This window comes from Bacillus sp. ISL-55 (assembly GCF_018613155.1).
In the GTDB taxonomy this organism is placed as follows: Bacteria; Bacillota; Bacilli; order Bacillales; family Cytobacillaceae; genus Mesobacillus.
In genome coordinates this window covers 1-57,671 of the sequence record NZ_JAGGQU010000011.1, presented here as the reverse complement: position 1 = coordinate 57,671, position 57,671 = coordinate 1, and the positions used below count along the sequence as shown (strand labels likewise).

The 57,671-nt window shown below is 42.6% G+C and carries 58 protein-coding genes; 50 read left to right on the top strand and 8 right to left on the bottom strand.

Annotation, left to right across the window (positions count from 1 at the left end):
- The first annotated feature begins 372 nt into the window (after window positions 1-372).
- The 3 genes from J7E32_RS06425 to J7E32_RS06415 all read left to right on the top strand — a co-directional run bounded on the left by J7E32_RS06425 (window position 373) and on the right by J7E32_RS06415 (window position 2,908).
- Window positions 373-873, top strand: a complete 501-nt coding sequence (locus J7E32_RS06425) for a flavodoxin domain-containing protein (RefSeq protein ID WP_214905296.1) — start codon at window positions 373-375, stop codon at window positions 871-873.
- Window positions 874-971: 98 nt separating this feature from the next.
- Window positions 972-1,514 carry an undecaprenyl-diphosphatase gene (locus J7E32_RS06420; RefSeq protein WP_214905294.1) on the top strand — a complete coding sequence of 181 codons (543 nt, stop codon included), beginning with the start codon at window positions 972-974 and terminating at the stop codon, window positions 1,512-1,514.
- A 131-nt stretch (window positions 1,515-1,645) separates the two neighbouring features.
- Window positions 1,646-2,908 carry a hemolysin family protein gene (locus tag J7E32_RS06415; protein ID WP_214905292.1) on the top strand — a complete coding sequence of 421 codons (1,263 nt, stop codon included), beginning with the start codon at window positions 1,646-1,648 and terminating at the stop codon, window positions 2,906-2,908.
- Window positions 2,909-3,127: 219 nt separating this feature from the next.
- Here J7E32_RS06415 and J7E32_RS22800 read toward each other — a convergent pair whose 3' ends face one another.
- The 4 genes from J7E32_RS22800 to J7E32_RS06400 form a co-directional block, all read right to left on the bottom strand.
- The gene (locus tag J7E32_RS22800; RefSeq protein WP_286182793.1) at window positions 3,128-3,259 is read right to left on the bottom strand and encodes a hypothetical protein; all 132 of its coding nucleotides are present in this window, start codon (window positions 3,257-3,259) and stop codon (window positions 3,128-3,130) included.
- Window positions 3,260-3,295: 36 nt separating this feature from the next.
- Window positions 3,296-4,159, bottom strand: coding sequence for a permease (locus J7E32_RS06410; protein WP_214905287.1), 864 nt, complete (start codon window positions 4,157-4,159; stop codon window positions 3,296-3,298).
- A 26-nt stretch (window positions 4,160-4,185) separates the two neighbouring features.
- A complete protein-coding gene (locus J7E32_RS06405) occupies window positions 4,186-4,356 on the bottom strand; it encodes a hypothetical protein (RefSeq protein WP_214905284.1) in 171 nt (56 codons plus the stop codon).
- A gap of 74 nt (window positions 4,357-4,430) precedes the next feature.
- Window positions 4,431-4,742 carry an ArsR/SmtB family transcription factor gene (locus tag J7E32_RS06400; RefSeq protein ID WP_214905434.1) on the bottom strand — a complete coding sequence of 104 codons (312 nt, stop codon included), beginning with the start codon at window positions 4,740-4,742 and terminating at the stop codon, window positions 4,431-4,433.
- Between the two features lie 245 nt (window positions 4,743-4,987).
- Here J7E32_RS06400 and J7E32_RS06395 point away from each other — a divergent pair, with 245 nt between their 5' ends.
- From J7E32_RS06395 to J7E32_RS06295, 21 genes are all read left to right on the top strand, one after another.
- Window positions 4,988-5,236, top strand: coding sequence for a helix-turn-helix domain-containing protein (locus tag J7E32_RS06395; protein WP_214905280.1), 249 nt, complete (start codon window positions 4,988-4,990; stop codon window positions 5,234-5,236).
- 134 nt (window positions 5,237-5,370) lie between these two features.
- Window positions 5,371-6,291, top strand: a complete 921-nt coding sequence (nrfD, locus tag J7E32_RS06390) for an NrfD/PsrC family molybdoenzyme membrane anchor subunit (RefSeq protein WP_214905278.1) — start codon at window positions 5,371-5,373, stop codon at window positions 6,289-6,291.
- A gap of 27 nt (window positions 6,292-6,318) precedes the next feature.
- Window positions 6,319-8,862 (top strand): molybdopterin-dependent oxidoreductase, encoded by a 2,544-nt coding sequence (locus J7E32_RS06385; RefSeq protein WP_214905275.1) that lies wholly within the window; start codon window positions 6,319-6,321, stop codon window positions 8,860-8,862.
- 19 nt (window positions 8,863-8,881) lie between these two features.
- On the top strand, window positions 8,882-9,565 hold the full coding sequence (locus J7E32_RS06380) for a 4Fe-4S dicluster domain-containing protein (RefSeq protein WP_214905272.1): 684 nt from the start codon (window positions 8,882-8,884) through the stop codon (window positions 9,563-9,565).
- A gap of 28 nt (window positions 9,566-9,593) precedes the next feature.
- On the top strand, window positions 9,594-10,196 hold the full coding sequence (locus J7E32_RS06375; protein WP_214905270.1) for a TorD/DmsD family molecular chaperone: 603 nt from the start codon (window positions 9,594-9,596) through the stop codon (window positions 10,194-10,196).
- A 22-nt stretch (window positions 10,197-10,218) separates the two neighbouring features.
- Window positions 10,219-11,292, top strand: a complete 1,074-nt coding sequence (locus J7E32_RS06370; RefSeq protein ID WP_214905268.1) for a 4Fe-4S dicluster domain-containing protein — start codon at window positions 10,219-10,221, stop codon at window positions 11,290-11,292.
- 14 nt (window positions 11,293-11,306) lie between these two features.
- Complete coding sequence (locus J7E32_RS06365) at window positions 11,307-11,501, top strand: twin-arginine translocase TatA/TatE family subunit (RefSeq protein WP_214905431.1); 195 nt, start codon at window positions 11,307-11,309, stop codon at window positions 11,499-11,501.
- A gap of 153 nt (window positions 11,502-11,654) precedes the next feature.
- Entirely contained in the window at window positions 11,655-12,560 is a 906-nt protein-coding gene (locus tag J7E32_RS06360) for a substrate-binding domain-containing protein (RefSeq protein ID WP_214905266.1), read from the top strand.
- Window positions 12,557-14,440, top strand: coding sequence for a histidine kinase (locus J7E32_RS06355; RefSeq protein ID WP_214905264.1), 1,884 nt, complete (start codon window positions 12,557-12,559; stop codon window positions 14,438-14,440). The genes J7E32_RS06360 and J7E32_RS06355 overlap by 4 nt, the downstream gene beginning before the upstream one ends.
- Window positions 14,430-15,077 carry a response regulator transcription factor gene (locus J7E32_RS06350; protein ID WP_214905262.1) on the top strand — a complete coding sequence of 216 codons (648 nt, stop codon included), beginning with the start codon at window positions 14,430-14,432 and terminating at the stop codon, window positions 15,075-15,077. The genes J7E32_RS06355 and J7E32_RS06350 overlap by 11 nt, the downstream gene beginning before the upstream one ends.
- A gap of 117 nt (window positions 15,078-15,194) precedes the next feature.
- Complete coding sequence (locus tag J7E32_RS06345; protein ID WP_214905259.1) at window positions 15,195-15,557, top strand: ArsR/SmtB family transcription factor; 363 nt, start codon at window positions 15,195-15,197, stop codon at window positions 15,555-15,557.
- A complete protein-coding gene (locus J7E32_RS06340; protein ID WP_214905256.1) occupies window positions 15,558-16,559 on the top strand; it encodes a permease in 1,002 nt (333 codons plus the stop codon).
- Between the two features lie 19 nt (window positions 16,560-16,578).
- Window positions 16,579-16,809 (top strand): thioredoxin family protein, encoded by a 231-nt coding sequence (locus J7E32_RS06335; protein ID WP_214905428.1) that lies wholly within the window; start codon window positions 16,579-16,581, stop codon window positions 16,807-16,809.
- Between the two features lie 267 nt (window positions 16,810-17,076).
- Window positions 17,077-17,421 carry an ArsR/SmtB family transcription factor gene (locus tag J7E32_RS06330; RefSeq protein WP_214905253.1) on the top strand — a complete coding sequence of 115 codons (345 nt, stop codon included), beginning with the start codon at window positions 17,077-17,079 and terminating at the stop codon, window positions 17,419-17,421.
- 15 nt (window positions 17,422-17,436) lie between these two features.
- Window positions 17,437-18,732, top strand: a complete 1,296-nt coding sequence (locus J7E32_RS06325) for an arsenic transporter (protein ID WP_214905250.1) — start codon at window positions 17,437-17,439, stop codon at window positions 18,730-18,732.
- Between the two features lie 19 nt (window positions 18,733-18,751).
- Entirely contained in the window at window positions 18,752-19,174 is a 423-nt protein-coding gene (arsC, locus tag J7E32_RS06320) for an arsenate reductase (thioredoxin) (protein WP_214905247.1), read from the top strand.
- 57 nt (window positions 19,175-19,231) lie between these two features.
- Window positions 19,232-19,579, top strand: coding sequence for an arsenite efflux transporter metallochaperone ArsD (gene arsD, locus J7E32_RS06315; protein ID WP_214905244.1), 348 nt, complete (start codon window positions 19,232-19,234; stop codon window positions 19,577-19,579).
- Between the two features lie 14 nt (window positions 19,580-19,593).
- The gene (gene arsA / locus J7E32_RS06310; protein WP_214905241.1) at window positions 19,594-21,366 is read left to right on the top strand and encodes an arsenical pump-driving ATPase; all 1,773 of its coding nucleotides are present in this window, start codon (window positions 19,594-19,596) and stop codon (window positions 21,364-21,366) included.
- Between the two features lie 15 nt (window positions 21,367-21,381).
- Window positions 21,382-21,804, top strand: coding sequence for a protein-tyrosine phosphatase family protein (locus J7E32_RS06305; RefSeq protein ID WP_214905238.1), 423 nt, complete (start codon window positions 21,382-21,384; stop codon window positions 21,802-21,804).
- Between the two features lie 399 nt (window positions 21,805-22,203).
- Window positions 22,204-22,554 carry a MerR family transcriptional regulator gene (locus J7E32_RS06300; RefSeq protein WP_214905236.1) on the top strand — a complete coding sequence of 117 codons (351 nt, stop codon included), beginning with the start codon at window positions 22,204-22,206 and terminating at the stop codon, window positions 22,552-22,554.
- A complete protein-coding gene (locus J7E32_RS06295; RefSeq protein WP_214905233.1) occupies window positions 22,547-23,008 on the top strand; it encodes an SRPBCC family protein in 462 nt (153 codons plus the stop codon). Before J7E32_RS06300 ends, J7E32_RS06295 begins: the two co-directional genes overlap by 8 nt.
- A gap of 37 nt (window positions 23,009-23,045) precedes the next feature.
- On the opposite strand, the gene J7E32_RS06290 is transcribed toward J7E32_RS06295, so the two are convergent.
- Window positions 23,046-23,468 carry an Lrp/AsnC family transcriptional regulator gene (locus J7E32_RS06290; RefSeq protein WP_214905230.1) on the bottom strand — a complete coding sequence of 141 codons (423 nt, stop codon included), beginning with the start codon at window positions 23,466-23,468 and terminating at the stop codon, window positions 23,046-23,048.
- Between the two features lie 190 nt (window positions 23,469-23,658).
- Between J7E32_RS06290 and J7E32_RS06285 the strand changes: the two genes are divergently transcribed.
- Entirely contained in the window at window positions 23,659-24,231 is a 573-nt protein-coding gene (locus tag J7E32_RS06285; RefSeq protein WP_214905227.1) for a cysteine hydrolase family protein, read from the top strand.
- A 229-nt stretch (window positions 24,232-24,460) separates the two neighbouring features.
- Here J7E32_RS06285 and J7E32_RS06280 read toward each other — a convergent pair whose 3' ends face one another.
- Window positions 24,461-24,901, bottom strand: coding sequence for a hypothetical protein (locus J7E32_RS06280; RefSeq protein ID WP_214905225.1), 441 nt, complete (start codon window positions 24,899-24,901; stop codon window positions 24,461-24,463).
- A 3-nt stretch (window positions 24,902-24,904) separates the two neighbouring features.
- Window positions 24,905-25,249, bottom strand: a complete 345-nt coding sequence (locus tag J7E32_RS06275; RefSeq protein WP_214905222.1) for an ASCH domain-containing protein — start codon at window positions 25,247-25,249, stop codon at window positions 24,905-24,907.
- A gap of 177 nt (window positions 25,250-25,426) precedes the next feature.
- On the opposite strand from J7E32_RS06275, the gene J7E32_RS06270 reads away from it, so the two are divergent.
- The 23 genes from J7E32_RS06270 to J7E32_RS06165 all read left to right on the top strand — a co-directional run bounded on the left by J7E32_RS06270 (window position 25,427) and on the right by J7E32_RS06165 (window position 50,019).
- Window positions 25,427-25,972 carry a sigma-70 family RNA polymerase sigma factor gene (locus J7E32_RS06270; protein ID WP_214905219.1) on the top strand — a complete coding sequence of 182 codons (546 nt, stop codon included), beginning with the start codon at window positions 25,427-25,429 and terminating at the stop codon, window positions 25,970-25,972.
- Complete coding sequence (locus J7E32_RS06265; protein WP_214905216.1) at window positions 25,953-26,945, top strand: anti-sigma factor; 993 nt, start codon at window positions 25,953-25,955, stop codon at window positions 26,943-26,945. Before J7E32_RS06270 ends, J7E32_RS06265 begins: the two co-directional genes overlap by 20 nt.
- A 297-nt stretch (window positions 26,946-27,242) precedes the next feature.
- Complete coding sequence (locus J7E32_RS06260) at window positions 27,243-28,268, top strand: GGDEF domain-containing protein (protein WP_214905213.1); 1,026 nt, start codon at window positions 27,243-27,245, stop codon at window positions 28,266-28,268.
- Between the two features lie 151 nt (window positions 28,269-28,419).
- Window positions 28,420-29,085 carry an L-serine ammonia-lyase, iron-sulfur-dependent subunit beta gene (gene sdaAB / locus J7E32_RS06255; RefSeq protein WP_214905209.1) on the top strand — a complete coding sequence of 222 codons (666 nt, stop codon included), beginning with the start codon at window positions 28,420-28,422 and terminating at the stop codon, window positions 29,083-29,085.
- Window positions 29,086-29,112: 27 nt separating this feature from the next.
- On the top strand, window positions 29,113-30,018 hold the full coding sequence (sdaAA, locus tag J7E32_RS06250; RefSeq protein WP_214905205.1) for an L-serine ammonia-lyase, iron-sulfur-dependent, subunit alpha: 906 nt from the start codon (window positions 29,113-29,115) through the stop codon (window positions 30,016-30,018).
- A 144-nt stretch (window positions 30,019-30,162) separates the two neighbouring features.
- Window positions 30,163-31,323 (top strand): murein hydrolase activator EnvC family protein, encoded by a 1,161-nt coding sequence (locus J7E32_RS23175; protein WP_214905202.1) that lies wholly within the window; start codon window positions 30,163-30,165, stop codon window positions 31,321-31,323.
- A 94-nt stretch (window positions 31,324-31,417) separates the two neighbouring features.
- Window positions 31,418-31,783, top strand: a complete 366-nt coding sequence (locus tag J7E32_RS06240; protein ID WP_214905199.1) for a MerR family transcriptional regulator — start codon at window positions 31,418-31,420, stop codon at window positions 31,781-31,783.
- Window positions 31,780-33,450 carry an acyl-CoA dehydrogenase family protein gene (locus J7E32_RS06235; RefSeq protein ID WP_214905196.1) on the top strand — a complete coding sequence of 557 codons (1,671 nt, stop codon included), beginning with the start codon at window positions 31,780-31,782 and terminating at the stop codon, window positions 33,448-33,450. Before J7E32_RS06240 ends, J7E32_RS06235 begins: the two co-directional genes overlap by 4 nt.
- A 275-nt stretch (window positions 33,451-33,725) precedes the next feature.
- Window positions 33,726-34,679: a hypothetical protein gene (locus J7E32_RS06230; RefSeq protein WP_214905193.1), complete on the top strand. Its 954-nt coding sequence runs from the start codon at window positions 33,726-33,728 to the stop codon at window positions 34,677-34,679.
- On the top strand, window positions 34,679-35,260 hold the full coding sequence (sipW, locus tag J7E32_RS06225; RefSeq protein WP_214905191.1) for a signal peptidase I SipW: 582 nt from the start codon (window positions 34,679-34,681) through the stop codon (window positions 35,258-35,260). The genes J7E32_RS06230 and sipW overlap by 1 nt, the downstream gene beginning before the upstream one ends.
- 93 nt (window positions 35,261-35,353) lie before the next feature.
- Window positions 35,354-35,881: a TasA family protein gene (locus J7E32_RS06220; RefSeq protein WP_214905188.1), complete on the top strand. Its 528-nt coding sequence runs from the start codon at window positions 35,354-35,356 to the stop codon at window positions 35,879-35,881.
- Between the two features lie 86 nt (window positions 35,882-35,967).
- On the top strand, window positions 35,968-36,843 hold the full coding sequence (locus tag J7E32_RS06215; protein WP_214905186.1) for a M73 family metallopeptidase: 876 nt from the start codon (window positions 35,968-35,970) through the stop codon (window positions 36,841-36,843).
- A gap of 108 nt (window positions 36,844-36,951) precedes the next feature.
- The gene (locus tag J7E32_RS06210) at window positions 36,952-39,552 is read left to right on the top strand and encodes a carboxypeptidase-like regulatory domain-containing protein (protein WP_214905184.1); all 2,601 of its coding nucleotides are present in this window, start codon (window positions 36,952-36,954) and stop codon (window positions 39,550-39,552) included.
- 320 nt (window positions 39,553-39,872) lie between these two features.
- A complete protein-coding gene (locus tag J7E32_RS06205) occupies window positions 39,873-40,472 on the top strand; it encodes a hypothetical protein (RefSeq protein WP_214905182.1) in 600 nt (199 codons plus the stop codon).
- Between the two features lie 91 nt (window positions 40,473-40,563).
- Window positions 40,564-40,860 (top strand): DUF5658 family protein, encoded by a 297-nt coding sequence (locus J7E32_RS23170; protein WP_353654022.1) that lies wholly within the window; start codon window positions 40,564-40,566, stop codon window positions 40,858-40,860.
- 120 nt (window positions 40,861-40,980) lie between these two features.
- Window positions 40,981-42,516, top strand: a complete 1,536-nt coding sequence (locus J7E32_RS06200; protein WP_214905179.1) for a SulP family inorganic anion transporter — start codon at window positions 40,981-40,983, stop codon at window positions 42,514-42,516.
- A 279-nt stretch (window positions 42,517-42,795) separates the two neighbouring features.
- Window positions 42,796-43,821 carry an ABC transporter ATP-binding protein gene (locus tag J7E32_RS06195; protein ID WP_214905176.1) on the top strand — a complete coding sequence of 342 codons (1,026 nt, stop codon included), beginning with the start codon at window positions 42,796-42,798 and terminating at the stop codon, window positions 43,819-43,821.
- A complete protein-coding gene (locus tag J7E32_RS06190; RefSeq protein WP_214905173.1) occupies window positions 43,796-44,584 on the top strand; it encodes an ABC transporter permease in 789 nt (262 codons plus the stop codon). The genes J7E32_RS06195 and J7E32_RS06190 overlap by 26 nt, the downstream gene beginning before the upstream one ends.
- Window positions 44,585-44,595: 11 nt before the next feature.
- The gene (locus J7E32_RS06185; protein WP_214905170.1) at window positions 44,596-45,387 is read left to right on the top strand and encodes an ABC transporter permease; all 792 of its coding nucleotides are present in this window, start codon (window positions 44,596-44,598) and stop codon (window positions 45,385-45,387) included.
- 117 nt (window positions 45,388-45,504) lie between these two features.
- The gene (locus J7E32_RS06180) at window positions 45,505-45,861 is read left to right on the top strand and encodes an SCP2 sterol-binding domain-containing protein (protein WP_286182787.1); all 357 of its coding nucleotides are present in this window, start codon (window positions 45,505-45,507) and stop codon (window positions 45,859-45,861) included.
- Window positions 45,862-46,038: 177 nt separating this feature from the next.
- Window positions 46,039-47,259 (top strand): ATP-binding protein, encoded by a 1,221-nt coding sequence (locus J7E32_RS06175; RefSeq protein WP_214905166.1) that lies wholly within the window; start codon window positions 46,039-46,041, stop codon window positions 47,257-47,259.
- A 235-nt stretch (window positions 47,260-47,494) separates the two neighbouring features.
- Window positions 47,495-48,703 carry an HD-GYP domain-containing protein gene (locus J7E32_RS06170; RefSeq protein WP_214905164.1) on the top strand — a complete coding sequence of 403 codons (1,209 nt, stop codon included), beginning with the start codon at window positions 47,495-47,497 and terminating at the stop codon, window positions 48,701-48,703.
- Between the two features lie 137 nt (window positions 48,704-48,840).
- Window positions 48,841-50,019, top strand: a complete 1,179-nt coding sequence (locus J7E32_RS06165; protein ID WP_214905161.1) for a hypothetical protein — start codon at window positions 48,841-48,843, stop codon at window positions 50,017-50,019.
- A gap of 35 nt (window positions 50,020-50,054) precedes the next feature.
- On the opposite strand, the gene J7E32_RS06160 is transcribed toward J7E32_RS06165, so the two are convergent.
- Complete coding sequence (locus J7E32_RS06160) at window positions 50,055-51,107, bottom strand: M20 family metallopeptidase (protein WP_214905158.1); 1,053 nt, start codon at window positions 51,105-51,107, stop codon at window positions 50,055-50,057.
- Window positions 51,108-51,389: 282 nt separating this feature from the next.
- Between J7E32_RS06160 and J7E32_RS06155 the strand changes: the two genes are divergently transcribed.
- Both J7E32_RS06155 and J7E32_RS06150 read left to right on the top strand, forming a co-directional pair.
- Entirely contained in the window at window positions 51,390-54,887 is a 3,498-nt protein-coding gene (locus J7E32_RS06155) for a bifunctional 2',3'-cyclic-nucleotide 2'-phosphodiesterase/3'-nucleotidase (RefSeq protein WP_214905156.1), read from the top strand.
- Between the two features lie 333 nt (window positions 54,888-55,220).
- On the top strand, window positions 55,221-57,608 hold the full coding sequence (locus tag J7E32_RS06150; RefSeq protein WP_214905148.1) for an immune inhibitor A domain-containing protein: 2,388 nt from the start codon (window positions 55,221-55,223) through the stop codon (window positions 57,606-57,608).
- Window positions 57,609-57,671 lie beyond the last annotated feature (63 nt).

Sequence of the window (57,671 nt, the reverse complement as noted above, 5' to 3'; positions counted from 1 at the left end):
GTCACATAAAAGAGAATAATGTGCGGATAAAGAGGATGCAGCGAAGATTATCGTCACATAAAAGAGAATAATGTACGGATAAAGTGGATCCAACGGAGATTATCGTCACATAAAAGAGGATAATGTGCGGATAAAAAGGGTTCGGAGAAGATTATCGTCACATAAAAGAGGTTAATGTGCGGATAAAGAGGATTCAAAGTAGTTTCCATTTGTGCAGTTTAACGATGTAGGATTCACCTCATCACGACAAATTCGAATTGTAAGAATATTGCCATACATCTTTCACACTTTTCTTTTAGCAAAAGGCTATAATGAACCCAAATGGACTATTGTACGGTGGCCAGGATACCAGAGAGTGATGGGGGCGATCTAATGAAAAGTTTGATTGTTTACTGCTCAACGCATGGTACGACAGCAAAAGCGGCACATCTTTTACGGAAGCAGATTGAAGGGGAAGTCATTGCGATCAATCTGGATAAGACGAAGCTCCATTCAGATCTGGAGCTGTTTGATTCGGTGATGATTGGCGGATCGATTCATGCGGGCAGCATCCAGGGGAAAATCAAGAAATTCATGAAAGAGCATGAGGACGTTCTGCAAAGAAAGAATCTCGGCCTGTTTCTTTGCTGCATGAAGGAAGGGCAGGACGCACACACTCAGTTTGAAAATGCATTTCCGCATAACCTGAGGGAAGCGGCAATTGCAAAAGGGTTATTCGGAGGTGAATTCATTTTTTCAAAGATGAATTTCTTCGAAAAAATCATTGCAAAAAGCGTAAGCGGATCAATGGAGGAAATTTCGGATCTCGACCTTGAATCGATCAACGACTTCGCGGCAACAATTAATAGAAATAATAAATATTTACCTGTCTAAAAATCGGAGGCTGCTTTGGCCTTCGATTTTTTGTTTAGGCAGAGGGAAAATATTATATAATCAAATTAATTTGTTAAGGGGAGAGTGTATTAAGAGAGATGAATATTGAGCTTTTCAGGATCATCAATGACGCAGGAAAGGAATTCGAGGTTTTGAATCCGGTCATGGTCTTTATTGCTAACAATGCGATTTACCTTTTAGCGGCGGCAGTGCTTGTGTACTTGTTCAGCCGTAAGGCCGGGAACCGGTTGATGGTGGTAAGCGGTCTGGCGGCGCTCATTTTAGCGGAAATCGCCGGGAAGATTGCCGGCATGTTCTATTCAAATCACCAGCCATTTGCGACACTTGAGGATGTCAATCAATTGATAGACATGAAAGTGAACAACTCGTTTCCAAGCGATCATACAATTATATTTTTCACGATCGCTGTTACGTTCTGGCTGTATAAAAGGAAGCATACATATTTATGGGTTCTGCTCGCAGTGATGGTTGGTTTTTCTCGGATTTGGGCTGGGGTGCATTATCCGGCAGACATTGCTGTGGGGGCAATGCTGGGGTCAGCTTTTGCTTATCTTGGCTATGTACTGATTCGTAAAGTGAAGTATGTGAACAAGAATAATTTGGCAGGCAAGGAAATGTAATGATCTCTGATTATGAAACCTTATCGCCGGGTAAACCGTACATACATAAGGATGAGCTAGAGTATTTGATTTATACCCGTTGAAACAGTAAAATATATTCTGACAAATTTTTTTTCGGAGAGTGAGTTTTTTTGGAAGTTCCCATAGGTTTAGTCATTTTATTAGGTGTTTTAATTCTTTTATCTGCCTTCTTTTCATCGGCAGAAACCGCTTTTTCCAGCGTCAATAGAATCAGGCTGCGGAATTATGTGTCCGAAGGCCGAGCTGGAAGCAAGAATGCTTTGCATATTTCCGAGAACTTCGATGATGCGTTATCTACGATTCTAGTAGGAAACAATATCGTCAATATCGCTGCGGCGAGTATCTCGTCAAAAGTAGCCGTTGACCTGTTCGGTGCCAGCACCGGTCTGATCGTTAGTACATTTGTCATGACGATTCTCATCCTAATCTTCGGTGAGATCTTACCGAAGTCTATGGCAAAGGAAAATGCAGAGGAGTATTCGTTAAAAATTTCTGCCATTCTGTTGCTGCTGATTAAAATCCTGACCCCCGTCAACTTCGTGTTCAGCAAGTTGAAGGCGTCCGTGTCGAGGATGTTCTCAAAGGGAGAAAATCAGCCGTCCGTCACCGAAGAAGAAATCAAAGTGATGGTGGATATCAGTGAAGAAGAGGGAGTCATTAATAATGAGGAAAGGGAGCTTGTGCACCGTTCCCTGGAATTTAACGATGTTCTTGTCGGTGAAGTCTTAACGCATCGAATGGATATGATTACAATCGAAGTAAACCAGTCACTCGAGGAAATCAAGCAGATTTTCATCGAAGAACGTTTTTCACGTGTTCCGGTTTATGAAGACAATATAGATAATATCATCGGATTTTTGTCCGAACGTGAGTTTTTTGCAGAACTGATCCAGAATAAAGAGGTCAATGTCCGTGAGATGCTGCGCCAGCCAATGTTCGTCGTGAAGTCGATGAAAATCGCGACCCTGCTGCCTGAGCTGCAAAGGACGAAGAGCCATATGGCCATCGTCGTCGATGAATTCGGCGGAACGAGCGGCTTGATCACACTTGAGGATATCCTCGAAGAGCTTGTTGGCGAGATTTGGGATGAGCACGATGAAAAGGTCAATATTATGACAAAGATCGATGAGAGCACATATGAGTTCGATGCGGCCTACGATCTTGATGATTTTGCCGAACTGTTCAATGTACCAATGCCGGATACATCGTACCATAACCTCGGCGGCTGGATTTTTGAAACATTGGAAAGCATCCCGGTAAACGGCGATACATTTGTCTACGAAAACCTGCGGATTATCGTCAAGGAAGTAGAAAATCACCGTATTCGTAATATAAAAGTGGAAATCATGCCAGTACTTGAAGTTGAAGAATAAAAAAGAAGGTGGAATCAGGCGTTTTAGATGCCTGGCTCCACCTTTTTGCTATTTTCCATGCTTAAATTGCCCTGGAAAAATTATTTTCTTATTAAGAAGCAATATTCGCACCAAGATTGCCTGTAATTGCACTGTAAAGTCAGGGAATTGCACGAATAATGATGCTAATTGCACGGTAACAATACTTAATTGCACCGTCTTCCTATTATTGTAAAATGATTAGCAGCAAGAAGTATCCCCGCCGCAGCAAGCTTCGTTTTTCTCTTCTGTTTCCTGGACTTCCTTGATTTCAACATTGCAGCAATCAGACTTTGAGTTGCTGCCCATAAGGATTTTGATAAAGTTAGCCATTGATTTCACCTCCTTTCATCAAGAAAATTTGATTTATTAAACAAAGTAGAACACAAACCCAGAGACAGTGGACATCGTTATAACAGAAGCGATGAAGGCAATCACGAGCTGCTTTTTAAAAATCGACTTCAGCAGGATGACTTCCGGCAGGCTGGCGCCGGCTGAGCTGATCATCATCGCCATCACAGGACCAAGGGCCATTCCTTTTAAAATCAGCATTTGCGAAATCGGGATCATGCTAGAAAGTCGAATGTACAAAGGAATCCCGGCAATTGCAGCGACTGGGATCAGCCACCATGCATCATGACCGAACCATTTCGTAATGATTTCAGTTGGAACAAGTCCGTGGATGACCGCGCCAATCGCAGCACCAATCAGCAAGTATGGGTAGACACTTTTCATCAGCGACCAGGTTTCGTCTAAGGCGAATCTCCAATTGAACTTTTGGTTCTTTTCTTCATAGCCAGACATGATGACATTTTTGACGTATCGCTGGAATCCCAGCTTATCGAGTGTAAAGCCGATGACAATCGAGAAAACACTTGTAATGATGGTGTATATGATCGTTACCTTCCAGCCCATCACGACACCCATGATGGTTAAAATTGTCGGGTCCAGCACCGGAGAAGCGAAGAGGAAAACCATAACGATTGAAAACGGGATTTTCTTTTTCAGCATATTGACGACTACTGGAATCGTGGAGCAGGAGCAAAAGGGTGTGATAAACGCGAACAGGATGGCGGCAAAGCTGGCTAGCACTTTATTGCGTCCTGTCAGTTTCTTTTCGATTTTTTCATAAGGAATATATCCCTGGAGCAGGCTGATCAAGAAGGATATCCCGATAAAAAGCACTGTTAGTTCTAGGGCTATCCATAAAAAGCTTTTTAGAAATTCAATCATTATCCTCTACCTTCTTCCTCCATTATTTAAGCGTTAGCTGGAACTGTGCAGCATTTAGGCTGCTGTTTTTGAGTGCGAGCTGGCCAAGGGAATCTCTTCGTTTCAGGCTGTTCAAAGAACTTCCATGCGTGTCTAGCTTTCCTTTCAACTTCCTGCTGTTTTAACTGTGCCAATGCTTGATAATCTTGATAAAACATATATATCCTCTCCTTAATCAAAATATGTTGATTTATTTATCAAAAAAAATTGATTAATACTTTGAAAAGTTAACCTAACAACAGTTGCTAGGTCTGAAAAGGCAGCAAAGCTCTGGAGATAATAGATGGTTAATTTCTTTGGTGTTTACTGTGTAGTAGCTCCAGGTTCCCTTTGTTTCTTTCTGGATCAGATTGGCATCAAGCAAAATTTTCAGATGATACGACAATTTTGATTGGGGCATGTCAATCAGTTCACTTAGATCACAAACGCAGCTGGAGTCTTGCTGGCATAGAAGATTGAGAATGTGCAGGCGTTTTTGGTCGGCAAGGGCTTTGAATTTCTTCTCGTATTTTTCAAAGGTGCTTTGAAGCGGCGGTTCCTTAATGGCTTTGGAGTCATTGGTCAGGTCTGTTAAAGGAATGAATTTTTCCACTGTCAGCTCTCCTTAATCAAAATCTCTTGATATATTGTATTATATTTCCTTATCATCCACTTTGCAACTGTTAAATCAAAAATTTTTGATTTTATTTTTTCTCAGTCAACTTACAATTTACAATGCTGTAATGAATCCTTAACATAAATCCATTACCATATAATTATTAACTTATATGAAAGTCGAGGGGATTTGGGATGTTAAAGGATCCTTGTAAAGATTACGGCTTCATGATTCAGCTTATTAGAGAGGGTAAAGGAATGTCACAGGATGAATTGGCAATGAGGACGGGGACGACACGCAAGTTCATTCAGGATACTGAATGCAGCAGGGTGTTCCCAAGTGACGGATTCATCGCAGCTTTAGCTTCTGCTCTTGATGTATCATTCATCGAATTAAAGGAAAGAATCTGGTGTGATGAACCAGAAAAATGCGTTATATGGTAAAACCTGAATAAGGAAAATGCTATGTCAGTAAATTCCCTACAAAAGATTAGGGGATTTACTGATATATTTTTTGCCCTGAATATCTGATGATAGGAGTGTAGTTAATGTATTTAATCGATAAGGAGGTCAAGGAAATGGATTTTCACGCATATTGGGATTATCGTGTCGCCCTTGATTTATTTCTTGGCGGTGTCGGGATCGGAGTTTTCCTGCTAGCAGCCTATTTCAGTCTGGTGTTCAAGGAGAAATCATTAAAGGTCACTAGGCTGGGGTTTATTCTTTCACCTGTACTAGTTGGATTGGGAGTGTTTGCGCTTCTCACTGAATTGGGTAAGCCATTCCGGATGCTGTCGACATTCATCAATGTCAACCCTACGTCCGTTACATCTTGGGGAGGTTTCCTTCAGACGATATTCATCATGCTGTCTTTCGTAATCTTTTTGGTGGTATGGAAGTATAAACAAAATGCTTATCAAATGGGACTTTTTAAAGGTTTGGTAATTGCTGGTTCGGTGTTCGCACTGGCCGTGGGCATATATCACGGACTTCTGCTTATGTCTCTTGGAGTTCCGGGCTGGGCAAACGGCTTGATTCCAGTCATGTTCCTCGTTTCCTCAATCTTTTCCGGAAGCAGTGTCCTGATGGCTGTTGAAGCAGTTTTCATGAGGTCGATCATTATGAAGAGCAAGGAAGTGTACTCAGAAACAGCTATATCCTCAAATGCTCATGTTTTCACATATCCGAAACTATTAGTTTCACTAGCAGCTATCCAGGCACTGCTCATCCTTACCTGGAGAATCAGCCTTAACTCAGCTGGAACAGAAGCAATCATCGCTTATCAGAACTTAATCAGCCACTTCGGGATGTACTGGTGGATCTTGGTTGTAACCATCGGACTGGTGATTCCACTTGCGATTGCTGGCTATTCAACACTGAAAAAAATAAAAATGAATTTCTATACAGCAATGATCTTTACTGCGGTTGTCTTGATCGGAAGCTATGCCTTCAAGCATATCATCCTTTACTCAGGCCAGATTCCGCTGGCTGGATTGTAATCGATTTGAAAAAGGAGGTCTATCAAAATGGGAATTTCACGTAGAGGTTTTATAAAGGCATCTGCAGTAACAGGTGCAACCGTTGCAGGTTTATCAGCGAACAAACCAATGCTCACTGCATTTTCTGAAACAGACAAAAAAGAACAAATAGCTGAAAGTGGAAAATGGCTGGCATCAACTTGCCAGGGATGTACAACATGGTGTCCTGTTCAGGTGTATGTCGAAAATGGCAGGGCGATCAAGGTAAGAGGAAACCCTAACTCCAAAGGTAACCATGGCAAAATCTGTCCAAGACCGCATCTGGCCATCCAACAGCTATATGATCCAGATAGAGTCAAGGTTCCAATGAAGCGTACCAATCCGAAAAAAGGGCGCAATGAAGATCCTAAGTTTGTGCCAATCAGCTGGGAAGAGGCCATTGATGCGATTACAGATAAAATGATGGAATTGCGTAATAACCATGAAACACATAAATTCGCATTACTCAGAGGACGTTATACAGGCGCCGCGGATATATTCTATAAAGCGTTACCAACGATTTTTGGGTCGCCAAACAATATTTCACATAGTGCTATCTGTGCAGAAGCGGAGAAATTGGGACCATATGTTACGGAAGCATACTGGGACTATCGTGATTATGATTTAGAGCACACAAGATATGTACTCATGTGGAGCACTGATCCAGTATCATCAAACAGACAGGTGCCACATGCCATCAGCATGTTCGGAAAAGTCCTGGACCAGGCAAAAGTCGCTGTTATCGATCCGCGTCTTTCCGCAACAGCTTCCAAGGCCGATGAATGGCTGCCAGTCATCCCGGGCCAGGACGGAGCATTGGTTTCTGCCATTGCCCACGTAATTTTAAAAGAAGGAATCTGGAACCGTGAATTTGTCGGTGACTTCAAGGATGGGGAAAACCTATTTGCAAAAGGAACAGCCGTTGATGAAGCTGCTTTTGAAGAAAATAAGACGTACGGAATCGTTAAATGGTGGAATCTTGAACTAAAAGATCGCACGCCAGAGTGGGCTGCTGAAATTGCTGGTGTACCGGCAGAGCAGATTTACCGTGTTGCCAGGGACTTTGCTGAAGCAGCGCCAAGAGCCATTTCATGGCTTGCACCAGGTTCTGCGATGCAGATTCGCGGCGGCTATACTTCCATGGGTGCGCATGCGTTAAATGCTCTTGTAGGATCTATTGAGAATATCGGCGGTACGAACCGGGGTGAAAAAGTACCATTACAAGACATACCGGAACTGGATGCATATCTGGACGAGATAGCCAAGAAGGGTAAAAAGAACGAAAAAATCGACCAGCGCGGCCGGATTCAGTTCCCTGCATTCGCAAAAGGCGAACTGCACAAGGGTGTAGTCACTAATAATGTCGCGGATGGAATCCTGAACGAGGATCCATACGACATCAAAATGGCAATTGGATACTGGAACAACTTCGTCTTCTCTTGTACCGGGGCTCAGCGATGGGAAAAGGCGATGGAAAAAATCCCGTTCTATGTACACATTACGGTAAACCCGGCGGAAATGACCCAGTATGCAGACATTGTTTTACCTGCCTGCCACCAGCTTTTCGAAAGATGGGGAGTTATAAAGAGCAAGCAAAACATGAATGCTTACGGTTCCATACAACAGCCAGTAATTGAACCACTATGGGATTGCAAGGTGGATGAGACGGAAATTGGCTGGCTAATCGCAGAAAGCCTTGCTAAAAAAGGTTTCTCTAATTTATACGATTATTATCGAAATGAATTTACCGATCCGGAAACAGGTAAGAAGGCAACAAATGAAAAAGAGTTCAATTTAGTTGCTACGAAGTTTTTATCGAAAAAACTCTGGCACCCATCTGAAGAGAAGAAGGGCGACCAAATCAGCAGCTGGCAGGAATTTGTCGACGTGGGCGTCTGGAACGCGAAACGGACACCATATAAGAAGCACTGGGAAGAGGGCTTTGAAACGGCATCAACAAAATTCGAGTTTTACAGTGAAACGTTGAAAGGCCTGTTAGATGAGCATGCGAAGGGCCATAACACGAGCATCGACAAAGTCATGGAAGCGATGAAGTATGAAGCAAGAGGCGATCTTGCTTTCGTTCCACACTATGAAGAGCCAATCCGTTACGGTGATGAAAAGGAATTCCCGCTCATTTTCACTGAACACCGTTCACGACTCAATCGTGAAGGCCGCTCCGCCAATACCACCTGGTACCAGGAATTCAAGGATGCGGATCCAGGGGATGAAAAATGGGATGACGTAATCAAGATTAATCCAGTAGATTGCAAGAAATATGGAGTTAAATCAGGCGACAGGGTTAAAGTAACATCAGTTCAAGGCTCCATTGAAGTCACGGTAAAAGAGTGGGAAGGAACACGGCCAGGAGTTGCAGTCAAGTGCTACGGCCAGGGCCACTGGGCGTATGGAAGAATCGCAACGATGGATTACCAGAAGAAAATCGCACGCGGAGGAAATAACAACGAAATCCTTCCTAGCGATTATGAACATTTAAGCGGTTCAACTGCCCGTCATGGCGGTCTGGCCCGAATAAAAATTGAGAAGATATAATCTGCTGGAGGTGTGAAAAATGACTAAATACGGAATGGTAATAGATTTGCATAAATGCGTAGGCTGTTCAGGATGTTCGATCGCCTGCAAAAATGAGAATAACGTAGATACCGGAATGTTTTGGGCTCATTACTTCCACGAAACGAAGGGGAGTTTTCCTAACGTAAACTACAAATACGTCCCGACTCTTTGCAATCACTGTGAAGATGCTGCTTGTGTAAGGGTTTGTCCGACACAGGCGATGTACAAGGATGAAAACGGACTGACACTCCATGATCCGGATAAATGCATTGGCTGTAAGAGCTGTATGCAAGCTTGTCCATACGGAGTGATCAATTTCAATAAAAACAAACCGCATCGCCGCTGGGAAGAAACAGCAGCTGCCATCAAGGGCGGCACAGCGACGAGTAAAGAACTGCAGGAAAAAACTGGTCAGCAGCTGCCTTACTACAATGCGGACCGTGCCTTTACTTATGAAGGCATCAGAAGCAAGGGAATCGTTGAAAAATGTACCTTCTGTGACCATAGAATTAAAGATAATTTGAAACCATACTGTGTGGAGTCCTGCCCGGCTGATGCGCGGACATTTGGGGATTTGGATGATCCGAACAGCGATATCAACAAGGTGCTGGCCCAGTACAGCAGCCAGGTGTTGAAACCGGAAAAGGGTACGAAGCCAAGAGTATTTTATGTAAGAGGATAAAAGCAAGGGAGTGATTTAAATGGTCACGATGCAGACTGATTCTTTGATTTCAAAGCGGGCTGAGATCTATCGATTGCTGTCGCTGATGTATAAAGAACCTGGTGAAGACTTAAGTCTTTTCGTTCATCTTCTCAAAGAGTCATTAAAGGAAGCAGATGATGAGGCACTTTTGAAAATAAGTGATGAGATGAACAGCATATTCGCGGATGAGAATGAGAGTCTTACAGATTACGAGATTGAATACGCCAGACTGTTTGTTGGACCATTTAAACTCCTGGCACCTCCTTACTCCTCTATTTATTTAGAGGATAAGTGGGAGGTCATGGGAAGGTCCACTCAAACAATCGAAGCATTTTACCAGCGCGGCGGGCTTTGTGTCCAGGCGATGCATTCAAAACCAGCAGATCATATCAGCATCCAGTTTGAGTTCATGTATTATCTGAATTTCAAGCTGATCGAGACAGGCGATCTGGAGTATCTGGAACTGCAAAAAGAGTTCTTGTACAGGATCCTGACCCATTGGATCCCTAAATTCAATGCCGCTATTCAGGAAAATGCTGAACTGGCAATCTATAAACATCTGGGCAATCTCACCGAGAGGTTCATCCAGCTGGACTATTCATCACTATAAAATGGATTGGGGGAACAGGGCAATGTTAGTGGACCATCTTATGACAAAATGGCTTGAAGCAAAACGGCTGAAGGTTGACTTACAGCGCTGCGTGCGCACAAGGAACCGCTTCTCGACTTGCAGCAAATGCACTGATGCTTGTCCTGTCTCTGCCATTTCTCTAGAGAATGGGCTCAGCGTGATGGAGGATGCTTGCATAGAATGCATGAAATGCACGTCTGTCTGTCCATCGGAAGCTCTATATGATGAAAAATACCTTTCGTATTTTAATGACATGCCAAGCAGGGAGGTCATCTCGTTTTCCTGCGATCAAGACCGAAGCAATGAATCACATATCAGGCTTGCGTGTCTGGCTCAGCTCGATACAGCTTTGCTGATGCAAGCATTCCAAAACAGCAGCCACGTCAACTTGCAGTTCCGAGAAGAAAGGTGCAGGCAGTGCAGCAAGTTTGATGCTAACCTTATGACTTCGGTTAAAGAAACGATTCACAATTTCAACAGTATGCGCACTCATGAAGTCGAGGTTTCTCTTAACGACAAAAGCCACAGCGATAAAATGGAAAGAAGCTATACCCGCAGGGACCTGATCACTTTTTTCTCGAAAAAAATGACGAATAAGGTTGTTTCGCCGTTGATTCCAGAGGAGGAAGAAATCGAAAATTTGAGGGTTTCTCTAAAAAAAGGCCCAATGGCCATGGTCTATCATCGGATTCTGGATAAAAACAAGAACAATTTGCATTCCTATCAAACTTCTGAAAACCTGAAGACCATGCAGCTAGCTTTCACTGCAACGTGCAATGGCTGTGGAGCATGTTCCCGGGTTTGTGCAACAGGTGCTTTGAAATTCACGGATGATGACGAAACCGTCAAGGCTGTGTTTCAGCCGCTGCTTTGCAATGGCTGTGGATCATGTATCGATCTGTGCAGGAGAAATGGATTGGAAAGAGTGGAGGACTATCTAGATCTAAAACAATTCCTCGCGAATCAGGAGCAGACCATATTTTATCAGAAATATAAGGACTGCGGCCAATGTGGCGAGCAGCACCTGAATTCCTCAGCGAATTGCGACGGATGTAAAGAAAACATAACCGTATAAGGGATGTGAATAAAATGCTTTCGAATATCGGTATCCCCGGGTTGATCATCATCCTGGTTCTGGCGCTGATGATTTTTGGCCCGAAAAAATTGCCGGAAATCGGCAGGGCGGTCGGCAACACGTTAAAGGAATTCAAGAAAGCGACGAAAGAACTGGCAACAGATGAAATAGAAGAAGTGAAAAAAGAAGCTAAAACTCATCATGCATAAACTCCGGCAGCGCCATAATTTGGGGCTGTTTTTTTTGTCTATTTTGTGTTGTTTTTATGCGAAGCCTCTTTTTGCAAGGTAGCCACGATATAATTTATACGAACGTATCCAACGGAATTGATGGAGGGTAAAAACATGGTAATCAGGGCTTTTATGATTCCAATTTTATTTATATTGTTGATCAGCGGCTGCCAACAAGGAGTACAGCAGTCAAATATCATCCTCTACACTGATAAAGCGGAAGCTGCTCCACCCAAAGAAACGGATTCCCACCATGAAAAAATCACTGTTGCGCTTGCTTCGGTCATCTCTCCTAAAGCTTCCCTATCAAAATATGATTACCTGCTAGAGTACATCGAATCCCAATTCGGCATGCAGGTTGAGATCGTCCAGCGACAGACCTATCAGGAAGTAGACAGCATGCTGAGGAGGGGTGAAGTGGATTTTGCCTTCATATGTTCCCTTTCTTATGTCATCGGACTGGAAAAGGGATATCTTGTGGATGTAGCAGCGCCGGTTGTGAACGGGAGACCTTTATATCAGTCGTACACAATCGTCAATCAGAACAGTCCCTATCAGACCTTGGAGGATTTAAAGGGCAAGAGATTTGCTTATACAGACCCCTATTCTTACACAGGCAGATTGAGTATGTTAAGCCAATTGGATAAGAAGGGGGAAACCTCAGAAGATTTCTTTGGTAAAACTTATTTTACTTATAGCCATGACTATTCGGTAAAAGCAGTTGAATTGGGGATTGTCGATGGTGCTACCGTGGATGGTGCCATGTTTGACCAGATGCTGGCGACAGAACCTGAATTGAGTGCGCACATCAGGGTCATCGGAACGGGAGATGAAGCAGGCACGCCTCCGGTTGTGGCCTCAAAAAAAGGCGACCCAAAGAAAATTGAAACTTTTTCTGAGATATTATTCAATCTGAGAAATCACCCCGATGGCAGGCAATTGTTGAAGGAATTGGGTGTCGATCGGTATGAGCCAATCAATCAGCAGAACTATCAAGTAATCAGACAGGATCTATATCTGTTGGGTGAAAGCCTATGAAAAAGCTGAAGCAAAGGTTAATCGATTTTTTATCGAGTGTTTCGATAGAACTTAAAATCTATGGAATGGTCTTGATCGTCGTCCTGATGGTGACAGTCATCAGTCTGATCGTCGTACGGATTTCAATATCCAATACGCTGACATTGCAAATTGAAGACCGTGCCAAATCAATCAGCAGCGACATTGCCTCAAGAAGTGTGGACCCTCTCCTGACCCACAATATTTTCGCATTGCAAAGCCTTATTAATGACACAATGAATAGCTATGAAGATATTGAATATATTTTCGTTCTGAATAAAGACGGTGAAGTGGTTGTCCACTCTAATGAAAAAGGTTTTATCAGCCAGGGTTTAATCAATGCAAATCAAGTAAAGTCTGAAGGTTCCATGCTAGAGACCAGCAGTAAGAAGCTTTCTACTGACAATGGTGTGATCCTCGATTCCGCCTCGCCGATCTTCCCTGATTTAGGCGGCACTGTTAGGGCGGGGTTGACTGAACAATCCCTTGAAGAGGCGTTGATGAAGGTAACAAACCAGATGATTTTCACGATGATCGGAGTCATGTTATTATCTGGGATCATTGTCTTTGGACTGACAAGAATACTGACGATCCCGATTTCGAACCTTGTCCATTTGACCAATAAGGTCTATTCGGGAAACCTCACAGAGAGGATACGCACCTATCCGAAAGATGAGATCGGAAAATTGACTGCTTCATTCAACAAAATGCTAGATTCTCTGCAGAAATCGGAAAGGGATAAAGAAGTATATATCGAAAAAATAAAAAATCGAAATAAGGAACTTACCTTGTTGAATAGTTTGTCCCAGAACCTCAAAGAGCACGTCCAGCTAGAAGAAACGCTTCAGTCATTTGTTCAGCAATTGGTCCAGGAGCTTGATCTGAAAAGTGCCTTCATCGAAATTGATTGGAAGGAAACGAAGGAGAGGTACTTTAATCATTCTTCTTCATGTGCGATCCGTTGCACCCATTTCAATTCAGACCTTTATACATGCTCTAGGTCGGAGAAGGAAGTATATGCTTTCCAGCTGAAAACGGGGAAAGGAAATGAGATTGGAAAAATCATTATCTGCAGCACTTCAAAGCTGGATGAAACATTTCTTAAAATTCTTACCTCACTGGCTTCTCAGCTCTCTGTTTCCATAGAGAACCTGGAACTATGGAAAGAGGTCAAGAAAAAAGAAGAAATCCGCCTTATGTTGCTGGAAAAAATCATTCATGTACAAGAAGATGAGCGGAAGAGAATCGCAAGGGAACTTCATGATGAAACGAGCCACTCCCTGTCTTCCATGTTAGTGGAATTGAAGCTGCTGGAAGAAGGCGATGAAAGACATAAGCAAAGGACGATTGAAACGCTAAGGTCGCTCGCCCGGCAAACGATTGAAGAAGTTCATCATATGGCTTGGCAGCTCAGGCCGAGCATTCTTGATAAATTTGGGCTTAAAGTAGCAATTGAACGATATGTAGAGGAATTCAGGAAGTCTACGAATATCGATGCTGATCTCGTGATAAACGGGACCTTCAAATCCTTGAATCCAGGACTGGAAACTGCGATATTCCGGCTTGTACAGGAATCGCTCACAAATATCACCAAATACGCAAAAGCAGAAAACGTCAGCATCATTGTCCTTTCATCTGGCCAGCAGGTTTCGGTGGTCATCGAAGACGATGGTGTCGGTTTTGATACCCAATCGGTGCTGGGAAATGATCCTTCCAAAGAACACCTTGGCCTGCTTGGGATGCATGAAAGAATTGCGCTTTTGAATGGAACGCTTCAAATTGAATCTGCAATTGGCGAGGGAACGACGATTTTAGCCAAAGTTCCTCTCTTAACGGATCGGAGTGAAGTAAATGTCAGCTAAATTATTCATAGTCGATGACCATCCTGTTTTTCGCGCCGGCTTGAAAACCATCCTGATGAGTGAAAGTAACTTCGAAATTATTGGGGAGGCTCAATCCGGCGAAGAAGCATTGCAAAAACTGAAGGATATGGAGCCTGATATCATTGTTATGGATATCAGCATGCCGGGGAAAGACGGAATTGAAACAACGAAAGAAATCCGGAAATCGAACAGTAATGTTAAAATTCTGCTATTGACGATGTTTTCTGATGAAGCCTATCTGAAGGAAGGGCTTGCATCCGGTGCCCAAGGCTATGTTTTAAAAAGAGCGGTCGATACTGAACTGATCAACGCGATTAGAATTGTGTTAAATGGAGAGCATTATATTTATCCGACCCTGATTCCTTATCTCTACAAGCAGGCAGATGAGAAAGTCGAAGGGGCAGAATTGGATAAACCCCATCTTAGCCAGCGTGAGACTGAGGTATTGAAGTTAATTGCCCTGGGCTATACGCAGAGGGAAATCAGTGAGGAATTGTTCGTATCCATCAAAACGGTGGAAACCTATAAAACGAGGATCATGGAGAAGATTGGGGCAACGAAAAGGTCTGGTCTTGTTAAATATGCGATCAAGCATAACCTGATTTCGTATGATTGAGACAATAACGGCCGGCAGTTAAAAATCGCTGCCGGCTTTAACATGTCATAAAGTGTTCAAAATCAAAACTACAAAACTAGAAAAATAGTTGTAAGCTGAAAGTGGGAGGTGCAGTTTATGACTTGCAGAACAGGATGGGAAATAAAATCGTCTGACAGCATTAAGAGAATTATTGATGGGGTTAAGGAAGAATTCCCGCTCGTGAATGCTGAGGAAGAGCTTGAAAGTACAGCGGCGTTTTTCAAGGCACTCGGTGATGAGACACGAATTAAAATCATGGGCTTGTTGTGGTTTGAGGATCTTTGCATGTGCGAAATTGTCGATGGTCTATCGGGAGCATCCTCAACTATCAGCCACCATTTGAAGATCATGGAAAAAGGAAAGCTCATTAAATCAAGAAGAGAAGGTAGGTTCACTGTCTATAGTCTGGATAAAGAAAAGCTGGCACCTCTGATTCCGTATATAAAGAAGGCGATCTAAATGTTTAATGAACTGGCCAATTGGTTGGTCGTCGATGTCATGAACATGGAACTGTCCTCAAGACTTGGCGGGGCACTCCACTTTTTCATTTACGACACGACGAAAATCTTGTTTTTGCTCGCGGTGATGATTTTTGCAATCTCATTCATCAGAAGTTTTTTCCCGCCTGAAAAAGTAAAGGAATGGCTTGAAGGCAGAAGGAAGGGCGCTGCCAGTGTGATGGCGGCTTTTCTCGGAGTGCTGTCGCCGTTCTGCTCCTGTTCGACGGTGCCTTTATTTATCGGCTTTGTCGAGGCAGGAATCCCTTTAGGCATCACCTTTACGTTCCTGATTTCATCACCGATTGTGAACGAAATCTCGCTGGTTATGCTATTTTCGATTTTTGGCTGGAAAGTCGCCTTGATTTATGTGCTTGCCGGAATGACTCTGGCAATCGTGGCGGGTGCCATCATTGGCAAGCTGAAGATGGAAAAGCATGTGGAGTCATATGTATATGAAATCGCCGGTGGCCAGGAACGGATTGTTATGCCTGAGAGCGATAACAAAACGTATGCCGAAAAAATCAAATCCTTATTCACTCGGGAGGAGCTTAAGGAAAGAACAATTTTTGCAGCCCGGAATGTTGTGGAGACGGTACAGAAGATTTGGCTCTACCTTTTGATTGGGATTGGGATCGGGGCGTTCATTCATGGATATGCCCCGCAGGATTTGCTAGTCAAATATGCGGGCGAAGGCAATTTCTTCGCGGTTCCGATTGCGACGATTTTAGGCGTTCCGCTATACTCTAACGCCGTCGGTTCCCTGCCGATTATCGAAGCATTATTGAACAAAGGTGTAGGAGCTGGTACAGCGCTGGCCTTCATGATGGCCATCACCGCCCTGTCCCTCCCGGAAATGATTTTGCTCAGGAAAGTGATCAAACCAAAGCTGATTGCTGTATTCGCCGGCGTTGTCGCCACAGGAATCATTCTGATAGGATATGGCTTTAACGCAATTCTATAATTATAAGGAGGAAATAATGATGAATATTAAAATACTAGGTACTGGCTGCAAAAAATGCCAGGAGCTTGAAAAAAATACTCGCATGGCGGTTGAAGAACTGCAGCTTGAAGCACAGGTAGAAAAAGTAGAAGACATCAGGGAAATCATGAAATACAAAGTCATGAGCACACCAGCGTTAGTCATCGACGAAAAAGTGGTCTCCACAGGCAAGTTGCTCTTAGTGAATGAATTGAAGAGTGTATTGGCTTAATATCACATAAGAAAATCACAATAACGCTTGGGTAAACCCAGGCGTTTTTTTATATGAAATGAGGAAATAGCCACCTCGAGAACTGGAGATCCAGCGGTAAAACGCTTGCTTGATCTTATAGCCACAATAAATAATATCCGCATCAATTGTTCAAAATAAGGCGGATACATCAGCTTTACAATTTCTTAATAATTTTTACATACGATCACTCTTGAACATATAAGCAAATTATTATATGATGATACCGTAATTGGAGGTGGAGAGTAATTGATTAAGCAAAGTATTGAAATGGATCAGGCTGCTGCTGTGTTGAAGCTGCTTGGTGACAAGACGCGTTTGACAATGATGAAGATTCTCGCTGATCACGATTGCTGTGTCTGTGAGTTTGTAGCGATATTCGATGCCAGCCAGCCGGCGATCAGTCAGCATATCCGCAAGCTAAAAGATGCAGGGTTGGTAAAGGAAAGCAGGAGGGGACAGTGGGTGTTTTATTCACTGAACCGGCAGTACGAGCATTTTGAATTTGTTCAATTGCTCATGGATGCACTTCCAAGCCAGGAAGAAAAGTTAACAGAACTTGAAAAGCAGGGAAAACGGATTTCCTGTGATTAACGGAGGTGTGTGGATTTGTCATTACCGATTATCGCTTCACTGATTTTCCTCGTGACACTGACATTGGTCATCTGGCAGCCTAAGGGTCTTGGGATTGGCTGGTCAGCGGTAGGGGGAGCTATTCTAGCATTGATCTTCGGTGTTGTTGACTTCCAAGACGTAATCGACGTTACCGGAATCGTCTGGAATGCAACACTCGCATTTATCGCAATCATTATCATATCACTAATTTTAGATGAGATTGGATTCTTTGAATGGTCTGCCCTGCACATGGCTAGGGCTGCCAAGGGGAACGGCGTCAAGATGTTTGTGTACGTGACCCTGCTTGGTGCGGCTGTTGCTGCATTGTTTGCAAATGACGGGGCCGCACTAATTTTGACCCCGATCGTTCTGGCGATGGTGCGTAACCTGAAATTTGAAGAAAAAATGGTCTTTCCATTTATCATCGCGAGTGGATTCATTGCCGATACGACTTCGTTGCCGCTGGTTGTCAGCAACCTGGTAAATATCGTATCTGCTGACTTCTTTGATATTGGATTCGTAGAATATGCATCCCGCATGATTGTGCCGAACTTCTTCTCATTAGGTGCAAGTATTTTAGTCTTGTATTTATTTTTCCGAAGGAGCATTCCGAAAAATTACAAGATGTCGGATTTGAAAAAGCCGGCTGAAGCAATTAAGGATGCGAAGATGTTCCGCTTATCATGGATTGTTTTAGGAATCCTGCTTGTAGGCTACTTTGGAAGTGAATTCCTGAACATCCCGGTATCGTTCATTGCTGGGATCGTCGCGATTTTCTTCTTGATGATGGCCAGGAGAAGCCCGGCTGTCCATACGGCAACAGTCGTCAAAGGCGCACCATGGGCAATTGTATTCTTCTCAATTGGAATGTATGTAGTCGTTTACGGACTGCGTAATGCTGGATTGACGAACATTCTTGCCGATGTCATCCAGGCTGCGGCTGATCAGGGCTTGTTTGTGGCAACGATCGGCATGGGCTTCATCGCAGCGATTCTATCTTCTGTCATGAACAATATGCCAACAGTCATGATTGACGCCCTGGCGATTGCAGATACTAATACAACTGGCGTCATCCGAGAAGCGTTGATTTATGCGAATGTCATCGGATCCGATTTAGGTCCTAAAATCACCCCGATCGGTTCACTGGCAACATTGCTGTGGCTGCACGTCCTTTCACAGAAAGGCGTCAAGATTTCATGGGGCACTTATTTTAAAACAGGAATCATTTTAACCATCCCTACTCTGTTCATCACTTTGGTAGGTCTATATATTTGGTTACTCATTATATAAAACAAGGGAGCGAATCTAAATGTCAAACAAAAAAACAATCTACTTCTTATGTACTGGAAACTCTTGCAGAAGCCAAATGGCTGAAGGATGGGCAAAAAAATATCTTGGAGACGAGTGGGAAGTGAAGAGTGCGGGGCTTGAAGCGCACGGTTTGAATCCTAATGCTGTAAAAGCAATGAAGGAAGTGGATATCGATATCACGAACCAGACTTCAGATGTGATTGATCGGGAAATCCTGAACAATGCTGACTTAGTTGTCACACTTTGCGGCCATGCAGATGAGCACTGCCCGATGACACCTCCCCATGTAAGACGCGAGCACTGGGGCTTTGACGACCCGGCAAAAGCTGAAGGAACAGAAGAAGAAAAGTGGGCCGTGTTCCAACGCGTGCGTGACCAAATCAGCGACCGCATCAAGACGTTTGCTGAGACTGGAAAATAAACAAAAACAACAGCCAAGGGGAAACTCTTGGCTGTTGTTCTAAGGAGGAGAAGAGCGATGAAGACAATTAAAATCTTTGACCCGGCACTATGCTGTCCTACAGGCGTCTGCGGACCTAATGTGGATCCGGAATTAACTAGGGTAGCCTCCGCCATTTTTATCCTGGAGAAAAAAGGCTTTCCAATCAGCCGCTTTAATCTTGCCAATGATCCAGCCGCATTTGTTGAACATAAAGAAGTGAACAAGGTATTGCATGAAAAAGGACCAGAAGCACTGCCGCTTGTAATGGTGGACGGAAAGGTCGAAAAGATAGGCAGCTACCCTTCTAATGAAGAATTTGCTAGCTGGCTTGGCGTGGATGTCCAAGACCTGACCCCTGAAAAACCGCGCAAAACGCTGCTTTAGGAAGGAGAATAGCCATGTTTCAAACTTTCCATCCGAAATATGTAGTCAACACCCCTTATCTCTTTTTTACCGGAAAAGGCGGAGTGGGAAAGACATCCACTGCATGTGCAACAGCGGTTGCGCTGGCGGATACAGGTAAGAAGGTACTGATTGTCAGTACAGATCCGGCATCGAATCTGCAGGATGTATTTGATATTGAAATCGGCAATGAGCCAGTCGAGGTTCCATCTGTTCCGAATCTATCAGCCTGCAATATCGATCCCGAGGAATCTGCAAGGCAGTACCGGGAAAAAGTGATTTCTCCTTATCGAAGTGCACTGCCGGAAAGTGTCGTCGCGACGATGGAAGAGCAGCTTTCCGGAGCATGCACAGTGGAAATCGCCGCTTTTGATGAGTTCTCCAATTTGCTCACAAACCAGGATTTGATCAGTCAGTATGACCATATCTTGTTCGATACGGCCCCGACTGGCCATACTCTCAGGCTCCTGCAGCTGCCGACCGCGTGGAGCAGCTTTTTAGAGGAAAGCACTCATGGCGCATCCTGCCTCGGACCGTTATCTGGGCTTGGAGAAAAGAAGCAGCTTTATACTTCCACGGTAAAAGCATTGTCAGATCCAAACATGACGACACTGATTCTTGTTGCAAGGCCGGAACCTTCTTCTATGCTTGAAGCAGAAAGGGCCTCAGCTGAGCTGAAGGAAATCGGCATGGAAAATCAGGTAGTCATCATCAATGGGCTTTTGCAGAGTCACGTACAAGAAGATCCTATTTCAAAAGCATTCTATGACCGGCAGCGGAAAGCGCTGGTGGATCTGCCGCAATCTTTGAAGCAGGTCGGAATGTTCTCAGTGCCTTTTGTTCCTTTTTCATTGACCGGGGTGGACAATCTGCGCAGGATGTTCAAGCCTGCGACGTATTCTGCTGAGAGAAGCGAAGTGGAATTGTCTGAGGCAAAATTGCATTCTTTGCAGGAACTCATTGATGATTTTGCCGAAAAGGATATGAGGATCATTTTTACGCTGGGGAAGGGCGGAGTCGGCAAGACGACGATGGCTTCAGCAATTGCTGTTGGACTGGCGGAAAAAGGCTTGAAGGTCCATTTGACAACAACTGATCCAGCTGCACATCTTGAGTATACATTCCAGCAGAAGGATGCCCACAATAACCTGAGCATCAGCCGCCTGGATCCGAAAAAGGAAGTACAGGCTTACAAAGAAACAGTTCTGTCTCAAAATAAGGAGCAGTTAGACGAGGATGCCCTAGCTTATCTGGAGGAAGATCTGAATTCGCCATGTACAGAAGAAATTGCCGTATTCCAGGCATTTGCCGATATCGTGGAGAAGTCGAAGGACGAGATTGTTGTCATCGATACAGCGCCAACTGGACATACATTATTGCTGCTGAACTCTGCTGAATCGTACCATAAAGAAATCTCCCGCTCGACGGGTAACGTTTCTGAGAGCGTCCAGAATTTATTGCCAAAATTGCGTAACCCTGAGGAAACAAGCGTGGTCATCGTTACCCTGCCAGAAGCCACGCCTGTTCTTGAAGCGACGCGGCTGCGCGATGATTTAAAACGGGCGTCGATTGAGCCGGTATGGTGGGTGATCAATCAAAGCCTGTACGCACAGCAAACGACAGACCCGATTCTTCAGAGCAGAGCCGATGCTGAAAAAGTCTGGATTAAGCGAGTCAGTGAAGAGATCGCCGAGAGGACAAGCATTGTTCCATGGCAGCCCGAAGAAAAAATTGGGTACGATAAAATGAAGGACTTGATTAATCATTGAAAGGTGGATTCATAGATGAGTGAATACCAGGAATTAATCCCAAATCGAATTTACATTGGCGGAGCAGACGCCATTCCTGAATTGCTGAAGAAGGAAAAAATCGATGTTGTGTATGATTTGCGTGCAGAAAACGCAGAAGGCGACTATGATTATAATCGGAAGCATCAGCCAATCGTCGACAATGCTGAGAACCAGGATGAGTCTGTCCAGCAAGCCATTGACGAGGTAATCAACGCATACGAATCCGGGAAAAATGTTTATTTCCACTGCTCTGGCGGAAAAAACAGAACAGGCACCGTCGCGATTGGAACCTTGCTGAAGCTTGGCGAAGCAGACAACATCGAGGAAGCAGAAGCAAAAGCAAAGGGAATCCGCAGTGTCATCAATGTGAATCCCGAAATGAAAGCAGCGCTCGGAAGATTATTCCCTGGCGCATAGGATAGGAGGAAGTTTTTTTGAAAATCACCGATCAAGCTCGTGACAGCCTAAAACAGCTGCTGCAGGAGCAAAATGCAACCGGCATCCGTGTGTTTTTTGCCGGCATCAGTTGAGGTAGCCCAAAATTAGGCCTGGCTCTGGATGAGCCGGAATCAGATGATGAAGTAATTGAATCAAATGGAATCAGAGTAGCAATCGACCCATCAATCGAAATCGAAGCAAAGGAATCGACGCTCGATTTTGACCAGCAGGGAAACGGGTTCGTTTTGTCTGGGAATGAGAGAGATTGCTGTTAGAAGACAGAGCCGGTGTATGAACTCATGCATCGGCTTTTTTTTATAAAATATTTGACACTGTGGTGCGCTACATAGTTTAAGATGTTTCTATAAGGGGGCCGCAATGTACAAGGTAAGCGAATTTTCCAAAATGACGGGGCTCAGCAAGGAGACGCTCAGGTATTATGCGGAGATCAAGCTGCTCGAGCCTGTATTCATCGATCCAAATAATAAGTATCGTTATTATGACAACGGATCGTATTTGGTGGCAAGGTTATTGGTGCATCTAAGACGATTTAATTTTACCATCCAGGAAATGTTGACCGTGGTGAACGATGAATCGTTTGAAAATCTGGAACAGATATTATTGAAAAAGAGACAGGGACTCGTGAATCAGGTGCAGGAGTTAAATAAACTCATAGAAGAAATGGATGATTTCTTCGAATTTGGGGTGGAGGGCGAAGAAGATGATTAAGTGGCACGAAGAGCGGATCATTCCGGTCAATATCGAAACGATCTGGACATTGTTTCAGCTGGAGAACATCCAGCGAATCATGCCGAATGTGGTGGAGAACAAGGTAATCGAAAAGAAAGAAGGAGTCGTCGGCTCGAAGTACGAGCAGAAATATAAAGAAGGAAAGCGAATCGAAACGTACATAGTTGAAGACCTTGAGTACGAAAACACTCCTGATAAAAAACACAACAAAATCGGATTCACGCTGGCAAAAGCATTTCAGGTTGAAGCAGCGTTCACGCTGGTCAAGGTCGGGGAGGATGAAACCAGGTTTATCTATCAAGGTCAGAATACTGGACTTAACTTCCTGGGCAAGACCTTGCTGAAATTGGGCGGAGAAAAGAATAACAAAAAAGTCGTCGCCGATTTTATGGATCTGGTGGAAAAAGAAGCACTGCAGGAAGCGAAGAAATGATCCCAAGGCTGCCATTAATCAGAAGGCAGCCTTATTTTTATGTAATATGTTTGAATTCCACAGGTGAAGACAAGTTGATCAAAGTTGAAGGATGTCCATATGCCATTGATTCATCGATGAACTCCTCAAGGTTTTCTACTGAACCTGCAAGGATTTTTACTAGATAGCTATATTGCCCAGCTAGCCTGTGGCATTCGACGACCATTGGATGCTCAATGCAGAATTCGCGGAATTCCTTGCAGCGCTTTGAATCAAACAGGATAAAAGCCAGCACTTGCTTGTTCACTTTTTTGGGATTGAGAATAGCACGATATCCAAGAATCGTTCCATTTTCCTCCAGTCGTTTTACTCGCTCCTTCACCGCAGGGACGGATAACCCCACACGCCTTCCTAATTCAGTCATCGAAATCCTGCCGTCATCCTGAAGATGGTGAAGGATATTTTTATCCACCTGGTCCATACAGACACCCCGTTTAATGTTTTTTAAGTAAGAGAATTTCTATTTAGATACCTGATTTATGTTTTTAAGGAAAGATGACATAAATGTAGTAAATTTTAAAGGAAATGATCTTAAATAACGAAGAAACTTTATGTAAATTATATCCTTTTATTATTAAAATTACCTTATAAATGATAAGGGGCTGATGGATATGAGATTAACGAAAAATGATCCGCTGATTGTGATTGATGTACAGAAGGCTTTTTTTAACCCGGCCTGGGGGAACAGGAACAATCTCAATGCGGAAGAAAACCTTGATAAACTGATCTGGCATTGGCGGGAAATGGGGCGGCCGATTATCTTCGTGCGGCATATCTCTGAAAATAAGAGTTCCTTCTTTTTTAGTGAAAAGAAAGAGGACATTGAGTTCATGGACTTTATCCAGCCGCTGGAGGAGGAAATTGTAATTACTAAATCTGTGAACAGTGCTTTCATCGGGACTGATTTGCATCAAATCCTTGTGGATATGAATAGTGAGCATATTGTCATTACGGGATTGACGACGAACCACTGTGTTGAAACGACAACACGCATGGCTGGCAATTATGGGTTTAATCCGATCCTCATTACTGATGCGACAGCAACATTTGACCGGAAAGGGATTAATGGAGAAGTCTACGAAGCAGGGTTGATTCATGCGATGACGATGGCGAATCTGAATGAAGAATTTGCGGTAATTATTGATACTGAATCCCTTTTAAAAGAGGGGATTCTTGTAAAATGAAGTAGGTCTTCGTACTGAAGTTGCATAAATCAAAACATATCAACCACATATATTATTTTATTGGCGAAAAATAAAATATATCGACCACATTTTTGATTTTATTGGCGGATTTTGAATTATATCGACCACATTTCCGAATATATCGACCACATTCCGAATTATATCGACCAAGTCATCCATCCCGTCAATCTTAAAAGCCCGGACAACGCTGCCCGGGTTTCATCAAAATTCACCACAAATTCGGCTTCACGACCATGAACCAGAGCATCGACATCAATAAGATGATGTAGGTCCAGATGGTGCGATTCAATTTTGCGGAGAGTTCTATTTTATTAGCGCCTTCTTCGGCAAACTTACGTAGCGTTGGCGAAAATGCCCTCGCGAGGAAGAACAGGGAGGCAAACAACAGCGCCAAAGTCCCAACAATCCACGGCGTTTTCCATGTCCATGGGCCGAGGATTACGAGTAGCACTCCTGTTCCAATCAGCACATGGCCGGCGTGCTTTGACAGCCGCACGACTGACTTCAACAAAGCTAAGTGTGCCTCCAATTCTTTCCCCACAGCATCAGGCAGTTTTTTTACAATGGGCATCAAAATGAAGAATGGCCCAATTGATGCAATCACGCTTGCAACGTGAAGATAAATAATGGCTCGATAAACTAAGTCCATTTTTTATTCTGCAACAGGACTGAATTCGTGAACCCAGACACGCATTTGCGGAAGCCAAGGCATCCCAGGGTGATAAGACAAAATCGATTGCTTGTACTCCTCGACATTTTCAAAGCCTTCGCGCTGAGCATCAGCATCTGTCAATTCTCCAAGTGACTGGGAATAAACATTGTCGACAACGAATTTCTTGCCATTTAACTCCATGATCTCACCTACATCGGCATAACGGCCATTACGGCGAGTCGCTGTTTTCTTGCCTTCAAGTACCTTATTGATATCGTCTTCCATTGTGATCAGACGCTCAATCTCACACGTTTTTGGCGGTAAAGCATTGTTCTGTTCTGTCATTGAAAAAACTCCCTTCCTTTAGTTCCTATAATAATGTACCATACTTCGAAAAAGGAAAGCCATTCAACGTGAAAATAGTGTTTTTGAAACTTTTATACAAAACTTTTCCTATAGAGTGTAACATTTTACATAGTTCATCGTTTTAGTTATGAGATTTTAAAAATGAGGGGCAGTAGTATGGATGACGGCAGAAGGAATGAACTCGACAATTTATATAGAAGGTACACGAAGCCCCTTTATTATTTTCTGCTGAAGCTTTCGGGCTCGCATCAGCTGGCGGAGGATTTGGTGCAGGAAACGTTTGTCCGCGCGACGATTTCGCTTTCTTTTTACCAGAATGAGGATGTGAGGGCCTGGCTTTTCAAGGTGGCCCGCAATGCGTATCTGGATGAATGGCGGAGGCGACAGCGCAGGAAATGGGTCCCGTTTGCGGATTATTTGTTTGCGAAGGATGAAATTGCGAGTCCATATGGGCTTCCGGAGGATGAGGCGATCCAGGCAGAGACCTCCGACGACCTGCAGCAGTTGATGACTTACTTGCCGGAGCAGTATCGATCGATCCTGTACCTGCGTGAGGTCGAGATGTTCAGCTATCAGGAAATAGAGGAAGCGCTCGAGCTGTCAGAAAATCAGGTGAAGGTGACGCTTCACCGGGCGCGGAAAAGACTTGCGCAAATAGCGGAAAAACAAGGATGGAAGGACGATGAACATGGAATGGACTAAGGATAAGGAAAAGAAAATCCTTTTGAAATATCGATTCACGTTGACAATGAAGATAATCAGGATCATCGCAGCCACGCTGTTTTTCTTTTGGCTGTATATGATGGTGGTCTCGATCAGCTATCATTCCCTGGGTCTCGATAAAAAGCATCTTTTTAACAGCCTGGTGGCGATGGACTGGACACAGCCGAATTTGCAGGAGGATTTTGGCAGCATTGACTCAAGTGAAATCACCCCATTCCTCACGCAAAAAATATCCTATCCAGTTTATAAAATGATAGGGAAAGAGATGGAACTGGTCGGTACCAAAAAATTGGTCAAAGGAATCTTTCCAAAGAATGATACAGAATACTTCAAGCCTAAAACTGAGAGTGAACATAACTTTTACCTGCCGGAACATCCGAAGACAGGCAATAAGCTTGAAGCAAACGAGGATCCAGCAGTTTGGACCAAGCTAGAAATGGTCCACGAAGGTACGGTTGCCGAGCTGTCTTTTTCCACAAAAGAATATATGACACCTGAGGAAATGCTGGAGTTTTTAAAGCCATATGATCTCGATGTGCTATGGATGCCGCTGTATACCGGGGAGCTGAAGGAGTTTGAAGAGAGCTCGTGGGGCAGCAATGATTCATTGTCAGTAGCACCTTTTGGATTTACAGGCGGGCGTGAAGCGGATAATCGTTACAGGTCCCAAAGCAAATACGGTCTTGAGGAAAAATTCACTGCTTTAAATAGGAAATTGATGCTGCGGCAAATGAAAAACCTGCTCGAAAATGAATCAACCAGCTACCGTGAGAATTTCCTCGGCCTCTCTCACCTTGAGGAGCGCTACAACTATCTTATGAAAGAAGGATTCCAGGTCTACGGCGCGGTCGTGACCGGACCGGTGAAGGAATTGCTGAAGTTGAAAGAGAACCAGCAGATCCAGGGAGCCGACCTTGGGGAAATGGCTTACTGGAATTGGTCTGAAGAGTAAGTACCCCGTCTGAAAAATATTTTATCCATTTAAGAAGAAGCAGAGTCTTTTCTGGGACTTTTGCTTCTTCTTTTGCAGTTATAAATATACTAAAATAGAGTTTTCTAGTAAAATGGAAGTATAGAGTGCACAGCTGTCTTTTTACAGTGGATGCCCAATTCTAGACAGATTTACCTCAGTTTCAAAATAGTTACTTTCGAGAAATAATTAAGATAGATTGAGCGATGGACAATTAGGATTGGGTGCAGGAGTTGATTATGCCTACACCTGAGGCGGATCGCCGGGGAGATGGGGAAGATGTTTGATAAATTCGATACAATCGCTGAGCTGAAAAGAAGCGTGTATATGTGGTTACTGCCGATTATCACGGTTGCACTCGTCATCAACAGCTTCCTGAACAATCAGAGTCAGTTTGATACAGTAATAAACACTACACTCATTTTCTGGTTTTCTGTCAGCTGGGTTCTGGCATTCTTAAATCGGGGAATCCGGTTCGGCGAGTACTCAAATCTATTTTTAGTCAGCATATATCATGTCTCAACCTTATTTGATGTTGTCCATAACGATATGGCGACAACCGGGGGTTCGCTTGGTGATTTCATCGTCTGGATGCCGTTGATCATCATGTTTTTCTTTCTGGTGCTGGGCACAAGGAGAGGGATGTATTTCTCGATTTTTATCTTCCTGATCACACTAACCATCGCGGTGATCTACAGCGGGCAAATGACTCCAGAATCAATTGATTCCCTGACGCAATTTCATGCAGCAAATATCGTTTATATACTCGTCCTATTTTACGCGCAAAATATGTTCCGAGCTTTTACAGAGAGGGATTTCTTTAAAAAACACGCTTATATCGATTCCCTGACACGCATTGCCAATCGGCACCAGATTGATGTCTGGCTCGAAGAAAAGCTCGAGGCTGCGGAAGAAGAAGAAAAATCGTTTTCGATTATCTTTTTCGATATCGACCATTTTAAAAAGGTTAACGATGACTTTGGCCATAAAATCGGTGACTGTGTTTTGAAGGAGCTGTCTGCCATCGTCTCTGGTAATCTAACAGACGGTGACCTTTTCGGCCGCTGGGGCGGAGAGGAATTCATCCTGATTACGGATAGTATCGATGGACAGGCCTATGAAAAAGCAGAGCATTTCCGCAAGATGGTCGAAAATCATTGCTTCAAAGGAGCTGGCAGTTTGACGGCGAGCTTTGGGGTTACCGATTACCAGAGCGGAGACAATATTGATTCCTTGCTGAACCGTGCCGATGAAGCATTGTATGTATCGAAAAACGGTGGCAGGAATAAGGTCAGCGTAAATTAACCATCCTGATAGATCGGGATGGTTTTTAAATTTCCAATAATTTATGATTAAACTATATATATAATGTGGTAAGATAACTATGGTTAGAACTCTTTAAAAATGTTTATATATGAAATCGCTTTCAATAGATTGGTAAAAGGAGCAGTGCACCATGAAATATCGTTCTGCCTTTGATATTATTGGTCCGGTGATGATCGGGCCATCGAGTTCACATACAGCCGGTGCTGCAAGGATTGGCCGCGTGGCGCGCACATTGTTCGAGAAGCAGCCGACGAAGGCCGTCATCTCCCTGTACGGCTCTTTTGCAAAAACATACAAGGGACACGGAACTGATTTGGCACTCGTAGCCGGAATCCTGGACTTTGACACATTTGATGAACGGATTCCAGAAGCTTTGAAAATAGCTGAGCAATCCGGGCTTGAAGTTGAATTCATTGCAGAGGATGCTGTTATGGAGCATCCGAACACTGTAAAAATAAATTTATATGATGGGCAAGGCAAGGAGCTTGAAATCGTCGGAATTTCCATCGGCGGCGGAACGGTCGAGATTACGGAAATCAATTCGTTCAAGCTGAAGCTGTCCGGTGGCAATCCGGCAATTCTTGTCGTCCATCATGACAGATTCGGGCTGATTTCAGCCGTGACATCTGTACTATCAAAATATCAAATTAACATCGGCCATATGGAAGTCTCGCGAAAAGATAAGGGAGACACAGCAGTAATGGTCATTGAAATGGACCACAAAATCGAGAACGGCGTTTATGCCGAGTTAACTGCCCTTGATGGCGTTGACCAGGTTATCCGTCTCGTTGATTAAATTTGAGTTACATCAGGAGGGCAAGCCATGTTTCGTAATGTTGCGGAGCTTGTGGAATTAGCTGAAAAAAATCAGGTGAAAATCGCCGAAATCATGATTCGGCAGGAAATAGAAGTATCAGGTCGTTCCCGTGAGGAGATCATTGCCCAAATGGACAATAACCTGCAGGTCATGGAACGCGCTGTGGAAAGAGGCTTGGCTGGCGTGAAATCCCAGACTGGTTTGACCGGTGGGGACGCAGTCTTATTGCAAAACTATATCGCGAGCGGAAAATCGCTGGCGGGCAATCTATTATTGGATGCCGTCAGCAAGGCTGTTGCCACGAATGAAGTGAACGCGGCAATGGGCATCATTTGCGCGACACCAACTGCAGGATCAGCAGGCGTTGTTCCTGGGACACTTTTTGCAGTAAAAGAAAAGCTAAACCCGACACGCATGGAGATGATCGAGTATCTGTTCACGACCGCTGCATTCGGTTTTGTCGTAGCGAATAACGCATCAATTTCCGGCGCAGCAGGCGGTTGCCAGGCAGAAGTCGGCTCCGCTGCAGGTATGGCTGCAGCTGCAATTGTTGAAATGGCAGGCGGAACTCCGCAGCAGTCATCTGATGCGTTCGCAATCACGCTGAAAAATATGCTTGGATTAGTCTGCGACCCGGTTGCAGGTCTAGTCGAAGTTCCATGTGTAAAAAGAAATGCGATGGGTGCTTCGAACGCCATCACTGCGGCCGACATGGCACTTGCCGGCTTAACAAGCCGAATTCCATGCGACGAAGTCATCGGTGCGATGTACGCCATTGGCCAGACGATGCCATCCGCATTAAGAGAAACAGCAGAAGGCGGACTTGCGGCGACACCGACAGGCCGTCGCCTGGAGCAAGAAATCTTTGGGAAGCCAAAGGAAAAGCTGGTAGATTATTTGATTCAGAAATAATGTAGTTGAGCCACTCTCTTTTTGAGAGTGGTTTTTTAGTTTTCAAAAAGCCAGAAGTCGACAGATTTAGCACCTTCTCTTCTGTATACTGAATGAAAGATTACATAGAATCAGTCATGCAGACTTGAATATTGGAGGGAAAGGGTGCTTAAACGGAGTGTATTCCTCGCAGTGACAATTGGGCTGACTGGAATGAGTGCAGCCTACGCTGAATCATCAGAGAGTCTGTCCGAAATTCGGCAGAAACGGTTGAATCTAAAGCAGGACTTCATTGAAAATGAAAAACAAATCAGTACGTTGGAAAAGGCTGAGGAAAAATATCTTAACGAACTGAAGGCGCTGGATGATGAGATGTCCGAGCTGAATCAGAAAATCAGGGATCTTCAAATCGTCTTAGATTCATCAGAACAAGCTGCAGCGGACATGGAAAAGGAAATTAGCAAGCTCAGCTCCAACATCGATTACCGGGAGCAATTAATCAAAAAACGGCTGCGTTTGATGCAGAATAATGATGGATTGGGAATGTATGCGGATTTGATTTTTGATTCGAAAAACGTGTCCCAGCTGTTTGATGCGGCAATCGCCGTCGGTACAATCATTAACGCTGATAAGGATTTGCTGGCAAAACACAAAACTGACTTGGAGTCTTTGAAGGAACGGGAAAATGCACTCCAAGACAAAGTGATTTTGCTCGAAAAAGACCAGCAGGAAATGTTGTCACTGAAAGCTGAATTGGAGAAGAAGGCAGAGGAGAAACAGCGCCTGCTTGAAACTGTTCATGCCACTAAGGAGGAAAGTGAATCACAGCTGATGGACATGTATGAGATCTATGTCAACCTCGCATCACAGGAGATTGCGATTTTAAAAGAAAACCAGAGAGTGGAGGAGCATGCCTCTGTATCTGAGGACGTTTTTATCATGCCTACTAAGGGAGAATTGACCTCTGGCTACGGTCCGAGATGGGGCAGGCTGCACGCAGGCATCGATATTGCCGATGAATCGGCTGAAACCGAAGTGGTCGCGGCTGCATCCGGAACCATCATCCGCTCTTATTATTCTGCAACTTACGGAAACTGCGTCCTGATCACCCACAAAATCGGTGACAGGACCTTCACCACCCTTTACGCCCACCTGGAAAAAAGCACAGTCACAACAGGTCAGGCCGTCAAGAAAGGCGAGTTGCTTGGCTATATGGGTAACACCGGCGACAGCAGAGGAAAGCATCTCCACTTTGAAATCCATGCAGGCCAGTGGAACTATGAGAAATCAAACAGCGTCGATCCGCTGCTATATGTGAAAAAATAAGCCAGGTTCCATTTGGAATCTGGCTTGCTCTTTACGTTAACGTCAATGCTATAATTAGTTTACTGATTATTCTGTTAAAAAAGAGGTTTTGCCGATGTACACGATTTCTGACTTGGCTGAGCAGTTTGGGGTTACAACCAGAACAATCCGCTATTACGAAGAGCTCGGTTTGCTGCTGCCATCCCGGACCGAAGGAGGACGGCGGATTTACAATGCCAGTGATGTAACACGCTTGAAACTCGTATTCCGCGGGAAGCGATTCGGCTTTTCCCTTGATGAAATCAAGGAAATGGTACTGCTGTTCGACGAGGACCGTACTGGTGAAAAACAGCTGAAGGTGACGATACAGTACGGAGAGGAAAAGCTTGCAGAAGTGAATGAAAGGATTTGTGAATTGGTTGAGATCAGAGAAGAAATCGAAAGGCTATTGACTGAATTCAAAGGGAGGCTAAGTGAATGAATTTTTATAAAGAAGAACCGCAGTTTCGGGCATTGTTGAAGGAATTATTGGATGAAGAATTTTACGAGTACGCAGATCGGGAGCTGCTGGCATTCGGCGAAAAATGCGCCAACGAGATTGACCAGCGCACCAGATTCACCGACCGCGAAGGCCAGCCAAAACTGATTAAGTTCGATGCCTATGGCGACGATATCTCCGAAGTATGGGTGAATGATGGCTACCGGAAAACGGTTGAGGATTCCTATAACACCGGGATTGTCGGCTATGTCTATAAGGATATTCCCGAACTGGGACGCCGCGGGAATTATATCTATTCCTATGCCCAGGGCTATCTATTGTCCCAAACCGAAGCAGGTTTTTACTGTCCAGTTACGTTAACGATGGCTACCGCTTATTTATTGGACCAGTACGCATCACCAGAGGTAAAAGAGAAATTCCTGCCCCATGTCTTATCAACAGGAGAAACAACATTATTCGAAGGTGCCACCTTCCTGACCGAACGCCAGGGCGGATCCGATGTCGGTGCCAACGTGGTTAAGGCAGTCCAGACAGCCGACGGCTACAAGATCTACGGAGAAAAATACTTTGCCTCCAACGCAGGAATGTGCGGCGTCGCGATGGTTTTAGCAAGGAAAGAAGGAGCCCCATCCGGAACAAAAGGGCTGACATTGTTCGCCGTCCCATGGCGGAAAGAAGACGGAAAACTCAACGGCATCAAAATCCGCAGACTCAAAGATAAACTCGGAGTACGCGCAGTCCCATCCGCCGAAGTCGAGTTCGAAGGAGCAGAAGCCTTTGTAGTAGGCGACCCAACGAAAGGCTTCTATTACATGATGGAAGCACTGAACCTCTCCCGCATCTGCAACACCGTCGCCTCTCTCGGCATCATGCGCCGCGCCTATCGCGAAGCACGGGAATATGCACTAAAGCGCGACGCATTCGGCAAGAAGTTGGCCGATTTCCCAATGATAAAAGACTCTTTGGTTAAAATGGCAGTAAAACTAGAAGTCGAAACGAGGACAGTGTTTAAGTACCTCCCGCTGTTTGAGGAAGTCATGCGGAACGAACCAGGGGTAACCGAAAAAGACATCGTATTGAACCGACTCTACAACGCCCTACTGAAAAAAGAAACCGCCGAACAAGCCGTACATTTTGCACACGAAGCTATCGAAATGCACGGAGGGAACGGGTATATTGAAGACTTTGTCACACCACGGCTGTTGAGGGATGCACAAGTACTGACTGTGTGGGAAGGGACCGCAAATATACTTGGGCTAGAAGTATTGAGGTTGATGGAAAAGTTTAATGCTGGAGAGCTGTTTTTGCTAGAGATGAAGGAGCGTATTGCCGGGATGGAGGGAGAGCATGCAGAACAAGTCCGTGGCGGAATGGAGCAGCTTGAGCACCTACTTGTATCCTTGCAGACAGCATCTAATGACCATAAGACATTTCACTCAAAGCGTGTAGCTGAATTGATGGTGAAGATTTTTGAGAGTGTGAATGCGTTGGAGTTAGCAGAAAGTGGGGATGAACGTGCTCAGAAGGTGATGGAAGTCTATATAGAAGAAACTTGGAAATCAGGACATGAGTTTGATGATCAATTAAAGCCAGTGAATTATTATTATGAGATAGTCAGCGAATCCTTACCTCAAAAAAGTCTCTGGTAAAATAGCCAAATCAAAGCGTCTCCCGATGCAGGAGGCGTTTTTTATACTTTCCTTGTTCTATATATATAACATATTGTTCTGTTTAAGTTACAAAAGATTAAGAAAACTTGAGAAATAAAGAGATAACGAACGATATTCGTGCGTTATTAAGAAAAAACAGCCGAATTCGAGGTTTTTCAAATAGAGAAGGTTAACATATACTCAAAATATAAAGTTCGTTAAAAAGAACAAAATTAGTTTGTTTTAAGAACATTCTATAAGAGGGAGGGAAAGAAATGAGACTTTCTCGACTGAGAAAATACAAAAATAAATCAAAGGTATACATAAATTATGCAAAATTCCCCCTCATGTTTTATGTTTCTTTATTTTGTCTAACCAGCTTAATATCGGGAACAAATGGACTTTATAAAGCTGATGTTACTAATAGTAATACTTTAAAAGCATCTTGGAGAGAGACCTGGGATAACAGTTCATTGGTATTTTGGAAAGACGATTTTTTAAGGAAAAGTGAAGAACTTTCAAAAGAAGAGAAGACGGCTGCATACAAGGAACATTACTCTTTTACATGTGAAAGAGGATTTAAAGCGGATATTTACAATAATGGAAACACGATGAAGGGCCCATCAACTTTCTTCGTCAGATATTCTTCTATAGAGGACATTAACAAGAAAAAGCCGGGCGAAATTATTTTTGAAGATCAAATACCAGTAATTAATAGTAATGAGTTATATACTCTCAAGTTTGAACCAGATACAGAAATAAAACCTGGATACTATAAATTCTCAGCATTGCAAAGACCATTACACCCTGGTGGAACACAAAATGAAAGTGAAAAGTATGAAGGACGATTCGAAATCTGGGGAGAGGTTTCTGTTTATATCACCCAGGATGAAATCAATGCATGTAATAGTACCACAGAATCTGCTCAACCAAAATCAACTTCAGATTCAGTAAAGGTTAATTCTGAGAGAGAAGAAACTGCAACTAAAAAAGCAGATACACAAGAGCAAAATCAGAAATCAGAACCAAAGGAATCCAATATAGAAAAAGCTAAGGATTCAGGAAAGAAACAAGAAGAAGAAAATCAAACACAGAATTCGGAATCTAATAAATCTTCTATGGGGGATAATCCAGAAGAAATCAAAGAAGAGCCACCCGATTTGGATGACAGTGAAGTCTCTACAGAAAACACAGAAGATACAGAAAAACAGGAAGGTGACAAACCATAATGAAAACGTTAGCAAAATGGACCGGAAGAGCTTTTACATCTCTCTTTGTAGTAGTTATTGTTTTTGCACTATACTCTGTCGTTTCATCAAGAGTGTCTGGAGAAGAGCCTCAAATATTAGGATACCAGCTCAAATCAGTATTATCAGGATCAATGGAACCGGGAATAAAAACGGGATCTGTAATCGCTATAAAGCCATCTAAGGACCCCAACATATATAAAGAAGGTGATGTAATTACCTATAAATCTATTGATAATGCAAATGTACTGATTACACATAGAATTATGGAAATCCAGACAATAGACTCACAGGTTCACTATGTCACAAAAGGTGACAATAATGATGCCAACGATACAAAACCAATTCCGGCAATGAATGTAGTAGGCCATTATGATGGCTTCACCATTCCATACATTGGATATGGGTTGAATTTTTACAATACAGATGCTGGTAAGATTATTCTCTTAATTCTACCAGGTATTTTACTAGTAGGATATGCAGTATATACAACATGGAGAACAATCGCTTCTATAGAAGAAAAAGATGAAAAAGAAGCATCCGAATCACCTAAAACCGTATAAACCAACCTGATTGTTACTCCTGTGAATACATACTCTGTCTCTACACAGGAGTTCAATATAAAATTTTAAGATATTAAGAGGAGGAACTAATCAATGGGTATCAAAAAACGTTTAGCAGGAGCAGCAATGGCAGCAGGAATCGGGGTAGCAGCAATCAGCGGAGGAACATTTGCATTGTTTACAGCAAATGCTTCTAACACAGGTAACACTTTTACTGCAGGAACTGTAGAAATTTCTGATGTAACAGGAGGAGCAGCTTTCAGCTCAACATCTTTCTTCTCTGACCTAGCACCTGGTGATAATGAAACAGCTACATTAACGATTGAAAATACTGGCTCTCTTAATGCTTGGGTTAAGATTGATTCTACAACTGAAACTGGAGATCTTTTCGGTGGTGCATATCCTCTTGATATTACGTTCCCATCTGAGGAAGTATTAATTCCAGCTGGAGGATCTTATACATTTAACGTATCATACAATTTCCCGATTGATGCTGGCAATGAGTATCAAGGAGATACTGGCGAAGTAACTTTCAATATCAAAGCTGTTCAATCCAGAAATAATGGTGATGCAGATAACGATGGTGTGAAAGATGCTGGTGAAGCTGCAACTGCGTGGTAAAAAGAGTTGAAAGGGTGGTGTATTAGCACCATCCTTTTTTATCAGATTTTTTAAAAGTTACAGTAAGAATAGGAGGATATATTCTAATGAAAAAGAAAAATAAAGTTGCCTTGATGGGTATTTCAGGTTTACTAGTAACTTCCTTGGCTGTTGGGGGAGCAACGTTCGCGATTTTCAAGGATGATGTATCAAACGGACCTAGCTTAGGTACAGCAGGAACTCTAGTAATGACTGCCAAACGTAATGACGTTCCCAATGAAGGGCCTATGTTCTATTCTCAGAATGTTGCTGATAATTATGGTGGCATGCCGACAGGCCTTTGGGCACCTGGAGACAAGCATACTCGTGGACTATTCCTTGAGAACACTGGATCTTTAGACGCGAAATTGGTGACATTGACAGCCACTCCTGCAGATTCTAATGGTAATGCAGTAACTTCAGGAACTCAATACGAAGATGATGTTTTATTTGCTAGACAGGCCAGAGTTAAGATTTGGGATATACAAGAATATGATGTTTTAAGAGGTCAGGGATTACCGTTTATTGATACAAGAGTGACCGCTGATCAAATGGATATGATTATGGATGTTATTAATGCCGGATATGATGTATGGTTAGCGGCAAATCCATCGGCGAATTTAGAAGATCAAGCTTATGCTGTAGACCTTCTTACATTCCTGGACGAATACATGTTTTCTGAGCTAAACAAAAGAAGCCAAAGCTTAGATAATAGACTATTCAAGGTTGTTAAGATGTACGATAGAAAGCTAAGTGACCTAGTTAATACCCCATTTGATGCAGAATCCTTTGGAATTGAACTTCCTTCCGGAAAAGCTGCAATGTTAGGCTTTACAGTGCAATTTAATAAAAATGCACCAAACGGAGTGGATAACAACTCCATGCAAGGAAAATCAGTCTATTTCAACTTTGGCACGGATTGGGAGCAGGTTAGAAATAACTAATAATAATCCAATAGACCACAGCCTATGCTGTGGTCTATTGAATGAATATAAATAGAGTCATGCCTTATAAGGGTAATCAATTATCGAACAATTAGGAGGAATGATTTAATGAAAAATAAAATGAAGAAACGCCTTTCAGCTGCTTTGGTTTTTGTCATGGCGTTCTTGACTCTTTTCCAGAGTGCAGTTTTAGGAGCAGAGGGCAGCTCCCAGAAAGAAAAGCCATTCCCTTCACAGTCTTCAACAAGAATGTTCAGTATGGCTTCTGTGAATCCTGGAAATATTGGCAACGATTTTATTCAAGCCAGCATCGGTTCGGATGGCAGATTTAGTGCCGGTCTGAAAGAGGTAGATACTGATAACTGGTACAATATCATTTATGGATGGTCAGGTGGTACAGGAACCTCATTTACTAGTTTAAAAGTGGATGGCGAAGACTTAATTTATGGAAATGAACCAGATGGGAGTTTTATTACACATCCTATAAACTCTAATGATAATACAAAAAATGAATCTGTATGGAAAACAGGGGATATTTCTGTAAAACAAGTTTTACAGCCGGGACTTAATCCAGCTACTGGACAGCCAGATGCTCTGCAAATCCGCTATATCATTACCAACACAGGTGCGGAAAATCATGAAGTTGGGTTAAGAATGATGCATGATACAATGGTAAATGGTAACGATTATGCACCATTTAAGGTTCCTGGAACAAATGGCGTTGAATCTGTTGATTACGAAAGAGATTATTTAGGAGCTGAGGTTCCTGCGTTCTGGCAGGCATTTTATAGTTTCGATAACCCGAATTACAGTGCTCAATATACCATGAGCGGAAGGGATGCCACAGCACCGGACCGTTTTACAATTGCCAACTGGGGTAGGCTAGTAGATTCTAAGTGGGATTTTAATATTAACGCCGGCAACTATACTGGTGACAGTGCAGTGGCAATGTGGTGGAATCCGGATACTCTTGCACCAGGCGAGCAAAAGATAATTACAACTTACTATGGGATTCCAGGTGTAGGTGGAGACGAAGCATTGGTGTTAAGTGGCAGGCAGCTTTTGACTCATGAAGAATGGTCTTCAGCACCATTTAATTTAATATCATATTTTACGAACATTACAGGCTCTACATTAAACAATGTAAGACTTGAAATTGAAAATGGACCTGGAATTGATTTAGTGGATTCTGAAGCGGCAATCACTTTAGGGGATGTGGATAGCAGATCGACCAATCAAGTTACCTGGAAAGTTCAGCCTAACTCTCCAGGAACCCATACTCTTACAGTTAATGCCTATGCAGATGGGTCAGAAGAACCTCTTGCGACGGCGACATATCAAGTGGAGGCTCTTGAGCCTGTTGTTCCTCCCAATATTACCTTAGAGGGTGAAAGGGGTACTTCTCCTGAAGGCACTCCAACTGCCGGTCGTTTGAGTCCACTTACCGTAAATGCATCATATAACGACCCTAGAGCTACAGGTGTTATACTTACAGCCACAGATGCAGATGGATCCGAATATCATGCAGATATGACTACATCAAATAACGTTGATTGGTCGCACACCTTTATACCAGACAATGTAGGTCTATGGGAAGACCCGATGACCATTACGGTGACACCACATTATGAGGATGGATCAACTGGTACACCACAACAATTTGAAATTGTTTTGATTGACCCAAGTGGTTATATTTACAATGAAGAAAAAGATGAAGACTGGAGGCTTCCAGGAGCGACTGTTGTTCTGCAATATTTTGACCCAGACATTGAGACATGGGTAAATATGAATATTGAAGCTTATCCAGGCAGAATGTCGCCTATTACAAATCCACAAGTTACTGGAGAAGATGGAAGGTATGCCTGGGATACAGCAGCCGGTACTTATCGAGTTGTTGTCAGCCGTCCGGGATTTGAAACAACAACAAGCGATGAAGTTACTGTACCACCTGAAGTTACAGATTTACATGTTGCGCTAACACCTACTGATCGTGTTCAGCCTGTGATTGAAATAGATGGTGTAGAAAACGGCGAATCTTATTCCGAAGGCACTGCAATACACATTGACTTATCTGCTTCTGATGATGAAGCCGGAATTCGATATATCACTTATAAAGTTGATGGTGAAGACGAAGTAAAGATAAATGGAGATACTGGGGATGTGCCTGCTATTGGTGAAGTTGGCCAGCATACAGTTATCTTAAAAGCAGTAGACCACGCTGGAAATGAGATACTACAAGAAATTAATTTTGAAATTAAGAGTCCAGAAGAATCTGAAGGAGATATAATGGCAGTAGTAACAGCTGCTATCGAAAAGAGTAAATTAGCTGAAGCAGAAATGAAAGAAGCCATGGGAAAAATCAATGCATCAGCCTCTGAAGAAGAGATTAAAGATTACCTGGAGAAAGCAAAAGCAGCAAATGCAGAGGCAAAAGTGAAAACGGCATTGCTGAAAGAACTATTAGAATCTTACTCTTCTTCCATGCCATCGTTCCTGCACGATTATATAAAAAATCTAGCAGTTGGAGCAGATCTGCAAACTTCTGTTGTTGATAGGAAACTAGCTAAAGCAATTGAACTATTGGCAACTGACGAGGATAATACAAGAGTTAAAGCAAGATTAAAAGAAGCTCAATCTGCAAATGCTTCATCCATCGCTTCATTAAGTACCATTAAAGGAAATCTCATTATTTTCCCACCTCTTGATTAATTAAAGGAAGCGGACAAAAGTACACTATCTTAAAAAAAGAGCTTTTAGTCGTATCTTCTAAAGTCAAAATAAGAATATATTGTGATAAGAATCTGGTATTATTAAAGGAGCGTGTACAAAAGTTTTAATCTTTTGTACACGCTACTTTTATTTATTTTAAATGATCAAATATGCTGTTTACATTTATGGGGTAGTGATTAGACAAAACTGACTGCATAATCGTTCCTTTTATAGAACAAAAATTTATTTATTATAACTTATTTATGTTATATAATTCATTATATAGAACGTATTTTATTGAAAAGAAGGAGGCATAAAAATTGTTTTATACGTTGAGATTTTTAATTATATTTCTTATGGTTCTGTCTATTGGATTTAGTAAAACACTACCTGTATATGGTGAAGATATGAAACTATCATTGAAAACTTTCCCAGAATCAAGCTTTATAAATGCAAGCAACATGGCTCCTGGAGATGAAATTGTCTCCACATTAGAGGTTAACTATGAAGGTAACGCCGTACCTAAAGTCTTTCTAAATCCCCGTAAAGAAAAAGGTTCATCGGAACTATATAAACAGTTGAACATTTCCGTTGAGGATAAACATAATATCTTGTTTAAAGGACGGTTACTGGAGCTAAATAACTTAGATCTGGGAAAATTCAGGGAAATGGATTCAAAGAAGTTAACCTTTACAGTGGGCTTACCTGTTAGTTTAAAAAATGAGTATCAAGGTGTTGACACAACGGTTGCCTTTGACTTCGCTGCAAAGGCATTCCCTGCAGATTATCAGGAAGGAAGCTTACTGCCAAACACTGCGACTAAAACTTTCAACATCTTGGTTCTTGGCATCATTCTGATTTCTAGTGGTTTCTTTCTTTTATCGCTGAATTATGTAAAACGAAAACAGAAAGAAATGTAAGGCAAAAATGATTTGTTTTTATGAACAAGGACTCATGTAGAGGGATAATATCATACGGAGTCCTTAATAGTTCGGACACGAGGTGAATACTATGATTTTTCTCTTTTATTACCTTATCATACTAAATTTCTTTGACACTCTCTTGACCTGGTTCGGACTTCAATATGCTTTCATTTCTGAACTGAATCCTATTATGCATGGTATTTATGAGGTTAGTCCTTTATTGTTTCTGGTCATAAAAACACTTCTTTCTATATTCCTTCTATTATTTATTCTATCTAAAAAAGTCCCTCAATCTTCATTTATTAAAGCTCTAACAGTATTTGCCACAGTTTTCTACACTGCTGTTGTGTTTATGCACGGCTTCTGGCTTGTTCACATCTTTTAATCATGAATAACTTAAAAAATTCCACAAAATTTCATTACTTTCATAGTGATCTATATGAAATATTAATCCTAAAAGGCGTATAATTTTCTTATATTAAATAAGAAAGAAGGCGTATTACAGATGTTTCAAACCCTGAAGCGTGAGTTGCTGGCCGGGATTACGGTTTCGGTTGTTGCGCTGCCGCTTGCGTTGGCTTTTGGGATGCAGGCGACGGATAATTCGGATGGAGCTATCATTGGTTTGTATGGAGCCATCATCACTGGTTTTTTTGCTGCTTTGTTTGGCGGGACGAAGGGGCAGGTTACGGGTCCGACTGGGCCAATCACGATTATCTTTACTGGTATCGTGGCGACCCAGGGGCTGGAGTATGCGTTCATTGCCGCGTTCATGGGTGGGTTATTTCAGATTGTATTTGGGTTACTTAAAGCAGGTAATTATTTGAAATTCATCCCCCTACCGGTCGTCAGTGGTTTTATGAACGGGATTGCCATCATCATTATCATGGGGCAGCTGCAGTATTTGACGGGCAGCTTTTTAGTCGTGCTGTTGACGATTGTTTTTATGCTGGTAGCCATGAAATGGATTAAGGTCATCCCGCCAAGCTTGATGGCGTTGATTTTAGGCACCGTTGCGGTAATTCTTCTGGAAAAAGTGGTTCCTGCCGTCCATTTTACACTGCCATTTATAAACGATTTCATTTTCTTTGACACCGCAGAGAGAATTGGCGAGATTCCGAAAGGACTTCTACAATTCCATTTACCAATTGCAGACCTGAGTGTCATCATCCAACTCATCCCGGCAGCATTAAGCATTGCGGTCCTTGGATCAATTGATTCGTTGCTTACATCTGTCGTCATGGACAATATGACAGGTACGAAGCACAAGAGCAATAAAGAGTTAATTGGCCAGGGGATTGGTAACGCCTTTGCTGGTTTGTTCGGCGCGATGCCTGGTGCCGGTGCGACAGTCAGGTCTGTTGTCAATTTGCGCAGCGGTGGACAGACTGCTCTTTCTGCCATGGTCCATAGCGTTGCCTTGCTGCTGTTCATGCTGGTATTCGGACCGCTGGCGGAAGAAATTCCGCTTGCAGTGCTAGCGGGGATTTTAATCATGACCGGAATCACAATGTTCGATTACGACAGCTTGAAAATCCTTAAGGATGAGCCGAAGACCGATGCTGCGGTCATGCTGGTGACAATGATTTTAACAGTAGCCATTGACCTTATGGTAGCGGTAGGCGTCGGAATTGTCATGAGCGCGCTGATATTCATGAAGCGGATGAGTGAGGAAGGTTTCAAGATTAATAGTAAGACGGAAAAAGGATTAAAGGTATATAGCCTGGAAGGGCCGCTTTATTTTGGGGCTACAGAGCTTATAACGAAGACAATCAGTTCGGATAGCAATCCTGATATAGTTATAGATATAGAAAAAGTAACGGTTGTTGATGCTTCAGGTGCACTGCTCCTGCTGCAGCTTAAGGATCAGTTGAAAGAGCGGGGCCAGAACCTTTATCTTGTCGGCAACGACCTTGACCTCGGCGGGATTTTGCGGAAGATGAATATATTCCATGAATTCGGTACTGCCGGACACTTTGAAACCCTGGAAGAACTGATCACTTATTTAAAGTTTAATAATAAAATAGTTCACGGTGCCTGAGTAAAATCAGGCACCATTTATTTTTTTACAATACTATTGCCAAAATTTTCTTTAAAAGGTACAATATGAAAGTACTTAAATAACCTAAGGAGGCAGTCGAAATGATTGATTGTAATCAAGCAACTACATCAACTTCATATGTTTTACCTTCGGCCTGCCTGTATTGTGTGTAGTAGCGCTTATTTTTGTCATGTTAAAATAACTGCGTAACCACAGACTGGGATGTCTGTGGTTTTTTTGTGCCTAAAAATCGAATGTATGTTCTTGGAGAGTGATAATGTGATTACAGTTGAGAATTTGAAGAAGGAATATAAATTGGTGAAGCGGGACCCTGGTCTCAAGGGGGCAATCAAGTCGCTTTTTAACCGTAAGTATGAGACAAAGCATGCCGTGAAGGGGATAAATTTTACGATTGAGCAGGGAGAGACTGTTGGCTATATCGGCGCGAATGGTGCCGGGAAGTCGACGACGATCAAGATGCTGACGGGAATCCTGACACCGACTTCGGGGAAGGTGACGGTGAATGGGCTGGTACCGTATGAAAACCGTCAGAAGAATGCAGTCAACATCGGGGCGGTCTTCGGGCAGCGGACACAGCTGTTTTGGGATATCCCGGTTCGTGAATCTTATAATCTGTTAAAACATATTTACGAGATTCCCGAGCAAGAGTATCAGGAAACGGTCGCCATGTTTACGGAGGTGTTAAACCTGGAGCCATTGCTCGGCATTCCGGTCAGACAGCTTTCGCTAGGGCAAAAAATGCGCTGTGAACTGGCTGCGGCCTTTCTTCACAGGCCTAAGGTTGTTTACCTGGATGAGCCGACAATCGGTCTGGATATTGCGGTAAAAGTAAAAATCAGAAAGTTTATTAAGGAAATGAATCAGCGCTGGGGCACAACAGTGCTGTTGACTACACATGACATGCAGGACATCGAGGAAATCTGCGACCGGATCATCATTATTGATGGCGGTACGATTTTATACGATGGTGGGCTTGAGCAGATTAAAAAGCAATTTGGCCAGCAGCGCGTCATCCATTTTGAGCTGGCAGATAAGGAAAAGTTCGTACTGCCTGCGTCGCTCACTGATCAGGTAGAAGTTTTACCGAATGAAGAGGAAACAAAGGTCAGCCTATCGTTTGACCATGAGACTGTGAAAAGCTCGTTTGTCATTTCGGAAATGATGAGCATGTATGAAATTGGCGATTTGAATATAGCGGATCCTAAGATCGAGACGATCGTTGAGGAGCTGTACAACAAGCAGGAACAGGGGGGAGAGCATGAGGAAATATTGGCAAATAGCTAAAGGGCGGATGCAGGAGAACACGGCCTATTCGGCCTGGTACTGGGCCGGGACCGTTTCGGCGGTAATGAGGCTGTTGATTATTTACTTCTTCTGGCAGGCAGTCTACGCCAACCAGACGACAATCCAAAATATTAATCTTGAAACGATGCTGACGTATATCGTGATTGCGATGCTGCTTCAGGGATTTGTCGGAGGCGTCGGCAATGAGCTTGCGGAGAATATAAAGGAAGGTCAGGTTGCAATCGAACTGATGCGTCCTTACGATATGATTTTTAAAATGTTCGCGGTGGATATTGGGGAGAAAATCATGTACCTAATCCAGGGGACGCTGCCGATGGTGCTGATTGCTTACTTCTTCATGGATTTAAGCTTCCCGAAATCACCTGAGACGATTTTGCTATTCATAGTGAGTGCGCTGGTGGGAATCTGGATCGGTACGTTCTTCGATTTTCTTGTTGGCGTTCTTGCGTTCTGGACTGTCAATGTATGGGGAGTAAGAGTTTTGAAGGAATCACTGATTACATTTTTCTCAGGGGCTTTAGTGCCAATCACGCTTTTTCCGGATTGGCTAAGAACGATTACAGAGTTTCTTCCGTTTCAGGCAATGGTATATCTGCCTGTATCAATTTATTCCGGATTAATCACCGGAACGGATGCATATTTGGCACTTGGAGTCCAGTTGTTCTGGCTCATTTCATTATATGTTTTGGTAAGGGTAATCTGGTCACAGGCGATTAAACAGATTACGATTTTTGGAGGATAGGAGGCGATATCATGCGTCGTTATACGAGATTATATTGGGAGTTTGCGAAGAGCCATATGAAGGTGATGATGGAGTACCGGATCGACTTCTTGATCGGTGTCGCCTCAGTCATGCTTGAGCAGTTCGCTTCAATCTTTTTTGTAAAAGTAGTGTTCGACCACATTGAGCAGATCAATGGCTGGTCGTTTTATGAGATATTGTTCATATATGGTATCGCGGCAACTGGCCGTTCAATCCACCAGATTTTCTTCGATAATCTATGGACGCTTGGCTGGCAGTATATCAGGCCGGGCAAACTGGATCGTTTGCTGATCAGGCCGGTCAACCCATTGTTCCATGTCGTAGCAGACAGACTTCATCAGGATGGCTTTGGTCAGCTGATCATCGGCTTGATCATTCTGGGAACAGCGATTCCACAGCTTGACCTCGTTTGGGGAGCAGCGGAAATTGCCATGCTGGTTGTCATGATCATTTCATCCGGATTGATTTTCGTGGCGATTAACTTATTTTTCGCGACGTTCAGTTTCTGGATGATCGACAGCCTGCCGATTGTCTGGGCAGTCTTTAACTTGAGTGATTTTGCGAGATACCCGCTGACCATCTATCACAAAGGAATCCGCATGTTCCTGACATGGATCATCCCTTACGGTTTCACAGCATTCTATCCGGCAGCCTATTTTATCGACAAGTCCGGCTACAAGGAATTCGCGCTCTGGACCCCTGTTGCAGCGATTGTTTGCTGTGTCCTTGCCTATGCATTTTGGAACAGAGGCTTGAAGGCTTTCGCAAGTACGGGCAGCTAAGCTAAAAGCAACCCGACGAATATAGGGAATTATCAGATAATACGTCCATTTTCGGATTGCCCAATAGGACTTCCGTCGGGTATGATGGAAATAAATAGGTTGATAGAGGTGACGAGGATGTTGGAAAATAAGTCGGTCAGAGAAGTCTGGCAGGAAATCGAAAAGGTCATGAAAGAAAGACCAGAGCCGATTCACGGCATGAATGTTGTTTATCAGTATGATATCACAGGCGACGACACCGGGACGTTCCAACTTTTTATATCCGACGGAACTGCCCGAGTGGTCGAAGGAACTGAAGGGACCCCAAACTGTACCATGAAGCTCTCAGATAAAAACTTCAAAAAGATGATCATGGGCAAACTGAACGGAACAGCAGCTTTCATGACAGGAAAGCTGAAAATCCAGGGCAGCATGGGACTCGCACTCAAGCTCGAAGGAATCCTCAACGAATACAACCTAAGCGAAACAGCATAAGAAAATGGATCAGGCACATCATCGCCTGATCCATTTTTCCTTCCATAAAAAATTCCTTTCCACCCATAAAAAACATTTATTAAAAATTCATTGCACAATGAGACAAAATGTAACAAGAAGTGACACATCCTGATATAATAAGGCTATCAATGTGCGAAATTTAAGGAGATTCCCTTTATGGACCAATTAAGAAAAAATACGGCTTTATTATATGAGGAAGTAAAAGCGGTTAAGTACTTTCTCACGATATTCTATCTCATTCTATTACCTTATGATTTTACCTATTATTATTTAATTCCATATTTTAATAAAACGGAGACTGGCCTTCCTGCTCAGGGCATGGGTTTTATCTTTCATATTATTCTCTTTGCATTATTACCTATAGCTATATACCTGGTAAAAAACGGTAATCCTGAAAAAGTAAAGTATCTATATTTCTTTGCTTTTATGTTTGTGGACTTTATAAATAACTTCTTAATTTATTGGGGTACGGATCATGAGTTTAAAAGTGGGCATATACTAGAAATATACTTTATCCTTTTTTCTCCAATTTTTGTAAGCAATAGATTCTTCTGGACTATGACACTTGGTTTCTTTGTTAAATACATGATTATGGGAGTGATCTTTCAATCTCCTAAAGTACTCATTCCTATGGCCTTAATCATTTTTATTGCAATCATTGCATGGATATTGTTAACACGGTTTCAATCATACTTAAATGCGATTAAATCTGTTTATGAAGATCTGAGGCAGAAAGAAAAACTGGCTGTCATTGGTCAGATGGCAACGGCTGTAGCACACGAAATTAAAAATCCATTATCAGCACTTAAAGGCTTTACCCAGCTTCAGCAGGAAAAGGATAAAGAAGACGATCAGTATTATCCGATAATGTTAAATGAAATTGATAGAATTAACGGTATTGTCAATGATCTTTTAATTTTAGGAAAACCTAATACAGCAATAAAGAAACCAAAAAAAGTTGAAGAGATTATTCAATACGTAATATCCGTAATTGATCCACACGCCCAGAGAAAGGATATCGATATAATTCTTGATACGAAAGATACTCCAGTCCTTTTATGTGATGAAAACCAACTAAAGCAAGTGTTTATCAATCTAATAAAAAATGCAATGGAAGCAATGCCCGAAGGTGGTACTGTTACCATTCGAACAAAAACAAAAGATAATAAGGTTGAAGTCTCCATCATCGATGAAGGGTGTGGGATTGAACCAGACAAACTGGCTAAGTTGGGAGAACCTTTCTATACAACTAAACAAAGTGGAAACGGGTTAGGGTTAATGGTTAGTAAAAAAATTATTGAAGAACATGGTGGAGGTTTAGTTATCGGTAGTGAGCTTGGTAAAGGAACGCAGGTCACTATAAATATACCAGCCTAATAACTATATCTATATAATGAAAATATATCCAATAAATAAACCAAAAGGACTATTTTAATAAATAGTCCTTTTGGTTTATAATAAAGAAAATTGTCGAAAGTTGGCAAAATTATAAAATAGGTAAAATGATTCATTTTTTTCTTATTTCAATAAAACTATTAAACTAGAAAAAAATGTTGGCGATATGAATGTAAACAATGATTCAATTAATTGACAGAAAACGCGGGGTACTCTCATGCATTCAACAGTGAAAAGTTCTAGCTTAAACCATGAAGAAAAAAGGGCTATTACTTGGTTTTTAGCGCTATTCTACAGTATTTCCATTACATATGATTTTTTTTATTACTACATATATAAAAAGTTCATTGTTCATATTGAGCCTGGTTTACCGGGTGCCTTTGGCTATTGGTATTATATTTTTATGATTGGTCTAATTCCAATAGCTCATTATTTAAATAAAACAAACAGAACATCATCGATAAAATATATTTTTGTCATGTGTTTCGTCCTTCTTTCAATTGTTAATGACGGTGTTACATATTGGGGAAATTCAATGGAGTATGCGAGCGGAAATGTAGTTGAAGTCTTTCTAATCTTATTTTCGCCAATCTTTGTGAATAAACGATTTTTCATGGTTGTTTTTAACGGCATGCTTTTTAAATACCTTTTTATTGGCATTTTGCTTAGGACAAATGAGGTGCTTTTCCCATTAATTCTAGTTTTAGTATTGGCTGGTATTGCTTACGTTGTTTTGAAGAGATTCATGGGTTATGTCGATGCAATAAAAACATCATATGATACGCAACTCGAAGGTATTGTAAAAGGGGTTATTGCCACTATTGAACTAAAAGATCCATATACCAAAGGACATAGTGAGCGTGTTGCGCGCTATGCTCATATGCTAGCTATCGCCACTGGAAAATACTCCAAGGAAGAATTGAACGCTTTCTATTATGCGTGCTTGTTGCATGATATTGGAAAGGTGAATATCCCTGACCATATACTTATGAAACCTGGAAAGTTGACAAAGGAAGAGTATGAGATTATCAAAACCCACCCTGAGGTTGGTGCTGAGGCAATCATGAAAGTGAATGGAATAGGGGATAGCATCGACATTATAAAATCACATCATGAAAGATGGGATGGAAAAGGATATCCTGAGCAGTTAAGTGGTCAAGAAATTCCGTATCTAGCAAGGGTTGTTTCTATTGCTGATGCCTTTGATGCAATGACTTCTTCAAGATCATATCGATCTGCCATGCCAGTAGGTGAGGCATATGACCGGATATTAGCTGGAGCAGGGACTCAATTTGATCCTCATTTGGTTGAAGTTTTTAAAGAGATCTTTTCAACATGGGTTGAATTTCACGATAAATATCAAAGATCTATGGATATACCAGCAAATTTATTTGATACGTCTGTAAAAAAGGAGGTGACAATATGAAAATCCGTAAATTAAATAAAGTGAAAACTACTTGCTGGTGGTGTAACTATCTTCCGATCATTCCATAATGGAAGGGATGCTTTTTTAAAGCATCCTTATTTAATTGCATAAAATGTGCAGTAAGAGGTGGGTTTTTCATGGGAATTACCTATAATAGCCAGCTTAAACTTCATCAATTAGTCTTTCGTGAAGAAAAGCAGAACTATATTGTAGAAGATACTATTACTAACGAATTCTATGAAATGCCAAAAGTATGTATTGAAGCTATTAAATTGATACAGGGTAATGTGCCTTTAAATGAGATCGAAAATAATCTTAAAAAACAATACGCAGATGAAGAAATCGATATCCTTGAATTTGTTCATCAATTGATAGAACTGGAAATTGTGTGCGAACTAGATGGTGAAAAAGTAGCAATTATTATTGAAAATAAAAAAGATACAGGTTTTCAGTGGGTTCCTGAAAGGCTGGGCCAAATACTCTTCAACGATACTACCACAAAAATCTATGTCGGTATGCTTATTGCAAGTATAATGATGTTTATTTTTGACCCTAGTTTGATTCCACATTATAAGGATATATTTATTTTTGAATTAATGATTGGAAATGTTGCAGCCATAATTTTAATAACTTTGATTTTAGTCTTACTCCATGAGTTTGGACATATTCTTGCGATTAGAGGAGAAGGTTTGAATGCTAAGCTTGAACTGGGTCATAGACTATTTTTTGCTGTACTTGAGACAGACCTGACTCAGGCTTGGAAGTTACCGCCACAAAAAAGAAATAAGTTATTGTATGCTGGTATGTATATAGATATTGTAGTGATTTTTACCTCATTAATTCTGTTACTCGTAAGTACAGACTGGCTTTTTTCAGGTATTTTAGGTATTGTGGTTTTTAATACTCTAATAAGACTTATCTATCAACTTTGCGTTTTTATGAAAACAGACTTTTATTATATTATTGAAAACCTCACTGGTTGTTATAATTTAATGGAAAACGGCCAGCACTATCTGAGTAAAAGGATTCCATTTATAAAAATAAGCCATGCAACTGTGTCATTTTCTGGAGAAGAGAAGGTGATAAGAAGATATGCTTGTTTCTATCTAATAGGCATCCTACTCACCCTGATCATCACCGCCTACTACTACATCCCTCAAATGTTTTTCGCTGTAAATGAAATCATGTTGCCGGGATTCTTTGAACCAATTACGAGCATCCGTTTTTGGGATTCGGTTGTCTTTTTGCTGCAAATATTGTTAATTTCGGGTTTATTGCTTTACTCATGGACAAAGAAATATCGTTTAAGCAGTTAAAAAGACAGCCGGGTGGCTGTCTTTTAGTTTTAGCTTTAATATGTTTTAACGAAATCTATTAAAATATCTTTATACTTTTCAAGCGATTCCAGCTCGACAAATTCGTCATCTCCGTGCCAGTTCGCTCCTGAAGGCCCGAACTCGATTGCCGGGATTCCATGTGCTGCGAAATACTGGGTGTCGGCTGCTCCGTGCTGGCCAAATATCACTGCTTCACCAGCAATATGCTTTTCCAAAACTGGTTTCAACTGAGTGATAAATGAATCATCCCGCTTTGTCGCCACAGGGATTCCTTTAAGACTGACGGTAACTTTACCATCCGAGATGCTTTCGATCTGCTGCACAATCGAATCGGAATCTTGTCCAGGTAGGTAACGGATATCAAGGGACATGACGCAATGATCAGGTACCTTGTTAAAAACCTCGCCGCCCGAGATGATGGCTAGATTAATAGAGGGTGATTGATAGAAATCCGAGCTTTCCTTTGTAAAAGGCAATTGAAGCAGTTTTTCATATATTTGATAGGCCTTTACGATTGCGTTTTCGCCTTCCCAAGGCCTGCTGCCGTGAGCAGACTTTCCGGTAACCTCGACTTCGACTCTCAAAACCCCTTTTGCCTGCAGAGCAACCCCTAGCTGTGTCGGCTCAGAACAGATAACAAAATCCCCGCGATATTCATTTTCCACAAGGTAGCCGGTACAATTCATCCCGCCAATCTCTTCGTCCGAAACAATCTGCAGCTGGATTTTCACTCCGAGTTTTTGATTCTGCAATTCTTTCATCGCGACCATCATCGCAGCAACGCCGGCTTTCATATCAGCCGCGCCTCTTGCATAGATTCTGCCATCTTTTTCAACGGGCACGAACTGCTCCTTTTTACCGCTGACCACATCAACATGTCCGTTGAATACGATCGTTTTATCTCCCTCACCAATCTCGCAGACCAGCATTTTATAACCATTGTTTTCAATCAAATTTGGCTGTAATTCATGCTCAATGAGCCATTGTTTGCAAAACTCCACCGCCTGATTGGCACCTTCCTTTGTGGAGCTGTCAATCAGAATCAATTCTTTTAATAATTCCTTCATAGTTCAAACACTCCTTGAAAAAGGGTCTATAATACATTACCACGCTAGTAAAGTTTCAATCTTATATATCGATGGTAGTACTTTTTGCGGAAAAATGATAATTAAAATATTCGCAAAAACAGACAGCTTTCGAGGGGTACCTACAATTATCAGGAATTAAGTCCTGGCTATTTACACTCTCTTAACAAAAAGTTAAGAAAATTCAGGTCTATCAGTCCATTTCCTTATTCGTCAATCCTACTATAATTAAACACGTATTCTACCAATTTACTCATTAAGGAGATGGATTTCTTGAAGAAGCCTTTGCGCAAGATAGGAAAAACCGTTGTTGCCACAACAATGGCGTTATCTGTATTAGCAGGTCCAGTTTATTACACAACATTTGCAGCTGGAAAGCCGAGCCATGCAGGAAAGCCTGCTCAAGCAGGAAAGCACGAAGTACAGCTTCGCATTATGGGAACGACAGATATTCATACACATTTATATAACTATGATTATTATAAAGATGCTACATCTCATGAATTCGGACTTGCAAAGACCGCTACATTAATCAAGCAGGCTAGAGCCGAAGAAGAAGGCAAGAACAATCTGCTTTTTGATAATGGTGACCTGATTCAGGGAAATCCGCTTGGCGACTATAAAGCGAAGGTCGATGTGCTGGAAGATGGCGAAATGCATCCAGTCTTTGAAGCTATGGAACTACTGGACTATGATGCTGCTACAGTCGGCAACCACGAGTTCAACTATGGACTGGAATACCTCGATGAAGTGCTTGATGACGCACCGATGCCGTATGTGAACGCGAATGTCTTCAAGGATGATGGTGACGATAATCCAGACAATGATGAAAACTACTTCAAACCATATAAAGTTTTTAATAAAAAGGTAACAGATGAAAATGGCAAAACACATATCCTCAAAGTTGGCGTTGTTGGTGCTGTAACACCGCAAATCATGCAATGGGATAAAGCGAATCTTGACGGGAAAGTAATTACAAAAGATATCGTAAAATCAGTCGAGGCCCAGATTCCTAAGATGAAGGAAGAAGGCGCTGACATCATCATCGCACTATCCCACTCAGGTATTGGCGATGAGAAGGTTGTAGAGATGGAAGAAAACGCAGCATACGACTTATCGCTTGTTGATGGAATCGATGCTATCATCACTGGACACAATCATTTAACATTCCCGGGCGACTTCAAGGACCTTCCTGGCGTAGATGCTGACAATGGAACGATCAATGGCGTCCCTGTTGTCATGTCGGGAAACTGGGGTAACCAGCTTGGCGTAATGGACTTGACGATCGCAAAGGAAAAAGGCAAGTGGAATGTAAAGAGCTCGAAGTCTGAACTAAGAGCAGTTTGGGATAAGGTAGCCAAGAAACCTTTAGTTGATGCAGATAAAGATATTTTAGAAGCGGTAAAAGAAGATCACGAAGGTACTGTAAAATATGTCAACCAGCCTGTTGGAGAAACAGAGGCTGACATCCACAGTTATTTCGCATTGGTTCAAGACGATCCATCCATCCAAATCGTGACAAATGCACAGAAATGGTATGTAGAGAAACAAGTCGCAGGAACGCCTGATGAAAATCTGCCAATCCTGTCTGCAGGTGCACCATTTAAGTCTGGACGAGGCGGAGCGAGTGATTACACTTATATTCCTGAAGGTACAATCGCCATCAAAAACGTAGCGGACCTGTACTTGTATCCTAACACTGTCGCAACTATTAAAATTAACGGCAGCGATGTAAAAGAATGGCTGGAAATGTCTGCTGGGCAGTTCAATCAGATTGATGAAAATAGCAGTGAAGAACAGTCGCTTATCAATCCAAATTACCCAGTATACAACTATGATGTCATCGATGGCGTAACATATGAAATCGATGTAACTGAACCGGCAAAATATGATCCGAAGGGCAACCTGGTAAACGAAGAGGCTAATCGCATCAAGAACTTGCAATTTAATGGCCAGCCAATCGACCTAGAGCAGGAGTTCCTTGTTGTTACAAATAACTATCGTGCAACTGGAACCTTCCCAGGTGTTAAAAATATGACAGCTGTAGAGATGTATCCAGATGAAAACCGTCAGGCAATCATCGATTATATCCGTGAAGTGGGAGCAATCGATCCTTCAGCGGACAATAACTGGAGCTTCGCAGGCGTAGACAAAGCGTTAAATGTTACATTCAACTCCACACCAGCTGCACAAAATGCCCTGCCGGAAAGTGGGTTGATTGAATATGCTGAAGACCTGGACAGTGGTTTTGCAAAGTTCAAACTGCACTTGCCAATCGGCCTCCAGCTTTTAGGAATCAATGACTTCCATGGCCAGTTGGACACGTATAATTCAAAAATCAATGCAGGCGGGGTGGATTATCTTGCTGCATATTTAAAAGAACGTGAAGCGACAAATCCTAATACCTTAATGCTTCATGCGGGTGATGCTGTCGGAGCTAGCTCGCCGGTATCTGCTTTGCTTCAGGACGAGCCAACGATCAAGATTCTGAATGAGCTTGGTTTTGATGCTGGTACTGTAGGCAACCACGAGTTTGATGAAGGCGTGGAAGAAATGCTCCGCTTAATCGATGGCGGAATCCACCCGAAAACAGAGAGTAAGTATGGCGAATTCGAAGGTGCAGACTTTCCTTATGTCGCAGCTAACCTTATATACAAAGCGACAGGTGAGAATGTTTTAAATCCATACACTGTTTTAGATGTAAACGGAATTCCTGTTGGAGTGATCGGTGTAGCTCTATCTGACACACCAGGCATTGTTATTCCAAGTGCAGTTCAAGATGTTCAATTCACAGACGAAACAGAAGCCATCAACCGCTACACTGAGGAATTAAAGGAGCAGGGTGTTGAAACAATCGTTGTTTTAGCGCATAACCCATCTTTTTCAAAAATGGATGGATCTGAAGCAGGTGAAGAGCTTGTTGAAATCGCTCAAAATGTAGATGATGAAGTGGACGTGTTATTAGGCGGACATAATCACGCTTATACCAACACGAAAGTGGATGGAAAAATTGTCGTTCAGTCTTATTCCTCTGGTACTGCTTTTTCTGATGTAGATTTATTGATCAACCCTGTAACGAAAGATGTCATGGTTGGCAAGGCCGAAATTGTAACAACGTACCGTGATCAAATTGAGCCTGATGCAGAAATTAAAGCGATGCTGGACAGCTATGTAGCAGATGTCGCGCCGATCCTGAATGAAGTAATCGGAACAACTCCTTCTTACATCAGCCGTGACACAAGTGCTGCTGGTGAATCTGCAATGGGTAACCTGGTGGCTGACGCAATGCGCTGGCAGACAGGCACTGATTTTGCCTTCATGAATTCAGGTGGAGTCCGTGCTGACATCGACGCAGGCGAAATTACGTGGAAAGAAGCTTTCACTGTACAGCCGTTCGGAAACGATCTTGTGAAAATGAATGTGACTGGTGAAGTCATTAAGACTCTGCTAGAACAGCAATGGGGCAGTAAAGTCCGTATCATGCCTATTTCCGGTCTGAAGGTATCTTATGATGACTCAAGACCTGCTGGAGATCGTATAGTTTCAATTACTGATAACGATGGTAATGCAATTAATATGAATGAAACTTACTCAATCACAGTCAATAACTATATGGCTGGAGGCGGGGATGGATACGCAATCCTTGCAACGATTACAGATAAGACAATCGATGTAGTAGATTTGGATGCGTTGGTTAACTATATCAAGGAAAAAGATGTAGTTAATCCACAAATCGAGGGACGCGTAACAAAATTAAATTAATAGTTTAGAAGGAGAGTGCAGATCACTGTGCTCTCTTTTTTTGCAAAAAAGTTCTAGTTCCTTCGAATCAAATTTAGTGACACGAAGAAAATTTCCCAATATTAAACTTTATTAAAATAGTTTTATTTACACTTATATTTGAGATGAAAACAGGAAGAATGATGGAGTTTTATTTTGAAATTAAGTTTTTCAGGCAAAAAATGGCTGACTTTATAGATATATATTACTATATTTTAAAAATTTACAATATTTCAAAACCTTGCTACAATTCCAATCAGAGTCTTCAGAAAATATGAAAATTCGAAACTTGGAAACTAGCAGGGGGTTATCTTTTTGAAGAAGAAAAGTTCGTTAAAGGTTCTTTCTAGCGTGGCGGCAAGTGCTGTTTTCGCTTCGACATTATTTGCGGGATCATTTGCAGGTTCACCAGTTGCAACTAAATCTGTTGAAGCTGCAACAGCTCCTGTATCAGCGCCAATCGATCTGAACATCGTTGATCAGGATCGCCTGGCAAAAGCCTTACAGGAGCGCGGCCTAATTGCGAAAGGCTCTTCACAGGAAGAAGTCAACAAAGCGGTAACAGAATATATCAAGAAGAAGCAGGGCACTAAAGCGGGCAAGACAGACAAGCACACAGCTGAAGATGAAATGACAAAGAAGTCCAAGGACTTTTTGACAAAGCAAAAAGACAAGCTGACGAAGCAGCTTGACAAAGGGCATGACAATTTTAAAAAGGGCAAGCCGACAGGATACGCTAAAGTGGATCCTGCAAAGCAGGCTCCTTATAACGGTGAAGTACGAGAAGACAAAGTACTTGTCCTCTTAGCAGAATTCGCAGACTTCAAGCACAATAACATCGAACAAGAAGAAGGCTATATGTATTCAGATGACTTCAGCCGAGAGCATTATGAAAAAATGCTGTTCGGTGACGAAGAGTTCACATTATTCAATGGGGAAAAGGTCCAGACATTTAAGCAATATTACGAAGAGCAGTCTGGCGGCAGCTACACAGTTGACGGCCATGTAACTGATTGGGTAACCGTACCTGGCAATGCTGCTGACTATGGTGATGACAATCCTGAAGGCGGGCATGACAATAATGGTGAAAAAGGACCGCGTGACTTCGTTAAAGACGCATTAGCAGCTGCGGTAGCTAATGGTACAGATCTTTCTGAGTTCGACCAGTTCGACCTGTATGATTTAGATGCAGACGGCAACCAAAACGAGCCGGACGGCCTTGTTGACCACTTGATGGTCCTTCACGCTGGTGTCGGCCAGGAAGCTGGCGGCGGTGCATTAGGTGACGATGCAATCTGGTCACATCGCTGGGTACTTGACGGAGTGTACGATGTTCCTGGAACAGAAGGCACAGCGGCGGTTCCTTATTGGGGCGGTTCAATGGCTGCCTTCGATTACACAATCGAGCCTGAAGATGGAGCGGTTGGTGTATTCGCACACGAATTCGGACATGACTTAGGTCTTCCAGATGAGTACGACACACAGTACACTGGACAAGGCGAGCCAGTTGCATCATGGTCCATCATGAGCGGCGGCAGCTGGAATGGAGCAGTAGCAGGTACAGAACCTACAAGCTTCTCTCCACAGAACAAGGAGTATTTCCAGAAAATCATGGGCGGCAACTGGGCTAACATTACAGAAGTAGATTATGAAGACATTGACGAAAATGGTTTGACTGCAGTCATCGACCAGAGTGTGACGAAGTCAAAGAATAACGGCATTGTAAAAGTGAACCTTCCTAAGAAAAAGGTAGAAGGCATCAAGCCAGCTTTCGGTGAGAAGTACTACTACAGTACAAAAGGGGATGACCTGCATACTGCATTGGAAACACCTGTATTCGACCTGGCAGATGCAACAACAGCTACTTTCGATTACAAAGCATGGTACGAAGTAGAATTCGATTATGACTATGTATATGTAAAAGCAGTGACTGAAGATGGCACAAAAACAACGTTGGACGTTATTGGTGATGAAAATACGGCTGGCGGCATGGAAACAACTCAAGGCGAATGGGAAGATAAGTCTTATGACTTAAGCCAGTTCGCAGGCCAGAAAGTTCAGCTTGTGTTTGAATATGTAACAGACGGGGGCCTTGCTCCTGAAGGTTTCGCAATCGACAACCTTAGCCTGACTGTTGACGGAACAGAAGTTTTTGCAGATGATGCAGAAGGCACTGAGCAAGTGACTCTTGATGGTTTTATCTCAACAAATGGTTTGTTTGACAAAGACCATTACTACTACCTTGAGTGGAGAAACTACGCTGGTTCTGACAAAGGCTTGAATACTGGCCGCGGCGTGAAGTACAACACTGGTTTGGTTGTTTGGTACGGTGACGACAGCTTCACAGACAACTGGGTTGGCGTCCACCCTGGCGAAGGCTTCATCGGTGTGGTTGACTCACATCCAGAAGCAATCGTTGGCAAACTTAAAGGGCAGGATACTGTAAAGGGCAGCACACGTTATCAAATCGCTGACGCAGCATTCTCACTGGACAAGGCACCTGCCTGGACAGTGGATTCTCCATCACGCGGATTGTACGAATATGAAGGACTTCCAGGTGTGACAACGTTTGATGACTCTAACAAATACATCAACGGACTGATCCCGGATGCTGGCAAAAAGCTACCTGAACTAGGATTGAAGTTCCAGGTCATCGGCGAAGCGAAGGATAACTCTGCTGGTGCAGTGTGGATCCGTAAATAAGTTTGAAATTGAAGACATCGGGCGGTAATTCGCCCGGTGTTTTTTTGTGTGCGCCCAGCATGG

Excerpts from the sequence above, each read along its gene's own strand:
- arsC (WP_214905247.1), top strand. The coding sequence starts at position 18,752 with ATGTCAAACAAAAAAACAATCTACTTCTTATGTACTGGAAACTCTTGC.
- J7E32_RS06410 (WP_214905287.1), bottom strand. The coding sequence starts at position 4,159 with ATGATTGAATTTCTAAAAAGCTTTTTATGGATAGCCCTAGAACTAACA.
- J7E32_RS06185 (WP_214905170.1), top strand. The coding sequence starts at position 44,596 with ATGCGTCGTTATACGAGATTATATTGGGAGTTTGCGAAGAGCCATATG.
- J7E32_RS06275 (WP_214905222.1), bottom strand. The coding sequence starts at position 25,249 with ATGACAGAACAGAACAATGCTTTACCGCCAAAAACGTGTGAGATTGAG.
- J7E32_RS06180 (WP_286182787.1), top strand. The coding sequence starts at position 45,505 with ATGTTGGAAAATAAGTCGGTCAGAGAAGTCTGGCAGGAAATCGAAAAG.
- J7E32_RS06220 (WP_214905188.1), top strand. The coding sequence starts at position 35,354 with ATGGGTATCAAAAAACGTTTAGCAGGAGCAGCAATGGCAGCAGGAATC.
- J7E32_RS06210 (WP_214905184.1), top strand. The coding sequence starts at position 36,952 with ATGAAAAATAAAATGAAGAAACGCCTTTCAGCTGCTTTGGTTTTTGTC.
- J7E32_RS06265 (WP_214905216.1), top strand. The coding sequence starts at position 25,953 with ATGAACATGGAATGGACTAAGGATAAGGAAAAGAAAATCCTTTTGAAA.
- J7E32_RS06355 (WP_214905264.1), top strand. The coding sequence starts at position 12,557 with ATGAAAAAGCTGAAGCAAAGGTTAATCGATTTTTTATCGAGTGTTTCG.
- arsD (WP_214905244.1), top strand. The coding sequence starts at position 19,232 with ATGAAGACAATTAAAATCTTTGACCCGGCACTATGCTGTCCTACAGGC.
- J7E32_RS06165 (WP_214905161.1), top strand. The coding sequence starts at position 48,841 with ATGGGAATTACCTATAATAGCCAGCTTAAACTTCATCAATTAGTCTTT.
- J7E32_RS06285 (WP_214905227.1), top strand. The coding sequence starts at position 23,659 with ATGAGATTAACGAAAAATGATCCGCTGATTGTGATTGATGTACAGAAG.
- sdaAA (WP_214905205.1), top strand. The coding sequence starts at position 29,113 with ATGTTTCGTAATGTTGCGGAGCTTGTGGAATTAGCTGAAAAAAATCAG.
- J7E32_RS06340 (WP_214905256.1), top strand. The coding sequence starts at position 15,558 with ATGTTTAATGAACTGGCCAATTGGTTGGTCGTCGATGTCATGAACATG.
- J7E32_RS06280 (WP_214905225.1), bottom strand. The coding sequence starts at position 24,901 with ATGGACTTAGTTTATCGAGCCATTATTTATCTTCACGTTGCAAGCGTG.
- J7E32_RS06380 (WP_214905272.1), top strand. The coding sequence starts at position 8,882 with ATGACTAAATACGGAATGGTAATAGATTTGCATAAATGCGTAGGCTGT.
- J7E32_RS06290 (WP_214905230.1), bottom strand. The coding sequence starts at position 23,468 with ATGGACCAGGTGGATAAAAATATCCTTCACCATCTTCAGGATGACGGC.
- J7E32_RS06270 (WP_214905219.1), top strand. The coding sequence starts at position 25,427 with ATGGATGACGGCAGAAGGAATGAACTCGACAATTTATATAGAAGGTAC.
- J7E32_RS06155 (WP_214905156.1), top strand. The coding sequence starts at position 51,390 with ATGGATTTCTTGAAGAAGCCTTTGCGCAAGATAGGAAAAACCGTTGTT.
- J7E32_RS06200 (WP_214905179.1), top strand. The coding sequence starts at position 40,981 with ATGTTTCAAACCCTGAAGCGTGAGTTGCTGGCCGGGATTACGGTTTCG.
- J7E32_RS06395 (WP_214905280.1), top strand. The coding sequence starts at position 4,988 with ATGTTAAAGGATCCTTGTAAAGATTACGGCTTCATGATTCAGCTTATT.
- J7E32_RS06375 (WP_214905270.1), top strand. The coding sequence starts at position 9,594 with ATGCAGACTGATTCTTTGATTTCAAAGCGGGCTGAGATCTATCGATTG.
- J7E32_RS06215 (WP_214905186.1), top strand. The coding sequence starts at position 35,968 with ATGAAAAAGAAAAATAAAGTTGCCTTGATGGGTATTTCAGGTTTACTA.
- J7E32_RS06350 (WP_214905262.1), top strand. The coding sequence starts at position 14,430 with ATGTCAGCTAAATTATTCATAGTCGATGACCATCCTGTTTTTCGCGCC.
- J7E32_RS06295 (WP_214905233.1), top strand. The coding sequence starts at position 22,547 with ATGATTAAGTGGCACGAAGAGCGGATCATTCCGGTCAATATCGAAACG.
- J7E32_RS23170 (WP_353654022.1), top strand. The coding sequence starts at position 40,564 with ATGATTTTTCTCTTTTATTACCTTATCATACTAAATTTCTTTGACACT.
- J7E32_RS06240 (WP_214905199.1), top strand. The coding sequence starts at position 31,418 with ATGTACACGATTTCTGACTTGGCTGAGCAGTTTGGGGTTACAACCAGA.
- J7E32_RS06230 (WP_214905193.1), top strand. The coding sequence starts at position 33,726 with ATGAGACTTTCTCGACTGAGAAAATACAAAAATAAATCAAAGGTATAC.
- J7E32_RS06425 (WP_214905296.1), top strand. The coding sequence starts at position 373 with ATGAAAAGTTTGATTGTTTACTGCTCAACGCATGGTACGACAGCAAAA.
- J7E32_RS06170 (WP_214905164.1), top strand. The coding sequence starts at position 47,495 with ATGCATTCAACAGTGAAAAGTTCTAGCTTAAACCATGAAGAAAAAAGG.
- J7E32_RS06335 (WP_214905428.1), top strand. The coding sequence starts at position 16,579 with ATGAATATTAAAATACTAGGTACTGGCTGCAAAAAATGCCAGGAGCTT.
- J7E32_RS06420 (WP_214905294.1), top strand. The coding sequence starts at position 972 with ATGAATATTGAGCTTTTCAGGATCATCAATGACGCAGGAAAGGAATTC.
- J7E32_RS06385 (WP_214905275.1), top strand. The coding sequence starts at position 6,319 with ATGGGAATTTCACGTAGAGGTTTTATAAAGGCATCTGCAGTAACAGGT.
- nrfD (WP_214905278.1), top strand. The coding sequence starts at position 5,371 with ATGGATTTTCACGCATATTGGGATTATCGTGTCGCCCTTGATTTATTT.
- J7E32_RS06160 (WP_214905158.1), bottom strand. The coding sequence starts at position 51,107 with ATGAAGGAATTATTAAAAGAATTGATTCTGATTGACAGCTCCACAAAG.
- J7E32_RS06360 (WP_214905266.1), top strand. The coding sequence starts at position 11,655 with ATGATTCCAATTTTATTTATATTGTTGATCAGCGGCTGCCAACAAGGA.
- J7E32_RS06235 (WP_214905196.1), top strand. The coding sequence starts at position 31,780 with ATGAATTTTTATAAAGAAGAACCGCAGTTTCGGGCATTGTTGAAGGAA.
- J7E32_RS06260 (WP_214905213.1), top strand. The coding sequence starts at position 27,243 with ATGTTTGATAAATTCGATACAATCGCTGAGCTGAAAAGAAGCGTGTAT.
- J7E32_RS06305 (WP_214905238.1), top strand. The coding sequence starts at position 21,382 with ATGAGTGAATACCAGGAATTAATCCCAAATCGAATTTACATTGGCGGA.
- J7E32_RS06345 (WP_214905259.1), top strand. The coding sequence starts at position 15,195 with ATGACTTGCAGAACAGGATGGGAAATAAAATCGTCTGACAGCATTAAG.
- sipW (WP_214905191.1), top strand. The coding sequence starts at position 34,679 with ATGAAAACGTTAGCAAAATGGACCGGAAGAGCTTTTACATCTCTCTTT.
- J7E32_RS06405 (WP_214905284.1), bottom strand. The coding sequence starts at position 4,356 with ATGTTTTATCAAGATTATCAAGCATTGGCACAGTTAAAACAGCAGGAA.
- J7E32_RS06300 (WP_214905236.1), top strand. The coding sequence starts at position 22,204 with ATGTACAAGGTAAGCGAATTTTCCAAAATGACGGGGCTCAGCAAGGAG.
- J7E32_RS06365 (WP_214905431.1), top strand. The coding sequence starts at position 11,307 with ATGCTTTCGAATATCGGTATCCCCGGGTTGATCATCATCCTGGTTCTG.
- J7E32_RS22800 (WP_286182793.1), bottom strand. The coding sequence starts at position 3,259 with ATGGCTAACTTTATCAAAATCCTTATGGGCAGCAACTCAAAGTCTGAT.
- J7E32_RS06190 (WP_214905173.1), top strand. The coding sequence starts at position 43,796 with ATGAGGAAATATTGGCAAATAGCTAAAGGGCGGATGCAGGAGAACACG.
- J7E32_RS06370 (WP_214905268.1), top strand. The coding sequence starts at position 10,219 with ATGTTAGTGGACCATCTTATGACAAAATGGCTTGAAGCAAAACGGCTG.
- sdaAB (WP_214905209.1), top strand. The coding sequence starts at position 28,420 with ATGAAATATCGTTCTGCCTTTGATATTATTGGTCCGGTGATGATCGGG.
- J7E32_RS06175 (WP_214905166.1), top strand. The coding sequence starts at position 46,039 with ATGGACCAATTAAGAAAAAATACGGCTTTATTATATGAGGAAGTAAAA.
- arsA (WP_214905241.1), top strand. The coding sequence starts at position 19,594 with ATGTTTCAAACTTTCCATCCGAAATATGTAGTCAACACCCCTTATCTC.